The sequence below is a fragment of the Flintibacter sp. P01028 genome (assembly GCF_041925235.1).
GTDB classification, from domain to species: Bacteria; Bacillota; Clostridia; order Oscillospirales; family Oscillospiraceae; genus Lawsonibacter; species Lawsonibacter aceti.
Map to the genome: position 1 here is coordinate 115,344 of NZ_JBHEVC010000006.1, position 56,513 is coordinate 171,856.

A 56,513-nucleotide genomic window follows, 5' to 3' on the forward strand; every position below is an offset into this window, starting at 1 on the left:
ACAGTTACTATGATATAGCGATTGAAGGGCAACCGAAAGAGCAGATTTATTATCATCGTTCCATACAAGATATTTTTAACCTTTGTTTTAGAGCTGGATTTGTCATTGATGGATTTTATGAAGAATGTTTCAAAACCAACAAAGAAATTCCTATGGTAATGATAGTAAGGCTTAAGAAGGTAAAACGTGATACCTTACAATAAATTCAAGTTTGTCGGGTAAATAGCAAAGCCAGCCGAGCCAGCGGGCGGTCAAGATGAACGGGCTTCGCCCACCGTTGACAGCCCCGCCCGGTTTCGCAGTTAGGCAGTCAAGGAGCGACAGCAAGGAGTGCTGCCGCCCCGCACTATTATTCAGAGAGGGGGAATTTCCATGACAGACCAGAAAGCCTATCAAGAATATATCCAGCGCAGGTACAACGCCTCTTGCAAGGCTGTTATCCGCTGTGCCTGACAGCGTCCGTCCGTGCCGGAATTATGTAGAGCTCCACATAATTCTGTTGTATTTCCCAGCCTTTTGTGATACTATTTTGATACTAATAAACTTTACAGCCGAAAATAGCAGGTGGAATATTAACATATTTGCGAAAGTTTTTCCTGCGAAATCACCTCAAATACACCCTACTATATCTGAATTTGCCGAGTGGGAATGATTTCAGAGGCCCAAAAAGCCCGATATGACTGGGTTTTGAGGGATTAAGGCCTTCTGTGGCAACGATTTGGTACCAATGGTTTATGGTTGAAAAAACAGGGTGCCCGTCTGACGGTTGAAATCAGAGGGGCACCCTGTTTTCTCTATTTCTGAGAGTTTGTCCCTCCTCACCTCTTGGGATCTGCCCTGGCGGAGCTGGGAATGGACACTACTATCGACCATGTAACGGACTTCACGCAAATCGCCGCCTATGGGGTTATGACGACCCCGGCGCTGGTGGTGGATGGCAAGGCGATAAAAAATATCAAATTATATACTACTTTCTAACTTTCTTTTTTAATAGAAAAAGCCTGTGACAAAAGTCACAGGCTTTATATTTAAAGTAAAAACACAGGCGGCAGGGCCTGTCTTCAGACCTTGTAACAGCCGCCGCCGATAAACTCCCGCATCAGGGAGGTCTTCGGAACATCGTCGGAGGGAATAGGTAAAAAGTAGTTCAGGAACTTCAAAAGACGTTTGGCTTCTGTGTACTCGCCACAGTCTTTGGGCACGGCAAAGAGCAAAGACTCGATATATGGCTTCAGCAGAGCCGTTTCATAGATCAGGGCAGAATTAAAGATCACATCCGCGCTGTCCTGATAGGGGAAGATATAACGCTCCTCCCCCCGCCTGACAGACGGCCACATCTGGATCGTGGCTCTTGCGCTGTACCCCCGAGTCCTGGCGTCCCGCTCGATCCGGCGGAGGAGGCGGGCGTCCGTGGTGGGGATGCGGTTGTGGTCATCGATATTCAGTGTAGTCAGACAGCTAATATAGATTTTATACTTGCTTGCCGTGGGGAGCGAATAGGAAAACTGGTCATTCAGGCAGTGGATGCCCTCGATGACGAGAATATCCTGGGGGCCGAGGGTGAGGTAGTCACCATTATATTCCCGCGCCCCCTTTTTGAAGTTGAATTGAGGAATCTCAACGCTCTCCCCCCGCAGAAGCCTGGTCATATCCTGATTAAACAGTTCGACATCCATGGCCCCCAGACTTTCAAAATCATACTGCCCATTCTCGTCGCGGGGAGTATCTGCGCGGTTTTTAAAATAGTTGTCTGTGGCGATGGGGTGGGGGTGCATCCCACAGGCCAGCAGCTGTGTGGACAGGCGGTGAGAGAAGGTAGTCTTACCAGAGGAGGAGGGGCCGGCGATCATGATAAACCGGACGTCTTTCCGTCGGGAGATCTCTTCGGCGATGTCGCCAATCTGCTTCTCCATCATGGCCTCCTGGGTCAGGATCATCTGGGTGGCGCCGCCGCTGGCAATCGTCTCATTCATCTCCGCCACGTTGGAAATGCCCAGCTTCTCGGACCTAAGCGTGGCATCATAAAGGGCCTGAAAGACCTTGACAGAGGGGTGGAATTCCGCCAGCGCATGGGGGTTTTTCTGGCTGGGCAGAAGAAGGACAAAGCCTTCCTGGAACAGTTGAAGATCAAACCATTTGAGATAGCTGGTGTCCGGGACCATGTATCCATAAAAATAGTCTGAAAAGCCGTCTAGAGAATAGATATTGACATGGGAATTGATCCGGAATTCAAACAAACGGGACTTGTCGTACATCCGATTTTTCTGAAACAGGTCCACAGCGTCGTCCGTGCTGATAGAGTGTTTTTGAATGGGGATTGCCTGGTTTACAAGCAGCCGCATCCGCTCGCCGACCTGATCCAAGAGGGACTGGTTGAGGACAAAGCTGCCCTTGGCCCGAATAAACAGCCCTGGGCCAATAGAGTATTCCACAGAAATTCGCTCCACGTTTTCGCTGCCTGCCACATCATAAAAGGCCTTGAGCATCAGAAAGACCGCGCTTCGCTCGTAGGTTTGGATGCCGGGCTTGTCCTTTGCTGTGATTATGTCCAGGGTGCAGTCCCGGTCCAATGTTTTATTCAGCTCACAGAGCTTCCCGTTTCGGCTGACCAGCAGAATGTCGTTTTCATATTGCTCCTGAAAGTCAGCGGCAATGGTTTGATAAGTGGTCCCATAGGGGTAGGCGCGCGCAGTCTCGCCCACAGTTACGGCGCACAGCTTGGTCTGTTCCATAAAAACTCCTTCCTCAGGTCAACGCGGCCGGATGGATTGAAAGACGACGGTCAAATATCATTGTATCACCGGGGGCATGGGAAATCAACCAGTCAGCGGAACAGAAAAAACCATCCTCCCGCTGGTAAGGCGGGAGGATGATTCATGTGCGCGGGATTAGACGCGAATCAATTCGTATTTCCGGCTCCCCAGACCGATCTTCTCGGCGTGTTCCAGGCAGGTGCGCCACTCGGACTCAGGGGAGGAGTTGGTGAAGTGATCGTGGTGGTCGTGGAAGCCGGGGTCGGCCAGATGGTCGGACAACTGGCTGTTGGGCATGGGGGTAGCAGCCAGACAGGCGTCTACGCAGGCCTGGTCCAGCGCCAGGGGATCAAAGGAGGCAAACATCCCCAGGTCGGGCAGGATGGGGGCGTCATTCTCACAATGGCAGTCGCAGTTGGGAGAAACATCCACCACCAAAGAGATGTGGAAGGAGGGACGGCCGTGCACCACGGCTTTGGTGTACTCCGCCATGCGGCAGTTGAGGACTTCGTTGGCGTTGTCGTTGTCAAAGGAGATAGCGTCAAAGTTACAGGCTCCCAGACAGCGCCCGCAGCCTACACAGTGGTCGTGGTCCACATGCATCTTCCGTGTCTGCTGGTCAAAGACCAGTCCGCCGTTGGCGCACTCCCGCTGGCAGCGCAGGCAGCCCCGGCACCGATCAGGGGAGATGCTGGGCTTTCCACTGCTGTGCTGCTCGGTTTTACCGGCCCGGGAGCCGCAGCCCATGCCGATGTTCTTAATGGCCCCGCCGAAGCCGGTCATCTCATGTCCCTTGAAGTGGGTCAGGCTGATGAAAACGTCGGCGTCCATCACGGCACGGCCGATCTTCGCCTCCTTCACATACTCACCGCCCACCACGGGGACAGCCACATCGTCAGTCCCCTTCAGTCCATCGCCGATAATAACAGGGCAGCCCACAGAGAGGGGCGTGAAACCATTTTCCCAAGCGCACTCCAGGTGCTCCAGAGCGTTTTTACGGCTGCCGGGGTACATGGTGTTGCAGTCGGTAAGGAAGGGCTTGCCGCCCAGCTCCTTTACTACGTCGGCTACCGCCTTGGCGTAATTGGGGCGGAGATAGCTGATGTTGCCCAGCTCTCCGAAGTGCATCTTAATGGCCACAAACTTGCCATCCATGTCGATTTGGCCGATGCCGGCCTTGCGGATGAGTTTCTTCAGCTTGATAGGCAGACTATCGCCAAAGGCGATCGTGCGAAAATCGGTAAAATAGACCTTGGACTCTGCCATGATCGGTTCCCTCCTGAACAATATGATTCTCAAAAACTACTTTCACTTGTCCTATTATAAAGGTTGGAGTACACTCCATGTCAAGAGGAGATTTGAACGCGGGCCACAGGTGGGGTAAGAGGAGCGCCCTCCGGCCTTTTGGGACCGCTATGTATAAAGACGGATAATATCCTCCGCAACGGATCTTTTGGACACACAGCGGTCCATCGCCTGATGCTCGATATAGTGGTGGGCATCCGGCTCGGTCATCTTCAATTCACTGATGAGTAACCATTTGGCCCGGTTGACTAGGCGGATCTCCTCCATCTTCTCTTCCAGAGGCAGGACGCGCTTTTCCAGCCTCCGGAGCCGCTCCCGGGTGCTGACCATCCAGCTGACCGCCCGGAGGAGCATGGTCCGGGAAAAGGGCTTGGGCAAGGTGAATACTCCGTGCTCTGCCACTCGGTCATAGACCTCGTCATGGAGGTCGCTGGGGACAAGTAAAAGGATGACAGTCCCCCTCAGACGGCAACTGTCAACGGCGAACCGAACGCCGGAGTCATCCGGAAGGGGAGAGTTGATGAAGATAAAATCAAAGGACCGCTGGGTTAGGGTCTGCTCGGCGGCGCTTACGCTAGACACTGTGACCACCGGCTCACAGGGAGTTTCCTGAAGGACGGCGGAAAAGCCGATGTTGAACCGCTCCGCCGATGATACAAAAAGAACGCTGTATACCTGCTCCTTCAGGCTCATGGCTTCCCACTCCTTTCCCTGTTATGCAGACGGGCTTCAGGCCCGCTTGCGGTATTCCGCCAGGATGGCTTCCGGGATATAGGTCTGGATAAAGGGGCTGTCTGCGGCGGTGGCGCAGGCGGACTGGAGGTTCTGAGGCAGCCGACGGAATTTTACCAGCGTCTCTGCGTCCGCCTGGTAGAGGTCCACCTCGGCGGGATGAGGCATCTCCAGATGCCGCTCAATGCCGTACAGGCCGGCATAGATCATCAGTGCGAAGGCCAGGTATGGGTTGGCCATAGGATCGGGAGAGCGCAGCTCCGCTCGACGGTACTCACCAGCCGCCGCTGGGATCCGGATCAGCTGGGAACGGTTCCCCTTGGACCAGGAGATGTAATCTGGGGCCTTATAGCCGCCCAGACGGGAATAGGACTCTCGGGTAGGGTTCAAAAAGGCGGTCATCTCCCCCACCTTGTCCAGCACACCGGCTACCATCTCGGGCAGGTGGTCCAGTCCATCCGTTGACTTCACTGACATATTGATGTGAAAGCCGTTGCCCGGTTTCCCCTCCAGGGGCTTGGGGCTGAAGTCCGCGCACAGTCCATTCCGCTCGGCAATGATTTTCACGATGGCCTGTAAAGTCATGGCATTGTCGGCGGCAGTGAGAGGGTCGGAGTAGCGGAAGTCGATCTCGTTCTGGCCGGGCCCCTCCTCGTGGTGGGCACACTCAGGCCAGATGCCCATTTGCTCCAGAGTGAGGCAGATCTCACGGCGGATGTTTTCCCCCTTGTCCTCTGGGGCCGTATCCATATAGTTGGCCCTGTCGTGGGGAATCTTGGTGGGCTCACCGTTTTCATCCCGCCGGAACAGGTAGAATTCCTGCTCCGCGCCAAAGAGAAACTGAAGCCCCCTCTCCTCAGCGCAGGCCACAGCCTGCTTAAGCAGGACCCGGCAATCACAAGGGAAGGGCTGGCCGTCGGGATAGACAATGGAGCAGAACATCCGCACCACCCGACCATGCTCCGGGCGCCAGGGGAGGAGCATCAGCGTCTCTGGGTCAGGCCGGAGGAGCAGGTCGGAATGGGCTACGTCCCCAAAGCCGGCGATGGCGGAGGCGTCAATGGCGATGCCGTACTCAAAGGCCCGGGGCAGCTCGGTGGCCACGATGGAGATGTTTTTCTGCCGGCCGAATACGTCACAAAAGGCGAGGCGGATGAACTTGATCTCCTCCTCCTGAACATACTGCATGACCTCGCGCTTGGAATATTTCACGGTCACACCAACTTTCATGGATATTTTTGCGTCGCCGGGCATATGCGAAGGCCGCAAAGCCGGCTGGCAGCCTGGTGGAACGGGATCCGCTGCTATTATAGCACCGGTAAAAATGGATTTTCCAGTGTTGTCTCCTATGGGAAAAAATTTTGGCGGTCCAGACAGAAACAGGAAAAATAGGGCGAAATGTTTTTGGAAACTGTTACAGAATGTACTAAACAGTCCAAAATCTCATTGACAAACGGCTGCCACGGGGCTATAATGCGGCACATAAAGGCAAAGGCGTCTTTAAGGATTTTCCTTAGAGGCACCTTCGCCTTTTTTGCATTTTTTTAGAAGTAGAAAGGGTGAAAGACAATGGCAGCTGTTCCGGAGTATTTTGGAAGCATGGTGTTCGACGACAGGGTGATGAAGGCAAATTTATCCGCTGAGGTATACCAGTCTTTAAAGAAGACCATCGACGAGGGGGCTAAATTGAATTTGGGTGTGGCCAACGCTGTGGCAGCCGCCATGAAGGACTGGGCCGTAGCCCAGGGGGCCACCCACTTTACCCACTGGTTCCAGCCACTCACCGGCATCACCGCCGAGAAGCACGACAGCTTTATCACCCCCTCTCCAGATGGAGGGGTTATCATGGAATTCTCAGGCAGGGAGCTGATCCGAGGGGAGCCGGACGCCTCCTCGTTTCCCTCCGGGGGGCTGCGGGCTACCTTTGAAGCAAGAGGCTACACCGCCTGGGACCCCACCTCCTATGCCTTTATCAAGGGGAAAACGCTGTGCATCCCCACGGCCTTTTGCTCTTACAGCGGCGAGGCGCTGGACAAAAAGACCCCCTTGCTGCGCTCCATGGAGGCCCTGAACCGACAAGCCCTCCGCATCCTGCGGCTGTTTGGAAATGACACGGTGAAACGGGTGTCCACCGCGGTGGGTCCAGAACAGGAGTATTTCCTGGTGGATGCCAAAATGTATGAGCGGCGCCGGGATCTGCGGTTTACCGGCCGAACTCTGTTCGGCGCCAAGCCCCCCAAGGGACAGGAGATGGATGACCACTATTTCGGCGTGATTAAACCCAGGGTGGCCGCCTTTATGGAGGACCTGAATGAGGAGCTATGGAAGCTGGGTGTCCTGGCCAAGACCCAGCATAACGAGGTGGCCCCGGCCCAGCACGAGCTGGCCCCTATCTATACCACCACCAACATTGCCACTGACCACAACCAACTGACCATGGAGATCATGCAGAAGGTGGCCGCCCGGCACGGGCTGGTCTGTCTGCTCCATGAGAAGCCCTTTGTAGGAGTGAACGGATCGGGTAAGCACAACAACTGGTCTATCTCCACCGACGCTGGCGTCAACCTGCTCTCTCCCGGTGATACGCCCTATGAGAACGCCCAGTTCCTGCTGTTTCTGTGCGCCGTCATCAAGGCGGTGGACGACTATCAGGACCTGCTGCGCATCTCGGTGGCCACGGCCGGCAACGACCACCGCCTAGGAGCCAACGAGGCGCCTCCCGCTGTGGTATCCATCTTCCTGGGAGATGAGCTGAACGGTGTGCTGGAGGCCATTGACCATGAGACCCCCTATCAGGGAGCTGCCCGGACCAAGATGAAGCTTGGGGTGGATATCCTGCCCAAATTCAGCAAGGATACCACCGACCGGAACCGCACCTCCCCCTTCGCCTTCACTGGCAACAAGTTTGAGTTCCGCATGGTGGGCTCCTCCGACTCTATCGCCTGTGCCAACATCATGATCAACACCGCTGTGGCTGAGAGCCTCAAGCTCTATGCCGACCGCCTGGAGGGGGCCGAGAACTTCCCCGCCGCCCTGCAGGAGCTGCTCCGGCAGACTATCCGGGAGCACAAGCGCATCATCTTCAACGGAAACGGCTACGATGATGCCTGGATCACTGAGGCCACAGAGAAGCGGGGCCTGCTCAACTACCGCACCACCCCGGACTGCGTCCCCCATCTGCTGGATGAGAAGAATGTCAGGCTCCTCACCTCCCACGGCGTGCTGACCTTGGAGGAACTTACCTCCCGGTATGAGGTCATGATGGAGAACTACTGCAAAACCATTCTGATCGAGGCCAACACCATGGTGGATATGGCCAGAACGGAGATCCTGCCAGCCGTGGAGTCCTTTGCGCTGGACACCGCCAGAGGGGCGGCCGCCAAGCGGGAACTGGTCCCTGGCTGCCCCTGCGGGTATGAGTCCGAGCTGGTAAAAAAGCTGTCTGCTCTCACGGATCAGATGGCGGCCAAAACCGCGGAGCTGGAGCAGGCGGTGCTGGAGGTGTCCTCCGCCGGGGATATCGCCCAGGAGGCCGCCGCTGTCCGGGATGTGATCCTGTGTAAAATGGGGCAGCTGCGCCTGGCCTGCGACGAGGCGGAGACCCTGACCCCCAAAAAGTATTGGCCGTTTCCCACTTACGGCGACCTGCTGTTTGGCGTGCGGTAACGACCAGATCCCTTCTGGCCCCGGCCTCCATTCGGACCGGGGCCCAATAGAGATTGGAGGAGCGTTTATGTGTTCCATTATGGGATATTGCGGCCCAGTGTTCGACCTGGAGGCATTTCAGGCCGGCTTTCAGCGCACGGTCAGTCGGGGGCCGGATGACAGCCGGATCGTTGACACAGGAAAGGGCCTGCTGGGATTCCACCGGCTGTCCATTATGGGCCTGACTTCTGCCGGGATGCAGCCCTTTGCGCTGGACGGCAGCTTCGTGGTGTGCAACGGCGAGATATACGGCTTTGAAAAGCTAAAAAAGCGACTGGAAGAAAAATATACCTTTGCCAGCGACTCTGACTGTGAGCTGCTGCTCCCTCTGTACCGGGAATACGGGGTGGAGATGTTCCGGATGCTGGATGCGGAATTCGCCTGCATCCTCTATGACGGTGAGAGACAGGAGTACATCGCCGCCCGTGATCCCATCGGCATCCGCCCCCTCTATTACGGATATGACAGCCAAGGAGTTATCCTCTTTGCCAGCGAGCCCCAGAACCTGCTGGGCCTGGCGGCGGGAGAAATACTGCCCTTCCCCCCTGGACATTACTATAAGGACGGCAGATTTATCTGTTACCGGGATATGACCCAGGTGGAGCGGATCTGCCGGGATGACCTGGAAACGGTATGCTGGAACATCCGGGAAAAGCTGATCGCCGGGGTGGAAAAGCGGCTGGTGGCCGACGCCAAGGTGGGCTTCCTGCTGTCCGGAGGGCTTGACTCCTCCTTGGTGTGCGCCATCGCCGCCCGGCGGAGCAAGACCCCGATTCGGACCTTTGCCATCGGCATGAGCGGCGACGCCATCGATTTGAAATACGCCAGGGAGGTGGCGGAATACATCGGCAGCCGCCACACGGAGGTGATCATCACACGGGAGGATGTGATCTCCAACCTGGAGCGGGTGATTCATCTGCTGGGCACGTACGACATTACCACCATTCGGGCCAGCGTGGGAATGTACTTGGTCTGTAAGGCCATTCACGAGCAGACCGATATTCGGGTGCTGCTCACTGGCGAGATATCCGACGAGCTGTTCGGCTATAAGTATACAGACTACGCCCCTTCTGCCCAAGCGTTTCAGGAGGAGTCGGAAAAACGGGTCCGAGAGCTGCACATGTACGATGTGCTCCGGGCAGACCGGTGTATCTCGGTCAACTCCCTGGAGGCACGAGTCCCCTTCGGAGACCTGGAGTTCGTGCGCTATGTCATGTCGGTGGACCCGGAGCGGAAGCGGAACCGATATGGAAAGGGCAAGTATCTGCTCCGCCACGCCTTCGAGGAGGGCGGCTGGCTGCCCCAGGATATCCTGTGGCGGGAGAAGGCGGCCTTCTCCGACGCTGTGGGCCACTCACTGGTGGACGACCTGAAGGAATACGCGGAACAGTGTTACACCGATGACGATTTCCAGAAGCTGAGGCAGAAGTATGTCCATGCCCGCCCCTTTACCAAGGAGTCATTGCTCTATCGTGAGATATTTGAGAAATACTATCCGGGGCAGAGCGGGATGGTCCTGGATTTCTGGATGCCCAACCGGGAGTGGGAGGGCTGCGACGTGGATGACCCCTCCGCCCGTGTGCTGGCCAACTACGGCCAGAGCGGAGTTTAAGACCATCACATAGGAAGCGAGTGAGCAGTTTGAAAGCGACTTTGATCTTGGAAAACGGAAGCGTCCTCTCCGGTACCAGCATCGGGAGCACAGAGACACGGGTGTGCGAGCTGGTGTTCAACACCTCCATGACTGGCTACCAGGAGATCCTGACCGATCCCTCCTATGCCGGACAGGGCGTGGTCATGTCCTATCCCCTCATCGGCAACTACGGGGTGAACAGCGAGGACAACGAGTCCAGCCGCCCCTGGGTGGAGATGCTGGTGGTTCGCCATCTGTCCCCCAGGGGGAGCAACTTCCGCCGAGAGATGGACCTGGGGGATTATATGAAGGAGCATGACATCCCCGGCATCGAGGGGGTGGATACCCGTGCCCTGACCAAGATGCTCCGCAGCCAGGGGAGCATGAACGCCATGCTGACCTGTGCCCAGCAGTTTGATGTGGGGCAGGTATTGGAGCGGCTGCACGCCTATAAGGTCCGGGATACGATCCAGAAGGTTACCCGCTCCGCCCCGGAGGAGTTTCCCGCCATAGGGGAGGAGCGGTACCATGTGGCCATGATGGACTACGGGGTCAAGCAGAATATGATAGACTGTCTCCGCCGCCGGGGATGCAGCGTCACGGCGCTGCCCGCCTCCACCCCGGCCGAGACAGTCCTCTCCGGCGGCTATGATGGGGTGCTGTTGTCCAACGGCCCTGGGGACCCGGCGGAGAACACAGACATGATCCGGGAGATAAAAAAGCTCTATGACAGCGGCCTGCCCCTGTATGGCATCTGTCTGGGCCACCAGATGCTGGCACTGGCCACCGGGGCCAGGACGGGAAAGATGGACTATGGCCACCGGGGCGGGAACCACCCGGTCCGGGATGTAGAGAGGGGCCGGGTGTTTATCACCAGTCAAAACCACGGCTATATGGTACTGGCCGATACCGTGGACCCGGTGGTGGCCCAGGTGTCCCACATCAATGCCAACGACGGAACCTGCGAGGGACTGCGCTACCGCCGCCCCAACTGCTTTTCCACACAGTTCCATCCAGAGGCCAACCCCGGCCCCAGGGATATGGAGTATCTGTTTGACCGATTTGTAGCGTCTATGGGAGGGAAAACAAATGAGTGAAATGCCTCAAAAGCGGGAGCTGCTCTACGAGGGCAAGGCGAAAAAGGTGTACGCCACAGATGACCCGGAGCTGCTGATTGTATCCTATAAGGATGACGCCACCGCCTTCAATGGGCTGAAAAAGGGTACCATCGTCGGTAAGGGTGTCATCAACAACCGGATGAGCGATTTGCTGATGGCCCGGCTGGAGCGGGAGGGAATCCCCACCCACCTGGTCCGGGAGCTCAACGACCGGGATACCCTGGTAAAGAGGGTGGCCATCGTCCCCCTGGAGGTCATCGTGCGCAACATTGCCGCCGGCTCCTTTTCCAAGCGGTACGGGGTGGCCGAAGGAGCGGTCTTTTACCGGCCGACCCTGGAGTTTTCCTATAAGAATGATGAGCTGGGGGACCCTCTGCTCAACGATGACCATGTGCTCGCCCTGGGGCTGGCTTCCCCGGAGGAGGTAGCGGTCATCCGGCGCTATGCCCTGGAGGTCAACAGGCTGCTCCGGGAGATCTGGAAGCAGTGCGGTGTCACACTGGTGGACTTCAAGCTGGAGTTTGGCCGGCTGCCAGACGGTACCATAATCCTGGCCGATGAGATCAGCCCCGACACCTGCCGCCTGTGGGACAGTCAGACTGGGGACAAACTGGACAAGGACCGCTTCCGCCGGGATCTGGGCGGCGTGGAGGCGGCCTACCGCCAGGTCATGGACCGGCTCAACCAACAACTGTAAACGGAGGGAACGATATGTCAAACTGCGCCATCGTGGGCATCAACTGGGGGGACGAGGGCAAGGGAAGGATGGTGGATCTGCTCACCCAGGACTATGACCTTGTGGTCCGCTACCAGGGGGGCGGCAACGCCGGACACACCGTCATCAACCAGTATGGAAAATTTGCCCTCCATCTTCTTCCCTCGGGTATTTTCCGCCCGGGGGTCGTCAATGTCCTGGGGAACGGGGTGGCTCTGGACCCGGAGAACCTGTGGACAGAGATAGAGGATGTGATGTCCAGAGGAGTGGAGATCAGCCCGGAGAATCTGAAGATCAGCGACCGGGCCTCGCTTCTGCTGCCCTGGCACCGGGAACTGGACGAGCTGGAGGAGAAGCGGCTGAAGGACCACAAGTATGGCTCAACCAAGCAGGGGATTGCCCCCTTCTACTCCGATAAGTACCAGAAAAAGACCATTATGGCCGGAGAGCTGTTCTATCCGGAGGAATTACGGGACCATCTGGCCCAGCTTCTGGAGTGGAAGAACCTAACCTTGACTAAGGTGTATGGGGCAGAGCCCTTCACCATGGAGAGGGTGGAGAAGTGGCTGGCCAACAGCTGCGAAAAAATCAAGCCCTATCTCTGTGACAGCGGGGCCTATTTGAAGCAGGCCCAGAGCCGGGGAAAGAGCATCCTCTTCGAAGCCCAGCTGGGTTCCCTTCGGGACCTGGACTTCGGCATCTACCCCTACACCACCTCATCCAACACCACGGCGGCCTACGCCCCTATCGGTTCCGGCCTGCCCTCCGCCAAAATTGACCGGGTGGTAGGTGTGGTAAAGGCATACTCCACCTGTGTAGGGGAGGGGCCCTTTGTCTGTGAGATGTTCGGTCCGGAGGCGGAGAAACTGAGGAAGGCGGGAGCGGAATACGGCGCCAAGACCGGCCGGCCGCGGCGGGTAGGCCCCATCGACCTGGTGGCCACCCGGTACGGGGTGGAAATCCAGGGGGCCACAGAGATCGCACTGACCAAACTGGATGTACTCAGCTATCTGGACCGAATCCCTGTGTGCGTCCGCTACCGGCTGGACGGCCAGCCTACAGAGAGCTTTCCCTTCCCCACGGCCCTGGGCAAAGCCCTGCCGGAAATCGAGTATCTGCCGGGCTGGAAGCAGGACATCTCCTCGGCCCGTAGGTGGGAGGATCTGCCCCGCCAGGCCCAGGAGTATGTGGGCCATGTGGAGCGGGCCATCGGCTGTCCTATCGCCTATATCTCGGTGGGGCCGGAGCGGGACAGCGTCATCAGAGTATAGAGTATAAGGAGGACGACAAATGACTGACCGATATGAATCCCCGCTGTCTACCCGTTACGCCTCCCCCTATATGCTCCAGCTTTTTTCCGCCGATACCCGCTATCAGACCTGGCGGCGGCTGTGGGTTTCCCTGGCACGGGCGGAGATGGAACTGGGCCTGCCCATTACCCAGGGGCAGGTAGAGGAGTTGGAGGCCCACATCACCGAGATCGATTATGACTGTGTCAGGCGGCGGGAGAAAGAGGTGCGCCACGACGTGATGGCCCATGTCTACGCCTTTGGACAGGCGGCCCCCTCTGCCGCCGGCATCATCCATCTGGGGGCCACCAGCTGCTATGTCACAGACAACGCCGATCTGATCCTTTACCGGGATGGGCTGCGCTATCTCCGCCAGCAGCTGCTTCAGGTGATGGCCAATCTGGCCGACTTTGCCCAGCAATATCGGGCCCTGCCTACCCTGGGCTACACTCACTATCAGCCCGCCCAGCTGGTCACGGTAGGTAAGCGGGCGGCGCTCTGGCTCCAGGACTTGGAGTCCGACCTGTCCGAACTGGACTTCACCCTGAAGAACGTCAAGTTCCTGGGCTGCCGTGGGACTACCGGCACTGAAGCCAGCTTCCTGGACCTGTTTGACGGGGACCAGGAGAAGATCAGTCAAATGAACCGGAAGATTTCCTCTGACTTCGGATTTGAGGAGTGCTTCCCGGTGTGCGGCCAGACCTACCCCAGAAAGCTGGACAGCCGCATTTTGAATTGCCTCTCCTCTATCGCCCAGAGCTGTTACCGTATGGCCAATGATATCCGCCTGCTCCAGCACGACAGGCAGGTGGAGGAGCCCTTTGAAAAGGACCAGATCGGCTCCTCCGCCATGGCCTATAAGCGCAACCCTATGCGCTGTGAGCGAATCTGCTCCCTGGCCCGCTATCTGATGGCCGACGCTATGAATGCCCCTATGACTGCCTCGACCCAGTGGCTGGAGCGGACGCTGGACGACTCAGCCAACCGGCGCATTGCCCTGCCCGAGGGCTTCTTGTGCGCTGACGCTATCCTGCGTCTGGCCCAGAATGTAACAAACGGGCTCCATGTCAATGAAAGAGTGCTTGAGAAAACGGTAAAGGAGTACCTGCCCTTCATCGCCACGGAAAATCTGATGATGGAGGCGGTAAAGCGGGGGGGAGACCGGCAGGAGCTCCATGAAATCATCCGCCGCTGCTCCATGGCAGCCACCGCCCGGATGAAAGATGGGGGGGACTGCGACCTGTTGGACCGGCTGGCCGGGGAGCCGTCCTTCGGCCTGTCACGAGGGGATATGGAGCGGCTGCTGAACCCGGAGCTGTATACCGGCCGGTGTGCCCAGCAGGTGGAGGACTTTGTCCAGAGCATCCGTCCGCTGTTTGCGGATCTGGAGCGGGAGACTGCCCGGATCGAGCTGTGAGAACAGGCTGCGGCCAGTGAAGGGAGAGAAGGGGCTATGACAAACTATATCTTTGTGACTGGAGGCGTGGTGTCCGGCCTGGGCAAGGGGATCACAGCGGCGTCCTTGGGCCGGCTCCTGAAGCAGAGGGGGCTGAAGGTAAAAGTCCAGAAGCTGGACCCATATCTCAACGTGGACCCAGGGACCATGTCCCCCTATCAGCACGGGGAGGTCTTTGTCACCGATGATGGGGCGGAAACTGACCTGGACCTGGGCCACTATGAGCGTTTCATCGATGAGAATCTGACAGTAAACTCCTCGGTATCAGCGGGCCGGATATACTGGAACGTACTGAATCGGGAGCGGAAAGGGGACTATTTGGGTGGAACGGTCCAAATCATCCCCCATATTACCGACGAGATCAAGCGGTGTATTTATACCTTGGAGGGGCCTGAAACCGATGTAGCCATTGTAGAGATCGGTGGTACGGTAGGCGATATCGAATCCCAGCCGTTCCTGGAGGCCATCCGCCAGGTGGCCGCCGAGCGGGGGAGAAAAAACGTCATGTTTCTCCATGTATCCCTCATCGTATCCATCCCAGGGACCGGGGAGCTGAAATCAAAGCCCACCCAGCACTCGGCCAAGGAGCTGCTCTCGCTGGGCATCCAGCCCGATGTTATCCTGTGCCGTAGTGATGAGGCGGTGCCCCAGGAGATCCTGGAAAAGATATCCTTATTCTGCAATATCCCGGTGGAAAACGCCATCCCAAATCTGACCGCCGGCCTGCTCTACGAGGTCCCGCTGATGCTGGAGAAGGCGGGACTGGCTCAGGTGGTGGTGAAGCATCTGGGGCTGGAGTGCCACGCTCCGGACCTGACCGAGTGGGATACTATGGTTCAGCGGGCCAAGCACCCAAAAGGAGAAGTGGAGGTCGCACTGGTGGGTAAGTATGTGGCCCTCCATGACGCCTACCTCTCTGTGGTGGAGGCGCTGACCCACGGAGGGATCGAGAACGGGGTAAAGGTACACATCCGCTGGGTAGACAGCGAAGCGGTCACAGAGGGCAACGTGGAGATGCTCCTTGCCGGAGTGGACGGCGTCCTGGTACCCGGCGGCTTTGGCAGCCGGGGGATCGAGGGCAAGATCTCCGCCATCCGCTATGCCAGGGAGCATAAAATACCGTTTCTGGGCATCTGTCTGGGAATGCAGATGGCGGTGGTGGAGTTTGCCCGCCATGTGTGCGGCATGAAGGGGGCTCACTCCAGCGAGCTGGACCCGGACACACCTTATCCCGTCATCGACCTGATGGAGGGCCAGCGGGGCGTGACCGACAAGGGAGGCACCATGCGCCTGGGCGCCTTCCCGTGCCGCATTGACCGGGAAGACACAGCGGCGTTCCAAGCTTACAGAACGTCGGACATCTCGGAGCGGCACCGGCACCGCTATGAGTTCAACAACGAATATCGCCAGCGGTTGACCCAAGCTGGGCTGCGCCTGTCTGGTTTGTCGCCGGACGGCCGGCTGGTGGAGATAGTAGAGCTGCCCTCCCATCCCTGGTTTGTAGGCGTCCAATTCCACCCGGAGCTGAAAAGCCGGCCCAACCGGGCACATCCGCTGTTTCGGGAATTTATATTCGCGGCGAAGGAGAAAAACAGGGAATAAGGAAGCGCGCGGGCCGGCGCCAGCTTCAGAGCGGGAGGAATAGAAATGAGCATCCATGAGGAGTGCGGTGTATTCGGCGTCATCAGCCAAGCCCCAATCCAGGCGGCTAGCCTGGCCTATTACGGACTGTATGCCCTCCAGCACCGGGGACAGGAGAGCTGCGGCATCGTGGTCAACGATGACGGTGTATTCTTCTCAAGAAAGGATCTGGGGCTGTTGAGCCAGGTCTTTTCTCAGGAGGAGCTGGCCCGATTTCCCAAGGGAGCCATGGCGGTGGGCCATGTGAGGTACGGCACTACCGGGGCCGCAAATCGCGGCAACTGCCAACCCATTGAGGTCAACCATGTGAAGGGGCACATGGCCATCGCTCACAACGGAAACCTCAGCAACGCCGCCCAACTGCGGGGGCAACTGGAGCTGAAGGGAGCCATCTTTCATACCACCAGCGATACAGAGATTATTGCCTATACCATTACAAGAAAGCGGCTGACCTGCCCCTCCATTGAGGAAGCTCTGAGCAAGGCCATGGATGAGCTGGAGGGGGCTTACTCTCTGGTACTCATGTCTCCCAGGAAGCTGATCTGCGCCCGAGATCCCTATGGGTTCCGTCCCCTGTGTTATGGGGAACTGCCTGGCGGGGGCTATGTGGCAGCCTCGGAGAGCTGTGCTCTGACTGCCGTAGGAGCGCGGTTCGTCCGTGATGTAGAGCCAGGAGAGATCCTGGTATTCAGTCCGGAAGGAATGGTCGCCCGGAGGGAGCACTGTGGAAAAGCCGCGAGGCGGCCTTGTATTTTTGAGTACATCTATTTTGCCCGTCCGGACTCGGTCATCGACGGGGTATCTGTCCACGCCGCCCGACTCCGGGCCGGAAGGATCCTGGCACAGGAGCACCCGGTTCAAGCGGACGTGGTGGTAGGGGTGCCGGACTCAGGGCTGGACGCCGCCCTTGGATTCAGCCAGGCCTCCGGTATCCCATACGGAATTGGACTGCTCAAAAACAAGTATATTGGGCGCACCTTTATCTCGCCGGGACAGGAGCAGCGTCTGGACAAGGTGAAGATCAAGTTAAGCGCCATCGGAGAGACCGTCCGGGGCAAGCGAGTAGTCCTCATTGACGACTCCATTGTCCGGGGTACTACCAGCGGCCGTATCGTCAGCCTTCTACGAGAGGCGGGAGCCTGTGAGATCCATGTGCGTGTTTCGGCGCCACCCTTTTTGAATCCCTGCTACTATGGCACAGATATCGACTCGAAGGAAAATCTGATTGCCTGCAGCCACACGCCAGAGGAAATATCAGACATGATAGGGGCGGATTCGCTGGGGTATCTTCCACTGTCCAAGCTGGGGGAACTTATCGGGGGAGGGAACTGCTGTGACGCCTGTTTCAGCGGCAGATATCCCACCGCAATACCCTCGGATACCAGGAAGGACCGCTTTGAACGGAAGCTATCCCAGTAGATGGTGCCAGCAGCGGACAGTAAATCGAGGGATGTCACCTCCTAAGATTGGAAGGAAAAGAATTAGATATTTAAACAGAGAGGAAAATCTCCCATTTCAATGATTGAAATGGGAGATTTTTAGATTAGAGAGATGAAATCGCTCCCCTTATAAGATCCTGCCTGTACCGGACAGGTTCAGCGTATTTTTCTCTTGGAAGGACGGATGATCAGGAATAACACGCCTGCAAGGAGAAGAACACATTGGGTCACAATGGCGCCCACGGGCAAGGAAAAGGCCGGATCTAGCACGCCCAGGGCCAGAGGACGGCTTACAAAGATACTGCCATTTAACAGTCCAAGGGATTCAGGTAGGGGCAGCGCCGTCAGAAGAATGGGAAGGAGCATCCACGGGAAGATCAGCCAGGGCCGTACTCTCCCCAACTGCCAGCCACTTCCCAGGGCAAACACCAAAGGAGGGGCCAGGGTAGTTAGGGCTGGGAGGACCAGCTCCCCCCAGCGGCACCAGCCGAAGTATCGACCGTAAAACACCGCCGCTTCGCCCAGGCAGGCCAAGGCCAGCAGCCCCGTCCCCACCAGAGCGGCGGCGCACCGGGCCAGGGCGTATCGATAGGGCTCCGCCGGGGCGGCGTCGGTGAGCACCGCTGCCCGCCGGGCTTTTCCCGAAGTAAAGAAGGTCAGAAAAAACAGGGCCCCGATCCACAGCAGGGGGAGCAGCCGGCACAGGTAGTCCCCAAAGCTCCATGGGGAGAAGGGGGCAGTGTGGGACACCCCCAGGATGGTCACCCGATTCAGGACCTGCCACCCGTAAAACAGCAGGACTGCCAACAGGCCCAGGAAAAACTTGTTCCACAGCAGCCGCCTGCACTCATATCCGAAAATCTTAGCCAAGATCCAACGCCTCCTCCGTCAGCCCGCAGGCATCCAAAAACTCCTGATAGGTGAGATAGGGATACATGGGGTCCAGCTCTCGGGTAAACAGGCCGCACAGAACCTGGTCCATGGCCTCTTCCCCGCCGACCAGTTTCTCCGCCTTTAAGATCTTCAAGGGCATCTCGTGGTACTGACGTATGAAGGACAGGCTGTTGCTGATCGCTAATTGCTCCTCCTGGGGCAACTTGGCCAAGAACTCTGGATTGCGGACATAGAAATCTAGGTAGTAGTCCTCCACCTCCCGCTTCCACTGGTCTACATAGTGTGTTTGGGCGTAATCTTCGCCGTAGAGCTCCTTTACGATACGGTAGGTGGTGTACACGGTCAAACCCTCGGCAGACCAGGGAGAGGCAGGGGCCGCCAAATCAAACATATTGCCCAGGCCCCACCACTGGTGGACCAATTCGTGTATCATTACCTCACCGGGGGCGGCGCCCTTGCCTCCGTCGCTGAGATTGGCGGCGGTGAAGTCCGCCTCATCCAGCAGGCTGGCCCCGTCTGCGGCATAGCCGCCGCCAGACACTCGGCTCTGGACAAGCTTCAGGGTTTTCCCGGCGCCAAAAGATAGGGGACCGTAATGCTCTGTGCAGTAGTCCACCACCGCCTTTACCGCATCTGCCGCGCCAGCCTCCGCCATCACAGCCTGGTGCTTACGGCCGTAATAGAACTGGATGGTCATACCCCCGGCCTGAATGTCCTCCCGGATATAGTCCCCAGCATAGACAATTCCGCCGGTGCTGCTGAACTGATAGCGCCAGGTGGCGGTGCCGTCGTCGTGCTGGGCCACCACTTCCGCCTCACTGGAGCCGAAGGGGATGACCGTCATGGAGGAGGGCAGGGTGAGCTCCATGGTGGTGGGATAACCCGCCTCGCCTGGCAGCACATTCATCAGCCGGGGAGACAGGGCTGCGTTTTCCAGACACAGGTATTCCCCGCTGATCTCCGCGCTGCCCTGCATCGTGGACATGACGTTGCTCTCTTGGGGAAAGCCGCTGTACTCCATGATTAACTCCACCTGCTCATCAGCGGGGAGAGTTACCTCCAGCAGGGCTTCGTTATATTCCTGGTAGTCGCTTACAGAGAAAGGAGCCTCCACACCATTGGCCCGCACATTAGAGATTGTGTAGCCAGGGGTCACGCCAAAGGACGCTGTTCGTTCCTGTTGGGAGGTATTTTCAAACTGATAGCTGGCCCGACCGAAAACTGTTCCAGAGGCGGTATCTGGAAACACCTGAGCGGAGCGGCCGGTGCACACCACCCCCTCGGCATAGGTAATTTCGTAAAAGGTCATGGCCATCAGGTCCGGATTGCTGTGGTCTACGAAGGGCTGGGCGGCATAGGCGGCGCCAGAGCCGATCAGGAGCAGCAGGGCCACAGCGGGGCGGTAGGCCCGCCGGGCATTCTGGGCCAGAGAACCCAGGAGCCCCTTTTCATACCGCCGGACGCACAGGTAGGAAACAGCCCATATCCCAGCCAGGGCTGCCAGCCAGGTCAGGCGCATATAAGCCACGGACCGGAAGATACGAAGGTTAGAAAAGTCATCGGACAGGGCCCACACACAGGGATTGAGCCAGCACAACTGCCAGTCCCCGGCCCACACCGTAAGACTTAAAGCGGAAAAGGAGGTAAAGAGAACCAGGGATAGGTCCACCCGCCGGGTGAACTGATAGGCGGATGCTGCCGCCAAAATGGACAGCCACAGGGCCAGCCCCATGAGCAGCCCGTAGGCCAACAGGTAGTCGGCTCCATCAAAGACAGAGCCGATGAGTTGCCGGCTCACCGGGAACCACACTACAACAGTAAGGCCCAGTCCCAGTGCCGCTGTTGCCATTAGAGCGGGCAGGCGCACCAGGGCCATCATCAGGGGAGAGACCGTCCCGTCCACCAGCAGGCTGACCCGGCCGCGCTCCGTCCGGTCCAGCTCGTACACTGCCAGAAGGCCGAACAGGACACCGCCCACAACGCCGCCGGCCAGAGCTGGGTTGGCCAGATAGGTGGACAGCATGGTGCTGGCGGCGGCAGGCCGGTAGAGCACCAACCCGGCGGCAGGAGAGAGGACGGTCAACAGCAGGACCAGCCAGGTCAGACGGCTTTTCAGTAGCCGCCCAAGCTCCAGAGAAAACAGACGCGGGGGCTTCATTGGACCGCCTCCTGGGAAATGAGATAGAGGTAGGCGTCCTCCAGGGTGGGGTCCGACGGCTGGGCGAAGGGAGGGAGCACGTCAGCCACCGCCCGGCAGCGGACTCCCTGGCCGGTATTTACTCGGGCGGTGATGTGAAGTCCATTCTCCTGGGCAGCATCCTTCTCCCAAAAGATACCCACATGACCGGTGGCGGTCTGGATCAACGCCTCTGGGGTGCCAGAAAACAGGACCTGGCCCCGGTTAATGACCACAAGCTGCCCACACACGGACTGTATGTCCTCGATAATGTGGGTGGACAGCAGCACCAGCCGGTCTTGGGCGGCCTGGGAAAAGAGATTGCGGAAATGAATACGCTCTTCTGGATCCAGGCCCACTGTGGGCTCGTCCAGAATCAGCAGCTCCGGATCCCCCAAAAGAGCTTGGGCGATGCCCACCCGCTGGCGCTGCCCGCCGGACAGGGTGCGGATTTTGGCCCTTGCCTTTTCCTCCAGATTGACGGAGCGGATTACCTGCCGTATGACGGCTCTGGAGCCCCGCAATCCCTTGAGGGCTGCCATGTAGTCCAGAAACTGTTCCACAGTGAGTTCGTCGAACAGTCCGAAGTCCTGGGGCAGATAGCCCAGCCGGGCCTTCAGTTGCCGCTCCACCCTGGTCAGAGGCTGTCCATCCACCAGAATGGAGCCGGTGGTGGGGAGCAGGGCGGCCACCAGCAGCTTCATCAGGGTCGATTTGCCCGCCCCGTTGGGGCCCAGCAGACCCACCAGGCTGGGGGAGCGCAAATCCAGAGAGAGGCCCTTAAGAGCCTGCTTTCCGTTGGGATAGGTCATGCCGACGGTTTGAATGTTGATCTCCATATGTGTCAGGTTCCTTTCTGCTTGGGATGCGGTTAGGATACCAGCGCCATATGGAGACGGTTTGGAGCGGGTGTGTGTTTTGTGTGGAGATTCAGAGGGAATATGGATTTGGTATACAAAGCGTGATATGCTTCCGCCAACGGTAGATTGGGGAGATGAGGCCTGACGAATGGTGGTTTCCTGATTTTGCGGCCTGCTTTCTCCCGCTGTCTTCGCTGAACAGAGGGACGATTAACGTGCGGCTCAATTCTCGCGCTGGGAAAAGGCCGCATATTGTGTCTATCAGCGTTCCAATGTGTGGATTTTTCTAGCTGTGTTTTTACAATCGAAATCACCGGCACGGCCAGTGGTTATGATTCGGGGGCAAAAGTGGGGGAGAAGGGAATGGTTTTCTCATGATACCTCTTCTAAAAAGCGGACAGACGCCCGTACTCCCTCTGGGGTGTTTTCAATGGTGCAGGTGGCTCCGTGCCGCTCCAGGATCATTTTCACCAGATAGAGCCCCAGGCCGCTGCCGCCGGTGCTCCGGTTCCGGGAGGCTTCCGCCCGGTAAAAGGCCTCGAACAGGTGGGGGAGAGCCTCCTCCCCAATATGGGCCCCGGTATTTTCCACCGTCAGGGCGGGGCAGCCATCCAGGAGGCCACACCACACCCGAATCTCGGCCCCCTCGGGGGAGTAGAGGGCGGCGTTGGAGAGAAGATTGCCCACCGCCTTACCCAGCAGAGAGGGGTCCCCCTCTACCGTGATTTCGGTGGTCAGACAGGCGGAGAGCCGCTGCCCCCGCTGTTCCAGCAGCCCAGCATCTTGGGAAAGTTGTTTCTCCAACAGGGCTGCCAGGCCCACGGCTTCCCTCTCCACGGTTACTATCCCCTGTTCCACACGGGAAATGTTCAGCATCTCCTGAATCAGGCTCTCCATCCGTCCAGTGACCTGGAGGGAGCGGAGCAGATATTTGTCCCGGTCCCGGTACACGTCCACCCCCTCCAGCATCCCGGTCAACTGTCCCTTCAGAATGGTGACCGGGGTCTTCAGCTCGTGGGAGGCGGCGGAAAAGAAGGCCGTCCGCTGCCGCTGGCGCTCTCGCTCCCGTTCGATCTCTCCGCGCAGGGTCTGGTTGGCTGCCTCCAGTTCAGCCAGGGAGGCGGACAGCCGATGGGACATCTGGTCCAGGCTGCGTCCCAGCTGCCCGATTTCGTCCCGGCGCCGCTCTCCGCACTCCCAGTGGAAGTCCAGCCCGGCCATTTTTTGGGCGATGCCGCTGAGTCGGACGATAGGTCGGGTGATATAGCGAGAGTATCCAAAGGCGCACAGAAGGGAAAAGACCAGCAGCACCAGCAACAGCCACGGGGCCATCTGGACCAGCGCCCGCACCGCCAGATTTTCCGCCTCCATCCGCGGGGTGACATAGAGAGAATAGGGATCCTCTCCATCGGAAAACCGTACTTCGGTGACAATGGTATCCTGTTCGGACATGGTGACGGAAACCATATCACCGGCCACAGAGGTACCCTCTGCCCGGGCGATGGCGGCGTCCGCCTCTCCCAAGTTGCCGGATGCCGTGATTACCATGGTGCTGTCCTCATACAGCGGTTGGACGGCCAACTGGGCACCAGTGTCGGCGAGCGCTCCGTCTGGACCGACCAGCATAGCCTGGGCTCCGGACGCACGGATGAAATCGTCCAACAGAGGCCCACAGTCCCTATATGAGGACTGCTCCAGCTTGACTGCGAGGGCCTTCACCTGCCGTGTCAGGTCATCGTTGACAACAGCGGTATAGGTGCTGGGGGTGGCCCAGGCAATCAGACCGAAGGTGACTGCCCCCGCACCGAATAGAATTAGGACAGTAATGAGGAAAACACGGACAGTCAGGCTTTCAGCGAGCCGTTTTCCCAGCACGATAGCCCACCCCCCTTACCGTTTCGATGTAGCCGGTCCCCAGCTTGTGGCGTAGGTTTTTGATGTGGCTGTCCACCACCCGTTCATCCCCGTAAAAGTCATAACCCCACAGCTTGGCCAGCAACATTTCCCGGGTAAACACTCTTCCGGGGGCGGCGGCAAAGGTGTGTAGCAGCTCAAATTCCCGTGCGGTCAGCTCCAGCGGTCGGCCGTTCAGAAGGGCCTCGCGGGCGTCTGGGTCTATCACCAGCTCCCGGTAGTGCAGTCGGCTGTCACTCTCCACAACGTCAAAACGGCGGAGGATTACCCGAATCTTCTCCAGAAGGATGGGCATGGAGAAGGGCTTGGTCACATAGTCGTCCACATCCAGACCAAAGCCCCGTAACTGCTCCTCCTCACCATCCAGGGCGGTGAGCATCAGGATGGGCACATCAGACTCTCGCCGGATCAATTCACATACGCCGAAGCCGTCGATTTTTGGCAGCATCAAGTCCAGAAGGATCAAATCAAAGGTCCCCTTTTGAAAGCGGTCCAGAGCCGCAACCCCATCTCCCACGATCTCTACGTCATATCCAGTGTCTCTGAGATAAGCGCCCAGGAGCTCTTGGATGTCCGGCTCGTCCTCTACGACCAAGATTTTTTTCATGTGAGATCACCTCTATACTAGTATAGTACAGGTTTATGAATTTCGTATGAAGAAGCCTATCTTCCATATCAATTTGAACAACCCATAAAATGACAGACTTTAGGTGGACCCCCATGACATTTACAAAGGCGTCCCAGGGATAATAGGGGCAGACAAACTCCAGGCCCTCTATCGACAAAACATAGGAAGGATGCTATACTGTGGTCAAATAGAAGGATGGGCAGAAATTTGATTTTGATAGAAATGAAGGAGGCACCTCTATGCCCCTGCGCATTGTGCAAAATGATATTACGACGCTGAAGGTGGATGCCATCGTCAATGCCGCGAACCAGAGCCTGCTGGGGGGCGGAGGTGTGGACGGCGCCATCCACCGTGCCGCCGGACCTCAACTGCTGGCCGAGTGCCGCGCCTTGGGCGGCTGTAAGACGGGAGAGGCAAAAATCACGAATGGATACCGGCTGCCTGCAAAATATGTGATCCACACGGTGGGACCAATTTGGCGGGGCGGCCGCCACGGGGAGCGGGAACTGCTTGAATCTGCCTACCGTTCTTCCCTGGAATTGGCCTTGGCTCATGGCTGCCAGACGGTGGCCTTCCCGCTTATCTCCGCTGGAGTGTACGGCTACCCCAAGGAGCAGGCGCTGAAGGTGGCTGTGGACATCATCGGGCACTTTGTGCTGGACCACGACGTGACGGTCTATCTGGTGATCTTTGACCGGACGGCCTTTTCTATCGCCAGGAAGCTTTTTGCGGACCTTGCCGATGATACTGAAGACCATTGTCTTGTTGCGGAAAATAAATGAGCGAGGCCCCAATACGACAAAAAAGACTAACATCGATTCCAAGTTTTGCCCAGACTCTGCGCGGATTCAATATCTTCATAAAATTATTTTTTCATACTCCGGAATTACAATTTCTATGCAAGCAACATGGCCCTGTCCATTTTTGGTCAGAGCTTGCTGAGAGGCTGGGGCCGGGGAAGGAGTGAAACAGCCCCGCTGCGAATCCGACCGCACATGAATATGAAAGCCTGTACCGAGCTAATAAAACAGGACGGCCCGTTAGGGAAGGAAAACCCTAACGGACCGTTTTTCGCTGTCTGTTTCCGAGATAATGGGCAATTTATAAGAGGGATAATCAGGCGGTTTTGTGTGCGCCATTTTGCGCACTGGCACACACAAAGATCCCCTCAGATCAGCGTCCTCCCCCTGAGGCATATTCCCCCATGTTGATATCCAGTACCCCTCTGGGCGGCTGGATCAGGGCATCCTCATACTGGCACTTCCACTGAATCTCCCGGCTCACTCTCCCGTCTACTACGCCGTCTACGGTTTCCCCGTTGCTAATAGGATTATCGTTCCCCAGAATATATGACGCTACATTGTAGGCATGATTGACCACCCAGTTGGGGTCCATGCCGTGGAAGTGGTACTGGAGATCCGGCAGGAACAAAGTGCTCATGCCCACCGTATCGATGAGCATATCCTCGGTGCCCTCAATGTTGAAAAAGCGGACATTGACGCCAAAGCGGATGAAACGATCCGCGCCTTCGATTTGGTGCGAACGCACATCCGCCGCCAGCAGGAGCTTGCCGCAGTTCTGGAAATAGAACGCCTCGCAGGTGGGATACAGCTCTGCCAGAGCCTCCACGAAGTCGGCGTCCAGGTTGGCCCGTTCCAGCGCCGGAAGCGCCGCTGCCAGCATATCGGTGGCCACGACCTGATACTGACACTCCCGGAAGATCCGCTCTCGGTCCTCCTGGCAGTCCCACATCTGGCTCATCAGGAAGGCGTCAAAGCCTTTGCCCTTGAACTTGTCGCATTTCATCACCATCAACTGTACCGGGCACTTACCGTCCTGAAATTCCGCAATATGATCCAGGGCGGCATAGCCGGCCATCTTTTTGTCGCGGCAGAAACACTCTACAGCGCCGATGTGCTTTTCCATCACAGCGGTCATTTCATCCTTGTCCGGCATATCCGCCGGCTCTTTGAACAGCATCTGAATGAGATAAGGGCCGCCGGGTTGGGGGCCTTTTTTGTCATCCAGGTTCTGCTGGAACACTTTATTGCTCATTTGGTCTCCTCCTTCTTTTGAGGGAACAGCTTCCACCGGAACTCCAGTTCTTTCTGGACAAACTCTTTCGGCAGGCCCCGGGGGTTGGCGATGAGATACCAGACCCGAAAGGTGCGTTTCTCCGGGTCTGTCTCCTGCCGGTAGAGCTGATAGCCCGCCTCATCCTCCTGCGACCACTGTCCTGTCTGCCGCTTGGCCTGTACAAAGGGGTCCACCACCTGGTCCAGCTCCGCTCTGGTGCGGCTTGAGGCCCAGGCGTGATCCACATCATCGGAGTGGGAGAGGTGGAACAACATCGAGCCCATCCAGTTCTTTGCCTTGTGCTCCGGCGTTCCGCGCAGTTCCGCCTGACGGCGGTACTCCGCCAGCTGCTCCGCCGTTCCGTACCGTTCCACCATCTGCTCATCCACATGAATGCGCCAGATGTAATCCTCCGGCTGGGTAAAGGGGGCGCAGACCGGCTGGAGCGCCTCTGCCGGGTCCGCCTCAAAGCGGTCGATAAAATCGAGGTAGTGGGCTTTGATCAGGGGCAGGAAGGTGTCCAGCAGCCCGGTGTCCAGCCGCAGATCCTCTGTCAGCATCCGGAAGAACGAACCGCCTGTTGTGGATTCTATTTTAAAAGAATAGAGGCGGTCATCCCCCAGCTTAATGATGCAGGTGAAGCCTACCTCCACATTTCCATGACCGATCTCATAGTCCAGGTAGTTGTATCGGCTCCTATCAAACCAGATCTGATAGGTCAGGCCGTTTTTTGTTCTCTTTTTGAAGTCGCCCTTTTTCAGCCGCTTCCAGCCCTTTTCCTCCAAGCCCAGCCCATTCCACAGGTAGTCCAGGGCCTCCGCAAAGATGTCCGCAGGGCGTCTTTGTTCCATAGTACCCACCTCCAGGCAAAGTTCATCCACTATTTGAAAATCAAATACAGGGCAAGGAAAAAGAGAATCAGACCACCCCATTGCTTTGTAAGAAGCAACATTATCAGTATCGCGAACAATAAAACGCCCACCAAAAGGATGATTCCATTCATCCATCGCTTCTCCTTCTTATCAATTTTCTGTTTTCAACTATGGTCTTTACTCCTCTCCATTGTTTGGCTAATCTGTTTCAGAGCCATGTCTATGTAGAGATATACCCCATCCCGGTCGCAGTGGTACAGGTTGGAATAGCTTGTACTCTCATTGGGTCGGATGGGATTGGGCTCCACTACCTCAGTGGCTTCCAGCAGGCCAGCACCCAGCTCCACGGCGGCGGTGAGGGCCTTTTTCAGCACCGCAAGCTGCCCATCGCTCCAAAGCCTCTCCATATCTTCCAGAACCTTCGGCCCCTGCTTCATATCCCGGAGAAGCTGTGCGGCTTGATCCGGAGACAGGTATACACCGGAGCAGTAGTTTTCGATGATCCGATTTTTTGCTGGATTGGGAAAGAAGGTTGGTACCACCTGTGTCCATGGGGTGAAGTACCGGGCATATTCCGGCTTTTGCTCCACCAAGAAAGAAAAGGCACTGCCTCTGGTGTAATAGTAATCCCGGAAAAAGCCCTGGATTACCGCAATATAAAAGCCGTGGCTCTTATCAAACAATTCATCCGGCTCTGTCCCCGCCCCGACCCGCAGGGTATCCAGATACTTTTCCGCATAGAAATCCTCCATTCCATGCCGTGCGGCAAGGGCCAGTACCTTTTCCTCCTGTCCCTGCTGTATCCAAGTAAGGGGAGTAAAATACCATTCCCGCATTTCTTCCGGCGAAATCGGGTGAAAACTCACGTCGTATCCCATAAAAACCTCCCTAAAAATCCAGTAAAATGGGAACCTGCTGTTCCTCGGCAAATCGCATGGCCCGCCAGAACATGGAGAAGGCGAACTTGGCCAGGGATTGGGTGTCATACTGGGTGTGTTCCGGGATGTCCGCCTTGCTGTACTGCCCATCTGCGTCTATGGTTCCGTCTACCGGGTATCCCTCCGTATCCGCCCAATCAAGGATGGTATCCTCATCGGCCTGCCACGCCAGCTGGTTCAGCTTCTCCAGCTCTTTTCGAAGCCCTCCTACCGTACCAATTGTGGCTGTATCGTTGGTAGGAAGCGGTCCTTGGAACAGGAAGCTGGCCGACAAAGGAATCCACCATGTAGCACCGCGAAACAATGACCAAACCCGTTCTTTATCTGCCGAAAGACGGGCGATAATAGGGTTCTCCATGAAGTCCCAGTCTTTCTCCACAGTAGGTGGCACCGGTTCCTCGTATGTACGACAGGCGGCCACCAGCAGCATAGCGCCGAAGGCATCCCAATCCGGCTTGTCCGTGTAATAGGGCTTCTCATTATCCTCCGGCCAGGGGGTGTAGGGGGGCTGGTCCGGCTGAGAAATGGCGCTCAAGATCTGATCCCGCCAGTTCTCCACCGCCGCCTGGACCTCGGCCGGGGACAGATTCTCCTCGTTGTCAGCGGGTTCTCCATCCGGCGTGATCCGGTTAAAGGCGTATCCGTTTTCCTCCGCCCACTGCTGGACAACGGTTTTCCAGTTGTGAGAATAGTACCGGGTCAATGTTCCGGCGTAGATATCAAGTCCCATCGTGATGCCTCCTTTTTTGTCTGTACGGTCATTCTTTTGCCGGAGCGAACAGTCGGTCAATCTTCTCCAGATTGTATTCCAAGATCCAGTCATGGAATTGATGATAGAGCGGCAGTAGCAGCTCCCGTGAGCCGCCCAGTATATCCAACCCACGGTCATCGTACAGGTGGTAGAGGAATGGCCCCGGCCCGGTCAGATAGACGCTGGACACAAAGCCGTTCCAGCCGCCGATGTCCCCCAGAATGATCTCCTGGAGAAGCCGCTCCGGTTGAAAGCTGATTTTGCTGAGATCCCAGTAAAACTGTACTTGAGCATATGTATCCCCGTCCTCGTCCATCATGGTCGCTGTGATCTGCTCATGCGGGGCAGGAAGTGCGGCCCTCTGCTGGATGGCCGTCAGCAGGGACTCGACAGGTTTTTCCTCGGGATACCCGTCAATTCGCAGAATACCTGGCGGCGCTGGAAGGTTACGGTAGATCATAATCGCCCGCTCCAGTGCGCCTTGAACATAGGCGGGATTTGGAGTTAGTTTCTCGGTGTTCTCGTCCAAATAGGTGCATTCCAGATAGACTGGTTCATCTCCGCCAATCTCAAGCCGAATGCCCACCGGCGCATGGTAGAACAAAGGGTGTTCCAGCCCAGCCATGCCCAGATCATGTAAAATGTGTTCAAACCGCTTTGCCAGCATGGTATCCCTCCGTCTTATAACATTTCATACAGCAGGGCTGTATTGCCCCGCACCAGTTCCAGATGGGAGCGCAGCGTTTCAAGTCCGCTTTGCACCGCCTCGGTGGGCAGATCCCAGTCTGGGGCAATTTCAGCGGTCAGCTCCGGGAGGTCCTGCTCCCGCAGAACTGCCAGCAGTTTAGACGCCAGCTCTCCCTCCAGCAGAGCGCAGTCCAGGGTGTCCTCCGTCTGGGGAGCAGGAAAACGGACATCCAGATCAAGCTCACTCTCACACCAGTCCCAGATGGCCATGTAGACCGCGCCGGAGCAGTCGCCGTTGGACAGCTCCTGCCGCTGGTTATTTTTGAGCAGATAAAAGGATGCGATCTGTGACATGGTGGTTCCTCCTAAATGTTATTCTTTTTCCATCAGCCCTTCGGCCTGCATCCGGATCACATAGAAGGCTCGCACCCAGTCCAGTTCCTGCTCCATGGATTCCTCCAAAGCCAGCAGGCGGCGCTTTCCCAGCCTTCGATCCAGGAGGGCAAAGATGCGGACAAGAGGATTCTCGCTGACAAGGCTTTTCTCAATGCTCTGGTTGTCAAAGATACCAAACGCCTCATAGAACACCTTTTGGTCAAAGGTACCCTGCTCCAGCGCAAAGGCATGAGCCTGGTTGATGGCCTCTTTTGCGGAGTCGTGATCCTTCAGCGTTGTGGACCGCAGGTGATGAAATTTCGTCCACACATTCTCAAAATAGGTGTAGTAGTTGCTCCGCAGCACTTCCACGCCGTCCACACGAATGGCTGCCCGGCCCTCATGGTCAGCGCTTTTGCTGTAACTGGTGGCAAAATACTGGATGTGGCCCCGGAGCGCCGGACACAGATAGTCACTTTCCAGTTTGTTCCGCATTCCGCTCCAAGTTGACATAGTGACCGCCTCCTTTCTGCTGCCGCTGCGGGTAAGGTAGATTCCCAATAAATTGAAATTTGAAGATTACATATAATCCTCGATATATGATCGTTCTATAAATTCTTTTACTGCAAATATATCTGCAAACTCCTCATACCGGGGAAATCCGTCCGCATTTTGTGCCGAATAAGTCAAATGAAACAGATAGTAAATGTCTCTTCCTATTCCGTTTCTGAGAACATATAACACATCATCATTGGATTCGCACTTCGCAACCGCCCAGATTTTTTTGCCGTATAAGAAGTGGTCTTGTCCTATTTCTTTGTTTAGTTCAGCAACAAATGCCCCGTCCGCCTGTGTGAAGGGGATCATATACCAGTTAAAATCCTTACTATATTTATCATAAAGATCACAGAACATTTCTTCTAATGTCATTTCCATTCTTCCTTCGCTGATTTACAGTTCGGCCCTCAATCACCGCGCTGTTTTTATTGCTCATTGAAATACCTTGCCAGTTTCTTCTCCAGCAGTTCTGTCATATCATTGCAGAGGCGCTTTACCTTGTCCTGCTCATGGGCGTAGTACCAGATAGTCTCCTCTCCGGGGCGGAGCAGGAGCTGGTCGCCGTCCGCTTCTTTCCAGAACTCGCCCAGCACGCAATACCGCTCCCCGTGGATGGTTAGATGAAATGTTCCAGAGAGTTCAACGATTACGCCTGTGGACACCTGGATGCCTGCGGTCAGCAGGAAGAACTCCCGCACCTGGGACGGGAGCGTGAAGTCCAGCACGCTTTCTTGATTCCCAATCTGCACCTCCGTGGCGGCAGGCTTGATTTCGTCAGAGGGGTCCAGCGCCTTTGCCAACGCCTTGGAGAACTTGGGGTAGCGTCGAAACAGCTCCGGGTTGCTGGTCTTGAATTCCTTTTGCTTTTCCCGCTGCACTCGCTCCTGCTCCTTGCAGAAAGCGTCCAGCTCCGCCAGATACCGATCCTGGTAGAGATCGCTGGCCTCAAATGCTGTGCCGCTCTTTTCCAGAATGGCGATGGCTCCCTTTTGGCTGCCAAACACCGGGACCCACTGAAAACCATGCCGGCAGGGCTTCAGTTTCAGAAATTCACCCCGACTCAGCAGGGCTTCCAACTCCGTCTCATGTTCGTCCCACCAGTTCTGCCAGGTTTCAGGTGTTTCCCGTCCCTCAGCCAAGTCCAGGAGTTTTACTGTCAATGATTCTTTGTCCATAGGTGTCCACGCTCTTTCCCAACCTTAACTTCCACATTACTCGGTAGCACAAAGCTCATTCATTTTTGGAATCAGTAATTTATCCATCCACTGACAAACAATCTCAAAGGCATTGTTAATTTTTTCTTCATTTCCTATATCAAGATATATTTCATTGTCTCTTAAACTGTAAAACAGTGGTTGTGTGTTGGCGTCTGGTTTGGCGTAACCATAAGGGTCGTATGGACGGGTGTTGATTATATAGCAAACCTCTATGCTTATGCTATCCTTTGTGTTCCAGCCAAATGAGGAAAACGCAATCATATAGGTGAAATTTTTACTGTGCCTCGTAAGTGTTTTGTCGGATTTTTTATACTTGAAGCCTAAATGCCCGTACTTTCCTTGCAACTTGGTTCCAAGCATTTGCATTGCTTCGTTAAAGTTCATTGTGCCCCCTCCATTTTCTCATCGTAAAAATAAATATAGTTCATCCCTCCGTTTCAGAGGGGGCAGGAATAGATGCTCATGGCCCCATAATCGGTGTGCAGGACAAGTCCGCTCTTGGTAAAGGAAAAACTCACCTGCCGCACCACAAAGGGGTCGTCAATGGTGGCCAGCAGCTGGCCGCTGCCGGTATCCCACACCTCTATGGGGGAACTGCCACGCTCCTGCTGAACGGCCATCAGGCTGCCACTTGTCCGCACCGTGCAGGTATCTGAAAAACTCAGCCCTTGCCGGACAGAAAACGGGAAGGGATTGTCCATTTCCTCTCCGGTCTGGGTCAGATAGAACCTGCCGCCCACCGAGAAGCACTGGTCATCCGGGGAGAAGAAGGGATGCCAGCCCTCATTGGGGATCACTACTTTTTGGCCGGACTTCAAATCGACCAGCACATACTCACCCTCGGTGACACGGTAGGCCGCTTTGCTTTGACGGGGCGAGAGCATTCCGAAGCAGTAATAGGCAAAATTCGGATTCTTCGACTTCTTGCATTTTACCGTTTCCCGCCGCACCTCTGTGTTGCTGCCAAAGTCAAAGACCACGATTTCCTCGCCTGTGTACCACAGGGCCAGGTCGCCGCTCTGGTCCAGCATGGCCTTCATGCTGTTTTTCTTGCTGGCAAAGGGGGTGAGCGCATGGGTGCGGAGGGAGAACTGCTCCAAAAGATAGCTGTTGTTCAGCAGCAGAGTATCATTGGGGCAGAGGACCTGCTCATAGGTCATCCGCTTGGCGCCCAGAGAGATCGTTTCGAGAATCTTCCCATTGCCATCGAAGTGATAGAGGAGCTCGTCCTCAAAATCGCCTACCACCCGCGTCAGGAAGAAGTCATCCCGTGTGAGGGCGGCGGCCAGAGGCATGAAGCCGTTGCTGTCCTTTCCGACAAACCGATGGCACCGCACCTGCCCAACAGCGGCGTCCGGATTCTGATAGACGAATCCTTTCCGCATCTGGCCCATCATGGCGCTGGCCGCCTTGCTCTTGACCTGGAAGGCGGAGTCACACAGGATCTCCTTGACCTTCCCGCCATTGGGGCAGGTTCGGATGGTATGGCCGTCAATTTCAATCCGCCACTGCTTATTTGTAGCGGGGTTGAGGAAGGTTTTTTCCATCATGGTTTTGACCGTTCCTCCTTTCGGATCAGGATGCTTTTTCCCTCGGCGTTGATGCTATACAGGTCATCCAGATGGATGTGGAATCCATCCTCACGAATGGTTTCCGCCATACCAAGAGCGGCTTTCGCCAATAGGAGCAGCCCAGCCCGGTTTCCTGTTAGCTCCAACTCATTTCCGTCATCATGGGTGGCAAAGGAGAGGTGGGCTTCCGGCTCTAACGGAAGGATGGGCAGTTGTTCCTCATTCCATTGAATAGTCAGTGTTTTGGTTGTCATCGCTTGTATCCCACCTTTTGAAAACTTCTCAATCAAAATCCATCCAGACCAGGTGCTTTCCGCAGTGGAGGCACTGGAACAGATAGCATTGCAGATGCCCGCCGTTTACGGATTCCTGAATCAGTTCCTTCTGTTCCTCGTCCCACATGGTGTCGTCCAGCACCCCCTCCAGCACACCCAGTGCCCGCAGCTCTCTGGCTCCCACATGGCCCAGATAGGCGCAGTAGTCACCGCAGTGGGCGCGCCAATATTCCTGCTGCCAGCCGGAGTAGCCGGGGGTGCGGTGGATCAGCTCGTCCAGCTTCTCCGGATCGTCTACACCATCATCCACAGAGTAATCGTCCTGAAAGCTGCCGTCATATTTCCGGGCCGCCTCGCCACTGGCGATACACGCCGGACACAGATACGCAACTTCCTCCACAGAAAAGAACGGATTGGTATAGAAAATGCGGGTCGTCTTGCCGCAGCAGTCGCAGACAACGCCATCTGCGGACTCCTCAAAAGCGCCGGTTTCCAGAGGGTCCGGATGATACCGGAAGGTGGGCAGGCCCAGCTGGGCCCGCCGCTCCTTCTCCTTCTGCTTTTCCTCCGGTGTTTTGGGCTTGGGGATGGCATAGTGGTTGCCCCAGCTCTCCACATAGTCCTTCAAGACGCCCAGCCGCTTGAGGGTCTTTTTATCGGAGCGCTTGCCGATTTGGCAGAGCAGTTCATAGGCATCCTTCTTGAAGTCCAGCAGATCATACACATCTACCAGCACTTCCTTGGCCTGCCGGTCCTCACTCTGCTCCAGTTCCTCCTTAAAGGCATAGAGAGCGCGGACACTGTCCGGACCGCCGTCGGTTGCGGAAAACTGCTTTTTTAGTTCGATGTAGGTTTTCTGATATTCTGTCATCGGGCGTACCTCCCATCAATCCCACCAGAAGCACCAAACCGTAGACCACTCTCTGGAAACATGAGTCCGCCCGTCATGTTTGTGGGGGCAGCTCCACCTGGTCCAGAGGGGTCTCGTTCCATACACTTACTTTGAACGGTCTGTTCTCCAAATCGAAATAGATCGTGATACTGTTGTTGTACTGGTTCAAATCATTTTCGATGGTATATTCTGTGGAAATCCCAAACTCTGGATGATCGCTGTATGTGTTGGGAAGATGAGTCCAACCATCACTGGAAGGATACCTCTCAATCAAATAATCCTGGGTTACATGGTTCAGTTCCTGATTATCCAATTTGATGCTGGTGTGTTTCTCATCATAAAAAACCACCATAGAATCTACCACACCATCTTCGATTTTTTGAGGTGGCGTATCCGACCCTGTGGACACCTGGTTTGTAATGGTCACCTCTAACAACACCCCGTCTTTTTCCAGGAGCCGGATGATGGACCCACCCGGCAAAATCCCCTGCCCATCCTCTGTCAGGGACCAATCTGCCCGCGTTTCGTAATACTCTTCACCCACAAACGGCTCCAGGAAATAGGGTGTCTGCCCGCTGATTTTCCACCCATCCTCGGTTAACTGCTTCAAAGAAACCGGAATCGGATAATAGACGTCGTTCACTGTGATCCCCAATTCCATATTTTCCGGCATGGCTTCACTCTCCTGTTCATCCGGCATTTGCGTGATACTCTCTGTGATCTCCTCTGAAGCAACAGGGGTTTGGGCCGTGCCGCCGCCCTCCCGCCCGCAGGCAGTCAGCAGTACCAGGAAACAGCACGTTATCAGTATCTGCAAGTTTTTCATAACGTTCCTCCTATCGTTGCTATTCTGTCATTCCGATACAGCCCATCAATCCCACCAGAAGTACCAGACGGTGGACTGCCGCAGGACATCCGCCAGATTGCCCACAGTGGGGTCATCCTGCTCCTGGTCCACGATGTCCGGGCAGAAGCCGTACTGCTCTGCGGCAACTTCCATAGCCTGTTCCTGGGAAACAGGGGCCGGGAGCAGGAACTCCAGTTCATCGTGGCTCATGGCGGCTGGGATGGCACCATGCTGCTCGAACCAGTATTTCGCCACTGCCATCAGGTCCGGGGTGTCAGGACACTCATTCCAGTTTCCAAAGGGCAGGTAGGCGAAGATCTCCCAGGGGTTCTTCACTGGGATCTTGCCAGAATGAGAGGATAGGTCATGTGGCTGTCCGAATCCCAATAGCAGGAGAAGCGGTCATTGTCATAGCCGCCCTCCATCTCGCCCAGGACTTCCTCATCCCAGTCCATATCGTCATCCTCGGCCTCCGCTTTACGCTGGCCGACCAGTTCCTCCAGAACTGCCTTGCTGTCCTTGATGGGGGCGGAGAGCATCTTTTTACGGTACTCCTCCACGGTTTTGAGGTCAAATTCATAGCAATCCGCATCATGCTCCGGGTCAGCGTTCATCACCAGGCACTCCAACAGCGTTTCGTCATCCGCCCGGATGAGCACGGGCACAAAGCCCTCTTTGACACTTTTCCGTTTGGCATAACTGTATGCCGACATGATGGGGTCGTCGTCCGACATGGAGGGGAAATAGGTGCATTCACAGTCCAGATACTCCATCAAAGCATCAGCCACCTTGGAGGGTTCCAGTGTGTCCTCGTCGAAGTCCTGTCCCTGCCAGTTGGTGAAGCGTTCCTCGATCACCTTTGCCATGGCCTGGTAGTAGTCCTCGTCAAAGGGGATAAACAGTGGGGCCTTAAACTGGAACTCATCGGAGTAATACTTTTCTGGGCCGAGATATTCCAAGGCATAGTTTTCAATGTCACGGGGGAAATTGGGGCTATCAGGTTTGCCATAGTAGTAAGAAGTAAATGCTCGCCCAATCTGATTGAACATCGGAACCATAATCTGCCCGTTCAGTTTGTCCCGAATAAACGCTCGCAGATCCACACTGGCAGGGTCGGCTTTGACCTGTTTGGCCACTTCGCCATATTCGTTCAGGAAGTCCTCGCCCATCAGATCATGCTCTATGCACCAGCGCAGGTAAATGGCAAAGAGGTTATAAGCATTTATGGGGTCAATGGGTAGCCCCTTCTCCTCAATACTCTCGATATGATAGGAGACATTGTACATCTCACCGTCAAAATCATCATTGGAAAGGGTGCCACGAGTGACAGCATCCTGGCGGGTGGGGTTTACGACAAAACTGATGCCGTTCATCTTGTCCAGCAGAGCGTCTGCGTCATGGGCCATCTTATAGTCCAACTCATCCCGGTAGAGGGGGATCACCTGATAGAAGTTGACCTCCTCGCCGCCCGGCAGGGTGCGGACCTCGCTGTCGTCCTCCGTACCCTGGGGGCCAGTCAGGATGGCGGCGCACAGGTCTGTGCCCTTTGCAAAGTCCTCCTCATTGTCCATGGTGTGGCCGAAGCCCAGCCAGGTATCGCTGACAATGGGCAGGCGGGCCAGCACTTTCAGCAGACGAATGGGCCAGTACCACTTTTCGTCTTTCATGGACTCCTGATCCAGCTTCCAGTCCGCAGGCAGGGCAATAGCCAGCTCCGCCCGCTCCAGCTTGTACTCCGCCAGCTCCTCCGGCACATTCATCCGGTGAGCGCCCATGCCCATGGTGACCAGGGTGTAGTAATCCCGCTCCTCAGAGGGCGGCACCACGCAGATGTCCACATGGATGTCGGGGGAAACCAGCTCGTGGAACACATTCTCGAACTTGCCGAAATACTGCTGGATGTGCCCCTCGACGGCCTCCATCTCCTCCTCGGTGTAGACCTCGGGCTGGCTGCCTCCTTCCGAGGACCAGAGGGTGTCTGTCTGCTCCGTGCCATCTGGATTGATAAAAATTTGGAAGTATTCCTCCTGATCCGTCAACTTGTAAAGAAGACCGATGCGGCAGTCCAGCCCAACCAATACTGTGTCCAGGCGGGCAACCCTGCCGTCCGGGTGTTTTCGCTCCAGCCAGTCCCCGCTATCCAGCCAACCTTTTAGTTTCCACAGCCATTCTGGGCTCAGTTTGGACATGCCGCCCTCGTTCATCTGGAATACCAGATCCATATTCTTGTAAGGGAAATGGGTGAAGGGATTATTTGGTTCGTATTCCTCCGGCTTAGGGCCGAATATCTTCCAGAAGTCCTCCAGCCCCTTCTGACTGACCGTGATGCAGGAAATGGAGCGCTGCTTGTCATCAGCGTCCTCATCCAACCCCATCTGGAGTTTCCGATCCAGATCCGGGTTGATCCAGTGATACTCCATCTGTTCCAGGGTGGCACCGGTTTCGATCTCTTCCCGTAAGACGGTAAATTCGTGGTCTCCGGGTTCTATGGCAAGGCCCCGCTCCACCGCCTCCAAAGCCCCGGCTTTATCTCCAAAGTGGGCCCGCAGCTTGCCCACCTGAAGCCACACCCAGGGGTAGTCTGGTTCCTCCCGAGCGCCTTTTTCGGCATATTCCATGGCCTCATTCAGTTTCCCGCAGTACATGAGGGCCACAGAGTAGCGGTAGTACCAAGCAGCGCAGCCTTTGGCGTTCTGTTCCGAGTCCTTCATCCACTCCGCTGCCTTGCAGTAGCAGCGGTAGGAGTCCAGATTGTTGTAAGCGAAGGAGTACCACAGGGCGATTTGAAGATCCTGACGGGCCTGTTGTTCTGTAAATCTTCCTTCCTGAATGCCTTGTTTAATAAAGTTATCCAGCCACTGAATCATTTTCCCGAAATAGCCCGATGCACCGTCATCAAAGGACTCCAAAACTTCGATATCCTCCGCTGAAAGGAGGGAACCTGTCTCGGGCTGGCCGGGCTCCTCATCCTGAGGTCCTTCACCCTCCGGACCGTCCCCGCCGTCATCATCCGGGCCGTCATCCAGCGGCTCCCAGCTGATTTTCAGGGTCATCTGCTCCTCCGGCAGAGAGACTCCGGGGCTGCGGGTGATGGTGTGCTTATCATCCGCGGAAAAGCCGATGGTTTCGCCATCCTTCAGCGTGACATCACATGCCAGCACATAGGAGGCAAGGCTGGCCAAAAAGTCCCGCAGATCCCCCGGCTCAGCGTCGGCATTCAGCACCTCCATCTCCTCCTTGCCGAACACATCCATACCGTAGGTGTAGCCGTTCAAGCCGCCCTCGCTCTGGTACAGACCGAACCAGACCCAGTTGAAGATGGGCAGTTCGTCCTCTTTGAGCATATCGGCAAAACCCTCATAGAACCGGGGCTCAAATACCACGCCGCTGGTGTAGATGCCGGTGGCATATTTCTGGCGGCAGCAGGCGGCCACCATCTTGGTGAACAGCTTGCCCTTCTCCAGAACTTTCTCCTCCTTGCCCAGAACCGCTACCATGATGTGGCCACGGTGTTCCTTGGCCACTTGGACTGCATCCTCCCACATATAGTTGTTTTCCGCATTTACCTCAGCCTCACCACCGGGGATAGGAGAGGAGGCCAGGCTGACGGCGGCCAGCATATCGCCTACTTCAAACACCAGGGCGTCATCGTCCTTTTCCTCGCTGGCGTCGTATTCATCCACGGTGATGTCCCACTTTTCCTTCATGTCCCGGATGAACTGCTCTTTATCCCATTCTGCCTTGGACAGGAGGACAAAGCCGGTGAAGACGCCTGTGTGGCTGTTTTCCTCCCCGTCAGCGTCATCTTCCTCGTCGAGATCGTCTGTATCTTCTTTATCCGGATCATACAGGGATTCATGTTCCAGGCCCCGGATAAATTCCTCAAAGCTGTCTGCCAGATGGGTGATTTTATAGTCATTTTCCTGATCTACATGGACCACCGCAGGCTCTCCCTGGGGGCCGCAGGCCCGGTAGTCCAGAAAAATCATATCGTGTCCGGCGCTGGGACAGTCGCAGATGGCCACGCCGATGGCGGGATACTCCCACTCATCGATCATAAACTGGCTGCCCAGCTCTCCGCAGAGGGAGCAGCTCTTTTCACGCCCGATGCCGAAAATGCCGGTGATGGCCACATGGTCATCTGCCCAGCAGGTGGGCTCATCGCAGGGATAGCAGGTGTTCACTGGGATGCCGCCGTTGTGCTGCTTCATCAGCCAGATGTAGGCGGCGGGCAGCTTGTAGCCCAGTTCCTCCTCCACGCTGGCAATCAGCTCATCGGAAGGCGGGTCACTGACATATTCTTTCAGTGCATACCAATTATCATCCCAGAAGTTGGTGAGGTCGAAGCCCTCAAATGGAGTATCACCAGGCACGAATTTGGCCTTCTTGTTCCGGCTGCGCTGGCGTTTCCGAATCTCTGCCTTACACTCCCGGATCACCGCCGGGGCATTTTCGTCCTCTGGGTCCAGCTCCGCCCAACGCTGGGCGTAGGGGATGGCCTTTTCCTCACACGCGTGGAGATACTGATAGCCATAGGCCATCCGCATATTCCACTCCGCCTTGTCCTGGCCCTCCTCCCGGACGGACTCCAATACTTCGATGGCCCGCAGCAGGGCCTTGTCCCCCTTGTAGTTGGGGGTGCCCTCGTCATGGTCCCCGATGATGGCATAGTTTTCCAGCGCCCGGGCCAGGGCGTAGGCGGTGCGGTAGTTCCGCCAGTCCTTCGGGATGGCATTCAATGCCTGAATACAGCGGGTGTACTCGTCCTCATCGTTCCACTGCTCCAGCTGAGTGAAGAATGCTTCGGCGTTCTGGGGGGTGTAAGGGATATAGTCCATGCCTGTCAGGGTTTCGTCCAATTCGTCCTCCTCTTCCTTGTCATCCGGCTCCTCGGGCGGCGTTTTCAGGCTCACTGTACCTGCCTCACGGCGGAAGGTGTGGAAGCTGGCCCAGGGGATGTCGCTGTCCTCAAAGAACGCTTTCGCCATGTTCAGTGCCTCTCGGATGTCCCAGGCGATGAAGTCCACATAGCCGCAGTAGAGGCCGGTGGCTCCGCCGGTGAGGGTGAGCACCTCCGGGCCGTCCCCGGCGGTGAGCACTTCCTCCAGCTTGTCCCGGAAGTCGAAGATCTTCTCCGTTCCTTCCTCCTCCCGCAGGGTATCCAGAGGATAGCAGAAGAAGCCCGCCACCGCGCCGTCGGCATGGAGATCGTCCATAAAATCATTGTCGGCATTCAGATAGCCGTTGATCAGGGGCACACAGCAGGTGGAACCGGCCATCACATCCAGCCGCCAGTCAGCGTCCGGGTCCTGCTTGGGTTTCATTTCGTAGCCAAGATAGCTCTCCAGATAGGCTTCCGGATCGGTGGAGAGTTCCAGGCCCCGCTCCTTCAGATTGTCGGGCAGCTGGGACATAAGAATGGACGGCTCTGCCTTGGGTTCCTCCAGCACATCAAAGCTGTCTATGTATCTCATGTGGGGGATCTCACCCAGCACCTGATCGGTGAGGGTGGTGAGCATCCACCAGGCCCGGCCTTCCTCCTCCCGGAGCATGGGCAGTAGCTTTTCACAGTAGACGGAGATGGCGAAGCTGTTCCCCCCCTGCTCCTCTAGCCAGAGCTGCACATCCTCTCCGGAAATCTCCCAGCCATCCTCGGTGCGAAGGCCGATGTTCTGGAGGGGTTGACGGCCTACCAGGATGTTCCAGTGTTCCAGCACCTCCTTGGGGGCGTGCTTCTGGAAGTAGACCAGCTCAAACAGCTTGACCTTATCCCCCTCCGGGGTGAGGATCAGCTCATGCTTTTCGCCATTGAAACCCATCTCGAAAGAGATCTCATCAAAGACCAGATTCAGGGTTTCCTCCATTTGGTCCACGAGTTCTGCGCCGCGGGTGTGATCTTTGTCCTCATCCATCATCCGGCGCAGCTGTGCTTCCATTTCGGCAAAGGTTTCCCACCAGTTCTCTGTCCGCTCTCGGAAGCACTCCGAGAACTGGGGCAAGGAAATGCCCCTCCTGCACCAGTCGATCAGTTCTATGGTGTCCTCGTCACCGGGGCGGGCTTCCAATGCCTTTTCAAAATATCGCAGAGCCCGGCCCTCCTGATCCAGATAAAAGTAGGAGTAACCCATGCGGAAGTTCCAGCAGTGGTCGCCCTCGAAATATTCCGCGTGGGGCTTTAGCAGGGCGATGGCCTTCTTGAGCATATCCTTGCCACCTGGCTTATATGGGTCTGCCAAATTGTTATAAGCCCGGGCCAGCTCGCTGTCCTCCTCAGGGGTGCGCTCCTGGGCGGGGATGGCCTCCAGCGCGTCAATGATCTTCTGATATTCGTCGTTTTCATTCCACTTCTGGCACTGCTTCAAAATGTCCATATCAGGCTCCTCCTCGTCCTGTTCCGGTTTCCAGTCTTTGATCTGCTGGAACACACCATGCTCATCCCGCTCAAAGGCGCAGGGAGCGGGGGTGTTCAGCAGAGGGATGATGTCGGGATCGTCGTTGCAGATCGTATTCAGCTTGTAGATCCCGGCATTGTTGGGGTCGTCCATGTACGCCTCGCTCTCGTCACCAGCGGTGAAGCGCCAGCCGCTGTCCCAGTCGCCGTCCGGCTCCTCACGGTAGCAGTAGCCAACCTTGCAGCCCTCCACCGTGATACGGTTGGTGGCGATGCAGCCATCGGCGCCCTCCCAGTCGGGAAGCAGATGTTTCACATCCTCCGCTTTCACATGGTAGCTGCGGTTGCGGCCGGCGGACTCATACAGCTCCTTCCGCAGGGCCTCCACATCCCGAGCCATCTCCTGGATCTCCTCGTCGTCCATCATCTCACTGAGGTCATATTCCAGCGGGTTCTGCGCAAAATCCGCCAGGGCCTTGTTCATGGCGTCGTGCTCCTCCGGCGTGGCGGTGACGCGGATGCGGCGATGGGGGGTGTGGTACGAATCCAGGTCGTGGAGGTCTACGCCGCCGCTGATGCTGCACTCCAGCAGGACGGCGGCCAGATCGGTGACCACATCAATGGCGAAATGAAAGTCCATCTCCACGCCATTGGAGTGGGTGAATTCCAGATACTCCACAGTCTGGCGGAAGTCCCAGGTCTGCTTGTCCAGCCCAATCTTGGCAAAAATCTCGCTGAGGGGGATCTCCTCCTTTTTCTGGTCCTCTAAAAATGCCACAAGGTTCAGGCTGTCATCCGAGCCTCCCATAAAGTTGCCCCAGTATTTTTTGATATACATCTGTCACGCCTCCTTCAGTCTTTTTTCTGTAAGTAGTAGGTTCCACATCGGCCCCACAGCCGGGTGTCCAGTTTTTCCTTTCTGATGTCTGCCACCTGCCGAAAGACCGGCGCACCCCGGATGCAGGCTCCCACAAAGTAGAGGGCTCCGCAGCTGCGGCACTGCATATAGTGGCAGGCGGTATAGTGCTGTTCAGCGTCCAGCACCGCGCCGGTATCCTCCAGTGGGCAGTCACCGGCGAACAGTTCCATGTCACCTTGCCGCTCCAGTTCCATGAGTTTCTGGAGAAGCTGGTCATATTGGCGGTGGGAGATGCTGCCGTCCTCCTTCATCTGTGCCGCCAACTGACCACAGGAGGGGCAAACAAGATTCTCTTTTTCCATTCGTATCACTCCGGTCTATCCATCAAACTCCACCCGGATAATGGGCCGATAAAAGTCATAATCTCCGTTCAGTTCCTTGTCCTCCTGCACTTCCGGCTTACAGTGGGGAGAACAGGGCAGGAAACCGAGAAAGATTCCCAGTCCGCCGCAGATGCTGCGCCCGCCATCACCGCCGCAGGTGGTAAGTCTATCAGCCTGCACCACTTCCCGCATATAGGGATCGTAGGCGATGGACAGGCCGAAGAAGTTGGGTTCCTCCATATCGAAGGGTTTGTCCTCATCCTCTGGGCTTTCAAAGTGGTGCAGGTGCATGGAGTAGTCCATTCCATCCCCCCAGGGGAACAGGGTGCGGCACCCGCCGCCACACAGGTAGGCCCACTCGTCCGCCGTGGGCAGCGAAAGCCCCTGCTGTTCCAGCCCGGCAAGAAGCGCATCGTAGTCTGTGCGGCTATAGATCCAGGTCTGAAATCCATCTTCTGTCCGTTCTATGCGAGCCGACTGGTGCAAGGTAAGACTGTCAAGGTCGCTCCAGGCAAAATCACGGAACTTCTCCAGCCAGTCAGGGTGGGCAGTCAGCCTGGGATCGTCCATCTTGACCGGCTCCCAGCAGAGTTCCTCCAGCTCCCGGCCCACCAGCATGGGGCCAATGGCCGCCTGCCGAACGGGAGCCATGCTTTCCCGGACCATCTCCTCCGGGTTCTGCGGTTCCATCTCCCACTCCTGAAACAGGTACTCCAACTCCTCCCGGCTCTCCTGATTCAGCCCCACGGCAAACTGCTCCCAGCCCAGGGTGATGGTATCGCCTGGGACAAAGACGAACTCCCGGCCATCTTTCTCGAAGATACCGGTGGTGCAGCTCTGGCCCCAGCGGTCAAAAGTATGTAGACCGAGAAAGGTCATAGTATAACGAGCAGCCAGGCGTTCCATCAGTGCCTGCTTCTCGGTGGTTTCCATTTGATTGAATTGGGGACGGGACAGTTTTTCGTTCATGGCAAGTCCTCCTTCGATTCGTTTTGCGTGTTCCAGCAGATAGCTCCGACCATCCTGCTTGGCCCGCTCCAAGTATTGTGGAAGCAGGTCGGAATGGATGGCGTCCAGCGAAATCAGAACAGCGATCCGCTGGTATTCCTGAAGTTCAGGAGAGTAACAGTTGCGCTCCCAAAACAGCGGAGCAAATTGTTCCACACAATCGGGACGCAGAGCGGGCATCGCCAAAAGTGCCCGACGGCTCACATATTCATTGGGGTCCTTTGCGAAATCCATAATTATATCCCTGACTTTCTGACTACATGAGCATTCCGGCAGATAGGCGGCAAACTGCCACTTGGCCTCACTCTCATTGGAGGCTGCGGCCCTGCGGCAGAGGCACTCGAACCATTTGGGATGGAAAGTGGTCTCCTGTATAAACCCCTCCGCTTCGTTGGCCCTGGCGATCAGATAGACCATCTCATCCAGCAGGACGCTGTCTGCCGTTTCTGCATCCGTTTGGGTCAACACATGGCAAAAGGCGCTGTAAGTGTCATTCCAGTATGGATAATCGACTTCCCACGCACCGCCAATCTCCTCGGCGGTTTTTCCGGGATAAGTGATTTCCTGCCACTGATGAAATTTTCTTGCCTGCTCCAGCAGGCACTCCCTGATGTCTTTTGCCATACGCTTACCTCACGATTCTTTGCGCCATTTCTCCACTTTGTCATTTTGAGATGCCCGTTCTACACTGTGAGCCGCCTCTGTCAACAGCGCAGGAAGTTGATCCCTATCTGCCGCTTCATACCGCTTGACTGGATGCGTCCAATCAAAATTATGAATGATGGAAATGATGTATCTGTCCTGATACCAGCCCATATCCAACAAAAATCCGTTTGGATATTCCACTTGCAGCATATCTTCTTTTTGTGTGTCATCCAAAAAGGTAACTGTTCCAGTGCCAAAATTCACCTTGCGCCACGCTTGAACCATCGTTTGTCCTCCTACATCCGATTCAGATTCTCTTGCAAATCGCCCTGCATCAAGTGCTGGGCAATGGCTTGGTTCAGCTCTTTACGGGGGTGATAAGATGCTTGTTCGGCATCATGGACACATTCTTTCATCAACGCTTCTGGAGAAATGCCTTCCCGTTTGCCATAAAGATGGCCGAAGGCATAGCACACGGACTTGAGAAAGTCGAAAATATAGTCATGATTTCCACGCATACTGGGCAGGTCGTTGAAGGAACCCATGCCGCCGTATGCCTGAAGATGGTGGGCGACCTCCCGCCGCTGGGTCCAGTCCTCAATATCCCGCTCCAGCCAGTCGATCCAGTTTTTGAATTCCGGGTGGTCCGTCTGTAAAATCGACCGCAGACAGATTAGAGCCTCGGTATAAATATCGGTCTGTTTCATCCAATTTCTCCCGTCCCCTTTAATTCTTCATTGTAGGTGTGATTCTGCCAGATAGCCTCAAATTCCGCTTTCTCTATGACGCAGGCGTGGAACTCCTCGCCCCAGACATGGGTGTTCAATTCCTCCACGGTGGGAATCGGCGTGATCTCGATAGCACCGTCGTAAAGGTCAGGGATGTTGCGGGTGCTGCCATCCGCAAAGATGTCAATGGAACGGAGGGCCAGCCGCTCATTTTCTGTATCCACTTCATAGAGGATAACCGGCGGTTCTTCCCCCGGTGCGCCCTCCCAAAAGAGCTTGATGTATTCAATCATCTTGATGCCCTCATCCTATCATTTGAAATAGTAATACCAATTCCCGCCAAATTCCCGGTCACATTCCTCCTGAGAGGCAAAGGTGCAGTCCTTGATTCCCTCAATGGGGTAATGACGCTTTATCAGTTGCTCTCTGTGATAGGAATTGATCTGTTCCGTCAGACCGCTCTGCTGTGCCGCTTTTAATTGTGCGTCAGTGGCAAAAATATAGGACACAAAGTAGTTGTCCGACTGGATGTACCAGCCAAATTCGACGGCCTGCTGGATGTCAGTGAAGTGGTGTTTTACATCCTCTATGCAGGCTTCTATTACTTTTTGCCATGCGAGCTCCTGCTCCTTATTTCTCATGTTCCACCTCTCCTATGCCCAGATAAGTCCGCATTGTTTTTTCATTGTCACAGACCGCCCGGATCATCTTGGACAGCAGCATCAAATCGTCGATGTACAAGGAGTACACGCAGAACACATCTTCGTCGGAGTCGAAGTGAAACAGATCCACGCCGCTGTTGTTTTCCTCAAACTCTCGGATCACGCCCCGGACCAGCCGCTCCCAGTCCCCGCTGCTGCCAGTCAGTCCCAGCCGCCGGAATGCCTCTGTTCGGAATCCGTCGCTGATCTTCAGCAGAAGGGAAATCGCATAGGGGTGGTGGGGAATGAGAAAGAATGGCGCGATCTGCTCTGGTTTCACCCAAATTTTGAATGGCGGGCGCGGATCAGGTATCCAGGGCAGGATTTCCCATTCATTATCCTGCCTATTTCCGTATTGGCAAAGGTCTTTCATGGTGTTCTCCTTTTCCGGCATATCAGGAACCGATCTGCCCCCCGTTTGTCGGGCGGAAGATCCTGCGGCCCGCCAGCAGCTCCTCCAGCTTTTTGGCCAGCGCCTCCACAATGGCGTGGCAGGGATTTTCGTATCCCACGATCTCCAGCTTTTGCAGCTCGATACAGTGGAGCGTTCCGTAGAAGCCCAGCATAAACTCCGTCAATTCAGCGATCATCTGGTAGCCTTCCATGTTGTCCACATCCGTCTGGCCCTCTTTGGCGGTCGTCAGACCGATGATCCCCACCGCCACGGTAAAAGCGCCGCAGCAGGACTGCTCAGTCTGCATCCCAAGGCCCATGACGGAGAACATCTTCCGGGTTTCCTCGGATAAATTCAGATGGTAATATTCATTGCAAGCCAGAAACATCGCCTCGGCACAGGTCAGGTCTGTGCCGATGTGGTAGTGGTTGACCAGTTCGTAGAGTTTCATTGTTCCCATACTGTACTCCAATCGCAAAGCATTTCATTCTGCGTCACCCGGCGCAGTTCGTCCCGTACCTCCATCAGCGCAAAGCCAAGCAGGTTTTGTCCACGCCACTTCATGGGGTCCTGGGCCTCCGGGGAGCTGGCTGGGAGCCGGATGCCCCAGATATTATCGTAGGGGCTGGCCTCCACCAGCACGCTGCCCCCGGTGGAGAGGAGAAACTCTCTCAGCTCCCGATTTTGACTGAATTTGTACCAGTTGCCAAGCAGCACGATGGCGTACTTGAACTTGTCCCATACCTTCTGGTCAAAGCTCCGCACCTTGCGGCCCAGGGCCTTGATCTGTTTAGGATCGCTGCATTTCAAAATCTGCTCCCGGATTTCACTATCCCCAAATAGCCCGGCTTTGCCTGCCATCATATACTGCTCCATGCAGAGGTAGGAGTCAGCCATCGTATAGAAGTCCTCCATCCACCACTGGCTGAGGCAGCTTTTTGTCAGCTGGCCGTCCTCAGCAGGCTGATGGCCCCAGAACAGGCACAGCTCTTGCGTTCTCCCGGCGGCAAACTCCTGCTGGAGCCACTGCCGGGTGTACTTGGGCTGGCCCTCCGGCTGCCACACCTCCACAAAGAAGCCGCCATGCTCCAGCACCTCGCTGCTGTCCTCGTTATCCCACCAGCCCTTCCAGGTCATCGGTTCGGGGAAGAGGGCGCGGTATTCCGCCCGCTCCTCCGGCGAGAGAGTGTCCAGCCAATCGCCAAATCGGTATATGTAATCCTCCCCATAGCCCATGCGCCAGCCAATGGAGTATCGCTCGATCTCCCGGTGGGCCAGCCAGGGGGGAGGCATGATTTTCTTATCTTGTAGTGCCATAGGATTTGTCCTTTCCCATTAGATCTGCCGCAGTTCTTCTCTCACATCCAGTGGAACGCCGTCAAGGGATGTGATCTGTGCCAGTTCCGTTTCAGTCAGATTTTTCAGAAAAATGCAGTATTCATTTGGGTATCCACCCACAAACTCCATTTCGGGCATTCCGATCTGCTGCGGGTCAGTGATCCACAGGCAGGGCTCTCCCGTTGCCCAAAAGTGAGTCAGAGTAAGAATTTGGCCGTTGTAAATTACTTTCTGTTCCATCCTCATTCCTCCTGCATTTTCTTCAGCAGCTTCACGATCCGCTCCCGGTTCTTTGCGGTTTTCATGAAGGTGGGGAGATGGTCGGCCTGGGTCTTTTTCGGACTTCCAAACGGCTTTTCCCGCAGGCCGGCGCTGAGATAGTCGATCAGATAGGCAAGGTGCTCCCGGTTGAGGGCCCAGACCGGCTTACCCTGGAATGAGGTCAAAAACCACAGCTCCAGGCCGAACCAGGGGTCCTTGCCGCCCTGAATCTCCGCACCATAGGAGAAAGCCTCCGCCGTCTTATGTACCTCGCCCGACATGGTTGTTCCACAATAGGGACAGGCCACATGGAGAACGGAAAAGTGCTGTTTTGCAGTATCTTCAATATCCACCCGGTAGTACCTGCCGCAGTTTTTGCACTGGTTATGGACATCATAGCGGTAGATTGTCCGGTCACGGATTTCCTGATGACCGCAGCTCAGACAGCGAAAATAGGCGTTGTCATCATCCGCCGTTACAACACCCGCACCGTGGCACTTGGGGCATTTCACCTGGATGCCGGAGGTCAGGGCGTTGTATGCACTGTATGTAAAGTAGGGTTTATCGACGATTCGGCTCATGCGCCCGCACACTCCTTTCAGAAAATTACTTTCACAGCCGAAACCGGAATGGTTTCAAATCTTTTGCTTTGATTGTCAGATTAGAAACGCTCTTTTGCAGGACCTTTACCTGTTCCAAATACTCCGCAGGTGCGTGGATCTGCTCCAGATAGCCTGCATAGCGGATAATCTGATCCAGCGCCCGTTTCCTGTATTTTGCGATTTCCCCCAAATGGGAATAACTGCGGCCTGACACATAGCTTGGAACATCTATGTTCCAAATGATTTCTATATCAAGCGCCCCATGCTCCTCTTTCTCAGATTGAATGGTGGCCAGCATATCTTCCGCAGAAAAACGGATGCCGCGCTCGCAGAGAAACCGCAGTTCATCAAACAAGTGGTTCGCCACAAAATGTTCAGCCAAGGGCTCAAAAATTACATCATCCTGATACCAGCCGCCGTGGGCGCAGGAGATCAATTCACGGTAACGCTTTTCCGCGATCCACTGGCGCAGTATCTCTTTGCTCCCACGCATCCATGCGTCCAGCCGGGCCTTTGTTTCTTCGGGGCTATCGTTGGCTGTTCCATAACATGGCAGGCCATTGGCTTTCAGCCACTTGGTTACTTCTTTGCTGAATTTTGTGTAGCTCAATCTATTTCCCCTCTACAGTTTCGCAATCTCATCCAACCAGAAAGTATCAATTTCAGAGGTGTTATCAAGTGTCTTTAACAGATGTTTGTATTCGCTCAGATTGGGATGTTCCTCATCTGCAATGATGCGGAACATGAGAGAAATCGTGTACTCAGTTGGTTTTCTTTTCAGCGATGCGACCAATTCTTCCTCATAGCCCTCATGGTAAAACTTCTCCATAAAGCTACCCAGTGGTCCGGGGCCGCCAAAATCAATATTGGGAGAAGATTCAATCAGTTCCAAGATCGGTCTTACAGCATCGAAAGGTTTTTCGCACTGTTCCAGTTCATCAATTAAATCATAGGCCGGATCTATAAACTGATATTTGTCACCTGTGGTGGCAGCCTTGTCGATTGCCTGTTTCAGTTCTTCCAGCAATTCTGTAATCCTTGCATCCATATTCAAGCCTCCTTGATCATCAGATTTGGGACAGCGTTTTTTTCATGCCCGCCAAGTCTTTTTCATCTAAACCGTATGCCTGCTCAATCAGATTCGCATACCGATCTCCATACTGCGAGAACGCTACTTCACAGTGCAACTCATACAGCAGCAGGCAGCCGTTGTGGAATACAACGGGATCAGGTTCTGCCTTTTCTTCCTCGACCACTGCAAGACGAAGCACCTCATCGGCAATGGTAAGCCGCTCCGACTGGTCTTTGAGTTTAGACAATGCCATTCGAGCATAAACGGCAATCTCATCCTGTTCCAGTAGGGCAATGGCTGTCAGTTCTTTCAGAACTAAGAGGAGGGCTTTTTCGTCCCACATCTCTGTGCTGCGCAGAAGATCTACCACCAGCATTCTTCTGTGAAGATCCCGATTTTGCCAAGAGTCCAGCTCCAGCAGCAAATCCTTTTGTTTTATCTGATCTGGTTCGTGGGCCCAATCAAACAGCTTTGCCCGAAAAACCTGATAGGCCGACATCATTTCCATCCATGCCGAGCTATGATTCTTGCTGAACTCTATCATGCTACTTGTTCTCCTCAAAAATCTCTTAGTTCCTCAAACTTCTCAATCAGGGCTTCTTTCTGGAGCGTATCGCCCGGCAGGGCATCCAGGATCCCCCGCAGGGCCATGTAAATTTCATCCCGCTCCACGGTTTCGATAAAGCCCATCTTGTTGAAGGTCCGGGTGTAGGCTGCCACCGCATCCAGCGCCGGGGCCTGGGCGCCCTCGCCCGGTTCAGCGGCCAGCTTCATCAGCTGGGAGCGGGTCTTGCGGTATTGATTGGCTGCTTTTTTCGCGGCGGCGGCAGGGATATGCTCCGTGCCGTCCCAGCCTCGGAAGGGATTGTCCAGATTTTGCGCCAGCCACTCCGGTTTCCGGGGTTTGGTGAGGCGCAGATCCATTCCCGGCTTGCTTTTCCAGAGCTGCTTTGCCGCTTTTGCTGCTGTCTCCGGCAGGCTGGTCATCCAGAACCAGCGAAGCTCCGGCATCTGCTCCGGGGTGGGGATGTCGTCCGCCCCGAAGCCGAACAGGTCAAAGGTGGAGAGGTTCGTCAGTTCCCGGAACCCTCCCACGGCGGAGAAGTTTTGCAGATTTCCCGGAGCGCCCCAGAGCCGCAGCTCCTTCAGATGGGGATGGACAGCGGCCAGTCCGGTCAGATCAAAGTCCTTCAGATGGATGCCATGCAGCCCCCATAGGTTCGGCAGTTCCGTGTGTGGGCGGTATTCCCCGATAAATTGGAGGGTCAAACCGCTGCCATCTTCGGGGGAATGGATGGTACAATCGTCCGGCCCCTTGTTCTGAAACAGGAGCTGCTCTGTATCCTCACCCAGCCATAGTTCCTGAAGGCCGGTCATGTCCAGCATCAGCTTTCTGATACTGGTGCCCCGCAGATCAAGTGTCCTCTGACCGTGGTTCAGCAGGGTCAGTTCGCGGATGAAGGGATTTCCACGCAAAAACTCCAGCAGATCCGGGTGCCACCGCTGGCAGATGAGGTCGGAGAGGCAGGGCAGCGCCTTCAGTTCCAGCGCCGAATCGAATGGCGCGTACTGGTCCATCACCCGATGGCTGTTGACCTTCAGCGGGATACCGCCGATCTCCGTTTGCTCGTCGCTCTCCATGGCCTCCTTGAAGGCCCGCCGCCGTTCCTCCGGGATGGCCTGCCACCGGATCTGGAGGTACACATCATAGCCGTCGCTCCAGCCGCCGTAGGAGCGGCAGGGCTGGTCGGTGAAGGGCGGAAGTGTGCCCACCAACTTATATTGGGGCGGGACCTCCACCGGCACCCGCAGCAAGTGAAGGTCACGGGACCAGTACATGAAGTCCTTGTAGAGCGGACGGAGATGGGGCAGTTCCTCTGCGGTCAGAGGCGCGTCCCCCACCCAGTCCAGAGAGAGGACCACCGCCCAGGGTTCCTTGCTCACCGAGTCCGGCGGCGCAATATAGGCCACCTGGCAGGCGGTGTAGCGTTTCAGATATTGGTTGTAAACGGTATAGACCTCTCCAGCGCTGGCTTTCATGGGTTCACGCTCCTCTCATCCGTCTTTCTCTAAATAAAATCCCCATACGCAGTTGGAGAACTCTCCGGCGACAAAGCGGTGGATCTGCCCGCCGAGCTCCACCTGCCAGACCTCGAAAGTGTGGTTTTGGTGATAGATCGGGTCTTTGACTTTTACTCGCTTGCCGGTGGTTTGCCAGTCGTAGTCAAAGATGTTCACACCGAACAATTTGCATTGACCGTCCGGGCCAAAGGTTTCATATTCCCAAGCCATGTGATGCCTCACAATTCAACGCACTTACCTACAAAACAACAATTTTATTCCTGCTGTAAGAGTTCTATCAAAGAATCCAAATGCTTATCCCACGATTCCCAGTGATTACTTTCTTTCCAAAGTTCTACGATTTCTCTTTCGCCATCTTCATCAGGAACTTGATTTTTAATACTCCTCAATCGCCTAAGAAGGTCTTTTCGAGCAGTAGCTGAAGCTGAGAAATTCGTTATTGCTGACCAAACATTAGAATCCTCATCATCGTAGTTTAGCTTTCCTGTTTCCTGCCATTCAGAATAAAGCTCTGCGAGAGCGATGGCGGTATTATCATAGAGAAAGTCAATTTCGTTCACTGTTTCTCCAAGAAAACCTTCCTCTTTCAGAAAGCCTATCAATCCACCTAAAGTCAGTTTTTTATGTTTGGGTAAATAATCTGTTTTCAAAAGGAAAATTAAGTCTAAGCCGTTATCACTTTCCAATGCTTTTATACCCCATGAACCCATCTTCCTGTACCTCCAATCTGATTCTCATGAACTTCACAATCCTGTGCGCTGCCAGCCGTCCAGCCGCTCCTGCACCGCGTCGATCATCCAGCCCCCGCCCACACGCTTCATGAGAAAGCGGCGGTCAAAGCCGGTGTTTTTCTCTCTGGTATAGATATAGAGCTTGTTCTTGGTAATCTGCTCTGCGTCCAGGAACTGCTCGCCCTTGTAGGTGCCCTGGGCACTGTACGAGAGGCCCAGAGGCCGGTAGCCCATACGGGGCTTTTCGCTCACATACTTCTCCCAGATCGCCAGCAGGCGGGGCACAGCCTCGGGATCTTCAAACCCAGCCTGCTCCATGTACTGCTCCCATTCCGTCATCTCGGCAAAGAACGCGGACAACACCCTGCGGCATTCCTCCACCGCCTGCTCATCCAGCTGGATGGGCTTTTTGGCCTTTTCTCGTTGGAGCTGGGAGAAGTGTTCCATCTGCTCTTTGGTGAATTGCTTATGGGCCACCGGATGGATGTAGTTGTTGCCGGCGATGGCCAGCAGGCCCTCGTATGTCACAGCGGTATGGTCGATCTGGATGTGGGAGAGCTTGGGGATGGAGGACGCCTGGAGCAGTCCAAGGTCGTCCAGCCCGGTGTGGTTGAGGGTGAGAAGGTCCAGCTTACAGCTTTGCAGGGCGGACAGGCCGCCGCCGTGGATGGCGGCATTTCCGTCCAGCAGTAGATAGCGCAGCTTGGGCATGGCGGAAAAGACGGGGAAACAAGCGTCGGTAAGCGCGCCCTTCTCCACGCCGAAATTGACCATGCTTTTATGCCCGGCAAAGGGGGCAAGCAGTTCATCCGTCACCGGGAATCCCTTTGTGTGGAAGCCCACCAGGGTATAACCGGCCAGCCGCCCCATGATCTCGGCGGTCAGCTCCGGGATCTCAAACTGCTTCTCTCCATCCAAGGTCAGGACACCGTTTTCCCAGTCCGCTGTCCGTGCCCGTTTTGGCCATTCCATAGCGTGCCTCCTTATTCCTGCTCTCTATAACAGGCTTCAATGTCGATGAAGCGCACATACACGGCGCAGACGTCTCCCTTGGCGTCATAGCCGAAGTAGACGGGATAGTAACCGTCACCCCAGCCGGAGGAGAAGATGGGCAGATTGCAGTCCGTGTCCGGTACTGTCCAGTTGAGCCAGTCGCCGCAGTCTCCCTGATATTTGGGGTGGGCTTGGGCGTTTTCCTCCAGTAAGTCGCAGAACAGGTCGTTGTAGGGGTCGATGTCCGGGTCCTCCTCCAGCCGCTTGGCCCAGTATGTCTTGAAGGCCGCCTGGGTCTGGATGTCCGCGATACACCCCATCCCGGCATCCACGCCGAAACCGAAGTAGTCGTCATCTCCCAGCGCCGCGTCCAACTCCTCGTTGCCCGTCATGCCCAGCTCATAGCGGACAGGCTTTTCCTGGCTGACCTCCACCTTGACGCAGGCGTAGCGGTCGCCGTATTGTTCGCTGGGCACCACGCAGATTTTCACCGGATAAGTTCCGGCGGGGATCGTTTGAAGGAACGGCAGAGTGTCCTCCAGCTCCACCAGCGGATCACAGGCGAAGATCTGCCCGGTGGTGAAATGGACTGCGCCGATGTCCAGTACATCCACGCCCATGTTCCCAATCACTTTCTCTGTGAAGTGGGCCTCCAAGTCATCTTTACAGGTCAGTTTATCCTTGATGGATTCGTATTTGTTCAGCCATTCAGTTGTAGGCATATCAGTTTCCTCCTGTTGATTCTGTTTCTTGATGTACACACTCTTTGAGCCGTCCCAGCAGCAGTTCACACACCGGCCATTCTGGAAATGATGGTCACAATTCGGGTAGCCATATAGAATATGGGCACATTCCGGGCACAGCCCTATCATCTGTGATGAGCCTTTGAAAAACAGACTGCCGCACTCATCACAAACGGCCAGTTCTTTTTCTGCCATAGGGATCACCAGTCCCGTTCCCGGATGGCTTCCTCAGTGTCAATGGGGATGTTGAACCACGCCAGAATGTAGGCCACAGTTGCCGCGATACACTCCCGTGCCACCGTTTCGAGTTCGCTGTCGTGCTCGTCAAACTCCTCCTGGAGATCGTTGATGCCGCAGACCGCCTCGTCCAGCGTTTCCTGCACCGTTTCGGTGTCGGTTTCGCCGCTCTCCAGCAGGTCGATGACCTTCTGAAGCTCGTCCTTTACCTTGTCTACCAGAAAAGCAGGATAGTAATCGTCCTGATACATCTCGTCCAGCAGTTTGTAATTGGGGTCAAATGCTTTCATAGGGATTGTTCCTTTCTCATTCAAACATCAGACCGTATGATTCGGTCAGGCTTCCGTCGTCCTCGTGAAATATACACTGATACAGAGGCTCACGCTGGGTTGCGTTGCGGAACCGCTCCAGAACCGGAGCCAGCGGCTCACCAGTAGGGATGCCGAGGGTATCAGACACCCGCCGTAAGCTGTCCACATCCATATCTTCCAAGTTACAGTTGCGCTGCCTCTGCCCATACTCCTCCAATGTTTTGGAATCCACATACAGCTTTGTGTCACAGCAGTCGTGCCAGCAAATACAGCTCACAAGCAGGGAAAAAAGGTCATCCATGCTCTCAGCCAGACGGCCTGCCTCGCCTTCGCTGCTGTAATAGCCGATGGAGCCATCTTCCAACAGGTGGTATTCTCCGCCGGAGCCATCCCTGGCAAACACCATGCCGGGCAGGGAAAAGGTGCATCGGCCTTCTGCGTCATCCCGCGGGGACAACTCATCCAGCAGGAAGAAGTCAAACAGCGAATCAAATTCCTCTGCCAAATCAGGGTTTTCATGCAGTATCTTCAAATAGTCCATAGCCGTTTTCCCTCCGTTTACTGTTCTTGTATTAACTCGTGCAGCCTTTCCCGCCACAGCGTTTCTTCAATTACCTCATCGTTTTGGTAAAAATGTTCCTTGTCACGGGCCAGATGATCGGCAAGCGGAGCTGCGTCCATAGGAGTGTAGACTGTGAAACTGTCCCGATCCGCTCCCTTGAGTTCCCGGTTGAGATAATACACCCGCTTGACATCGCGGGAATACCAGTGCCCAAGCAGTTCCCAGGAAGTCAGCTCTACATTGGGAAGCTGCTTGCCGTAGGCATAGATCCGTTTCTCATCCCTGGCAAAATAGGTATCGCCCAACGAGCGGAAAGAGGAAACTTCCGCCCCCTTGATGATCTTCACCTTTCCGTCCCCATTATGGAAGTAGACCTGCCGGCTGTCCTTTGCATATCCCTGGGGCGCGCCTGAATCGTTCTGGCCCTTGTCCAACACCTGGAAGGCTGCCAGATCTGCATCTGGGATTCTCCCGCTGGTGGTGTAGACGGCTGTTTTATCCATTGCGTAGGCATAGTTTAACACCCGAAACGATGCCGGGTCTGCTCCACGCAGGCGAATCCCGCCGAGAAAGCAGGCCGTAGAGGATTTGCCCCAGTAATGCCAACAGCAGAAGTCTTTGGGCGAAACACCCTTCAACAAGCCGTTTTCATATAGGCCAGAGAAATAGACGACTCCATCCCGAAGGAAAAATTCGTTGTCCACCGGCTCTGTGTTGGTGATCGGCTGCAGCAGTTCTTCGTGATGATCTGTTAAGCTCAGTTCGATTTCGTCGTCGCTATACACTAAGTAGAGCCCATGAGGGGCCTTTCTATCGAAATGCAGTTCAATGTCATGATATTTGAGGATCAAAGGTTTCCCGCCGCTTCCCATGGTGGAAACATCATCGGGATTCCCAAAAATTTCTATGACCTCATCCTGTAACATTCCGAATTTCAGCGGTGAAATGTCCCACGGATTCTGCAATATTTGATTGCGCCAAGTAGTAAAGTTCTGTTTCATAGTTTTCCGTCCAGTGCCCCAACGGTTTTCATAGCGGCGGAATCAAATTTGCACTGCCGCAGTTCCCGTTCAATCAGGGCAAACACATCGGGAAAGCACTCGATCTCGTCCTGATACTCATATTTTGCATACAGTTTCCCGTACTCCGAGATCC

The 56,513-nt window shown here is 55.8% G+C and carries 57 protein-coding genes and 3 pseudogenes (2 of these 60 cut by a window edge); 12 read left to right on the top strand and 48 right to left on the bottom strand.

Features of this window, described 5'->3' with window-relative positions:
• The 3 genes and pseudogenes from ACEVJK_RS10810 to ACEVJK_RS10820 form a co-directional block, all read left to right on the top strand.
• Positions 1–203: the end of a class I SAM-dependent methyltransferase gene (locus ACEVJK_RS10810; protein WP_004010385.1), read on the top strand. The gene continues 565 nt to the left of window position 1, outside the view; the window shows 203 of its 768 coding nt (coding positions 566–768); the start codon falls outside the window, past its left edge; the stop codon is at positions 201–203.
• Positions 204–372: 169 nt separating this feature from the next.
• A pseudogene (locus tag ACEVJK_RS10815) lies at positions 373–450 on the top strand (sigma-70 family RNA polymerase sigma factor); the annotation flags it as partial.
• A 384-nt stretch (positions 451–834) separates the two neighbouring features.
• Positions 835–978 (top strand): annotated as a pseudogene (locus ACEVJK_RS10820) (thioredoxin family protein); the annotation flags it as partial.
• 83 nt (positions 979–1,061) lie between these two features.
• Here the strand turns inward: ACEVJK_RS10820 and ACEVJK_RS10825 are convergent.
• The 4 genes from ACEVJK_RS10825 to ACEVJK_RS10840 form a co-directional block, all read right to left on the bottom strand.
• Positions 1,062–2,732, bottom strand: coding sequence for a nucleoside kinase (locus ACEVJK_RS10825; RefSeq protein ID WP_374740545.1), 1,671 nt, complete (start codon positions 2,730–2,732; stop codon positions 1,062–1,064).
• A gap of 156 nt (positions 2,733–2,888) precedes the next feature.
• On the bottom strand, positions 2,889–4,019 hold the full coding sequence (locus ACEVJK_RS10830) for a DUF362 domain-containing protein (RefSeq protein ID WP_374740546.1): 1,131 nt from the start codon (positions 4,017–4,019) through the stop codon (positions 2,889–2,891).
• Positions 4,020–4,166: 147 nt separating this feature from the next.
• Positions 4,167–4,751 carry an ANTAR domain-containing response regulator gene (locus ACEVJK_RS10835; protein WP_147571351.1) on the bottom strand — a complete coding sequence of 195 codons (585 nt, stop codon included), beginning with the start codon at positions 4,749–4,751 and terminating at the stop codon, positions 4,167–4,169.
• A gap of 36 nt (positions 4,752–4,787) precedes the next feature.
• Entirely contained in the window at positions 4,788–6,008 is a 1,221-nt protein-coding gene (locus tag ACEVJK_RS10840) for a glutamine synthetase family protein (RefSeq protein WP_374740547.1), read from the bottom strand.
• Between the two features lie 351 nt (positions 6,009–6,359).
• Here ACEVJK_RS10840 and ACEVJK_RS10845 point away from each other — a divergent pair, with 351 nt between their 5' ends.
• The 8 genes from ACEVJK_RS10845 (at position 6,360) to purF (ending at position 17,766) form a co-directional block, all read left to right on the top strand.
• On the top strand, positions 6,360–8,456 hold the full coding sequence (locus ACEVJK_RS10845; RefSeq protein WP_374740548.1) for a glutamine synthetase III: 2,097 nt from the start codon (positions 6,360–6,362) through the stop codon (positions 8,454–8,456).
• A gap of 67 nt (positions 8,457–8,523) precedes the next feature.
• Positions 8,524–10,107 carry an asparagine synthase B gene (asnB, locus tag ACEVJK_RS10850; RefSeq protein ID WP_262670098.1) on the top strand — a complete coding sequence of 528 codons (1,584 nt, stop codon included), beginning with the start codon at positions 8,524–8,526 and terminating at the stop codon, positions 10,105–10,107.
• A gap of 29 nt (positions 10,108–10,136) precedes the next feature.
• Complete coding sequence (locus tag ACEVJK_RS10855; protein WP_374740549.1) at positions 10,137–11,225, top strand: carbamoyl phosphate synthase small subunit; 1,089 nt, start codon at positions 10,137–10,139, stop codon at positions 11,223–11,225.
• Complete coding sequence (purC, locus tag ACEVJK_RS10860) at positions 11,218–11,943, top strand: phosphoribosylaminoimidazolesuccinocarboxamide synthase (protein WP_240288014.1); 726 nt, start codon at positions 11,218–11,220, stop codon at positions 11,941–11,943. The genes ACEVJK_RS10855 and purC overlap by 8 nt, the downstream gene beginning before the upstream one ends.
• 14 nt (positions 11,944–11,957) lie before the next feature.
• Positions 11,958–13,232: an adenylosuccinate synthase gene (locus ACEVJK_RS10865; protein WP_374740550.1), complete on the top strand. Its 1,275-nt coding sequence runs from the start codon at positions 11,958–11,960 to the stop codon at positions 13,230–13,232.
• Positions 13,233–13,251: 19 nt separating this feature from the next.
• A complete protein-coding gene (gene purB / locus ACEVJK_RS10870; protein ID WP_374740551.1) occupies positions 13,252–14,667 on the top strand; it encodes an adenylosuccinate lyase in 1,416 nt (471 codons plus the stop codon).
• 36 nt (positions 14,668–14,703) lie between these two features.
• Positions 14,704–16,308, top strand: a complete 1,605-nt coding sequence (locus ACEVJK_RS10875) for a CTP synthase (RefSeq protein ID WP_374740552.1) — start codon at positions 14,704–14,706, stop codon at positions 16,306–16,308.
• A 45-nt stretch (positions 16,309–16,353) separates the two neighbouring features.
• Positions 16,354–17,766: an amidophosphoribosyltransferase gene (gene purF / locus ACEVJK_RS10880; RefSeq protein WP_374740553.1), complete on the top strand. Its 1,413-nt coding sequence runs from the start codon at positions 16,354–16,356 to the stop codon at positions 17,764–17,766.
• Positions 17,767–17,942: 176 nt separating this feature from the next.
• Here the strand turns inward: purF and ACEVJK_RS10885 are convergent, their stop codons facing one another.
• From ACEVJK_RS10885 to ACEVJK_RS10905, 5 genes are all read right to left on the bottom strand, one after another.
• A complete protein-coding gene (locus ACEVJK_RS10885; RefSeq protein ID WP_374740554.1) occupies positions 17,943–18,656 on the bottom strand; it encodes a hypothetical protein in 714 nt (237 codons plus the stop codon).
• Positions 18,649–20,838 carry a hypothetical protein gene (locus tag ACEVJK_RS10890; protein ID WP_374740555.1) on the bottom strand — a complete coding sequence of 730 codons (2,190 nt, stop codon included), beginning with the start codon at positions 20,836–20,838 and terminating at the stop codon, positions 18,649–18,651. The genes ACEVJK_RS10885 and ACEVJK_RS10890 overlap by 8 nt, the downstream gene beginning before the upstream one ends.
• Positions 20,835–21,695, bottom strand: coding sequence for an ATP-binding cassette domain-containing protein (locus ACEVJK_RS10895; RefSeq protein ID WP_374740556.1), 861 nt, complete (start codon positions 21,693–21,695; stop codon positions 20,835–20,837). The genes ACEVJK_RS10890 and ACEVJK_RS10895 overlap by 4 nt, the downstream gene beginning before the upstream one ends.
• Positions 21,696–22,088: 393 nt before the next feature.
• Complete coding sequence (locus ACEVJK_RS10900; protein ID WP_262670089.1) at positions 22,089–23,591, bottom strand: HAMP domain-containing sensor histidine kinase; 1,503 nt, start codon at positions 23,589–23,591, stop codon at positions 22,089–22,091.
• A complete protein-coding gene (locus tag ACEVJK_RS10905) occupies positions 23,569–24,237 on the bottom strand; it encodes a response regulator transcription factor (RefSeq protein WP_374740557.1) in 669 nt (222 codons plus the stop codon). The genes ACEVJK_RS10900 and ACEVJK_RS10905 overlap by 23 nt, the downstream gene beginning before the upstream one ends.
• Before the next feature lie 260 nt (positions 24,238–24,497).
• Here ACEVJK_RS10905 and ACEVJK_RS10910 point away from each other — a divergent pair.
• Positions 24,498–25,013 (top strand): annotated as a pseudogene (locus tag ACEVJK_RS10910) (O-acetyl-ADP-ribose deacetylase); the annotation flags it as partial.
• Between the two features lie 418 nt (positions 25,014–25,431).
• On the opposite strand, the gene ACEVJK_RS10915 reads toward ACEVJK_RS10910, so the two are convergent.
• From ACEVJK_RS10915 to ACEVJK_RS11105, 39 genes are all read right to left on the bottom strand, one after another.
• A complete protein-coding gene (locus tag ACEVJK_RS10915) occupies positions 25,432–26,313 on the bottom strand; it encodes a DUF4261 domain-containing protein (RefSeq protein WP_262670087.1) in 882 nt (293 codons plus the stop codon).
• Positions 26,310–27,185, bottom strand: coding sequence for a spondin (locus tag ACEVJK_RS10920; protein WP_186853076.1), 876 nt, complete (start codon positions 27,183–27,185; stop codon positions 26,310–26,312). Before ACEVJK_RS10920 ends, ACEVJK_RS10915 begins: the two co-directional genes overlap by 4 nt.
• 185 nt (positions 27,186–27,370) lie before the next feature.
• The gene (locus ACEVJK_RS10925) at positions 27,371–28,084 is read right to left on the bottom strand and encodes a hypothetical protein (RefSeq protein WP_186853075.1); all 714 of its coding nucleotides are present in this window, start codon (positions 28,082–28,084) and stop codon (positions 27,371–27,373) included.
• 10 nt (positions 28,085–28,094) lie between these two features.
• Positions 28,095–28,874: a hypothetical protein gene (locus ACEVJK_RS10930; protein WP_186853074.1), complete on the bottom strand. Its 780-nt coding sequence runs from the start codon at positions 28,872–28,874 to the stop codon at positions 28,095–28,097.
• Positions 28,875–28,902: 28 nt separating this feature from the next.
• Positions 28,903–29,562: a DUF3885 domain-containing protein gene (locus tag ACEVJK_RS10935; RefSeq protein WP_186853073.1), complete on the bottom strand. Its 660-nt coding sequence runs from the start codon at positions 29,560–29,562 to the stop codon at positions 28,903–28,905.
• 14 nt (positions 29,563–29,576) lie between these two features.
• Positions 29,577–29,936, bottom strand: a complete 360-nt coding sequence (locus ACEVJK_RS10940; RefSeq protein WP_374740558.1) for a hypothetical protein — start codon at positions 29,934–29,936, stop codon at positions 29,577–29,579.
• A gap of 18 nt (positions 29,937–29,954) precedes the next feature.
• Positions 29,955–30,470, bottom strand: coding sequence for a hypothetical protein (locus ACEVJK_RS10945; RefSeq protein ID WP_186853071.1), 516 nt, complete (start codon positions 30,468–30,470; stop codon positions 29,955–29,957).
• Positions 30,471–30,536: 66 nt separating this feature from the next.
• Complete coding sequence (locus ACEVJK_RS10950; protein WP_147571328.1) at positions 30,537–30,887, bottom strand: hypothetical protein; 351 nt, start codon at positions 30,885–30,887, stop codon at positions 30,537–30,539.
• A 53-nt stretch (positions 30,888–30,940) separates the two neighbouring features.
• Positions 30,941–31,675: an SMI1/KNR4 family protein gene (locus ACEVJK_RS10955; protein ID WP_374740559.1), complete on the bottom strand. Its 735-nt coding sequence runs from the start codon at positions 31,673–31,675 to the stop codon at positions 30,941–30,943.
• A gap of 51 nt (positions 31,676–31,726) precedes the next feature.
• Entirely contained in the window at positions 31,727–32,116 is a 390-nt protein-coding gene (locus tag ACEVJK_RS10960; RefSeq protein ID WP_374740560.1) for a hypothetical protein, read from the bottom strand.
• Between the two features lie 53 nt (positions 32,117–32,169).
• Entirely contained in the window at positions 32,170–33,282 is a 1,113-nt protein-coding gene (locus ACEVJK_RS10965; protein WP_374740561.1) for a hypothetical protein, read from the bottom strand.
• Positions 33,279–33,557 carry a hypothetical protein gene (locus ACEVJK_RS10970; RefSeq protein WP_147571324.1) on the bottom strand — a complete coding sequence of 93 codons (279 nt, stop codon included), beginning with the start codon at positions 33,555–33,557 and terminating at the stop codon, positions 33,279–33,281. Before ACEVJK_RS10970 ends, ACEVJK_RS10965 begins: the two co-directional genes overlap by 4 nt.
• 28 nt (positions 33,558–33,585) lie before the next feature.
• On the bottom strand, positions 33,586–34,449 hold the full coding sequence (locus ACEVJK_RS10975; protein ID WP_374740562.1) for a CbrC family protein: 864 nt from the start codon (positions 34,447–34,449) through the stop codon (positions 33,586–33,588).
• Between the two features lie 73 nt (positions 34,450–34,522).
• Positions 34,523–35,296, bottom strand: a complete 774-nt coding sequence (locus ACEVJK_RS10980) for a hypothetical protein (protein ID WP_340405576.1) — start codon at positions 35,294–35,296, stop codon at positions 34,523–34,525.
• 45 nt (positions 35,297–35,341) lie between these two features.
• Positions 35,342–35,653 carry a DUF4253 domain-containing protein gene (locus ACEVJK_RS10985; RefSeq protein ID WP_374740563.1) on the bottom strand — a complete coding sequence of 104 codons (312 nt, stop codon included), beginning with the start codon at positions 35,651–35,653 and terminating at the stop codon, positions 35,342–35,344.
• Positions 35,650–42,546, bottom strand: a complete 6,897-nt coding sequence (locus tag ACEVJK_RS10990) for a DUF2185 domain-containing protein (RefSeq protein ID WP_374740564.1) — start codon at positions 42,544–42,546, stop codon at positions 35,650–35,652. Before ACEVJK_RS10990 ends, ACEVJK_RS10985 begins: the two co-directional genes overlap by 4 nt.
• 14 nt (positions 42,547–42,560) lie before the next feature.
• Positions 42,561–42,929 carry a hypothetical protein gene (locus tag ACEVJK_RS10995; RefSeq protein WP_240287984.1) on the bottom strand — a complete coding sequence of 123 codons (369 nt, stop codon included), beginning with the start codon at positions 42,927–42,929 and terminating at the stop codon, positions 42,561–42,563.
• Between the two features lie 15 nt (positions 42,930–42,944).
• Positions 42,945–43,919, bottom strand: a complete 975-nt coding sequence (locus ACEVJK_RS11000; RefSeq protein ID WP_374740645.1) for a hypothetical protein — start codon at positions 43,917–43,919, stop codon at positions 42,945–42,947.
• Positions 43,920–44,591: 672 nt separating this feature from the next.
• The gene (locus ACEVJK_RS11005; RefSeq protein ID WP_243201020.1) at positions 44,592–44,888 is read right to left on the bottom strand and encodes a hypothetical protein; all 297 of its coding nucleotides are present in this window, start codon (positions 44,886–44,888) and stop codon (positions 44,592–44,594) included.
• An 11-nt stretch (positions 44,889–44,899) separates the two neighbouring features.
• On the bottom strand, positions 44,900–45,310 hold the full coding sequence (locus ACEVJK_RS11010) for a DUF6966 domain-containing protein (protein ID WP_147571317.1): 411 nt from the start codon (positions 45,308–45,310) through the stop codon (positions 44,900–44,902).
• A complete protein-coding gene (locus ACEVJK_RS11015; protein WP_340405579.1) occupies positions 45,307–45,624 on the bottom strand; it encodes a DUF6881 domain-containing protein in 318 nt (105 codons plus the stop codon). The genes ACEVJK_RS11010 and ACEVJK_RS11015 overlap by 4 nt, the downstream gene beginning before the upstream one ends.
• 18 nt (positions 45,625–45,642) lie before the next feature.
• Positions 45,643–45,972 (bottom strand): hypothetical protein, encoded by a 330-nt coding sequence (locus tag ACEVJK_RS11020; protein ID WP_186853060.1) that lies wholly within the window; start codon positions 45,970–45,972, stop codon positions 45,643–45,645.
• Positions 45,962–46,405, bottom strand: a complete 444-nt coding sequence (locus tag ACEVJK_RS11025) for an immunity 51 family protein (RefSeq protein WP_262670070.1) — start codon at positions 46,403–46,405, stop codon at positions 45,962–45,964. Before ACEVJK_RS11025 ends, ACEVJK_RS11020 begins: the two co-directional genes overlap by 11 nt.
• Before the next feature lie 22 nt (positions 46,406–46,427).
• Positions 46,428–46,886 carry a C-GCAxxG-C-C family protein gene (locus ACEVJK_RS11030; protein ID WP_240287971.1) on the bottom strand — a complete coding sequence of 153 codons (459 nt, stop codon included), beginning with the start codon at positions 46,884–46,886 and terminating at the stop codon, positions 46,428–46,430.
• The gene (locus tag ACEVJK_RS11035) at positions 46,874–47,743 is read right to left on the bottom strand and encodes an NADAR family protein (protein ID WP_262670068.1); all 870 of its coding nucleotides are present in this window, start codon (positions 47,741–47,743) and stop codon (positions 46,874–46,876) included. The genes ACEVJK_RS11030 and ACEVJK_RS11035 overlap by 13 nt, the downstream gene beginning before the upstream one ends.
• Positions 47,744–47,761: 18 nt before the next feature.
• Entirely contained in the window at positions 47,762–48,004 is a 243-nt protein-coding gene (locus ACEVJK_RS11040; RefSeq protein WP_374740565.1) for a hypothetical protein, read from the bottom strand.
• Between the two features lie 2 nt (positions 48,005–48,006).
• The gene (locus ACEVJK_RS11045) at positions 48,007–48,606 is read right to left on the bottom strand and encodes a hypothetical protein (RefSeq protein ID WP_374740566.1); all 600 of its coding nucleotides are present in this window, start codon (positions 48,604–48,606) and stop codon (positions 48,007–48,009) included.
• A gap of 31 nt (positions 48,607–48,637) precedes the next feature.
• A complete protein-coding gene (locus ACEVJK_RS11050) occupies positions 48,638–49,237 on the bottom strand; it encodes a hypothetical protein (protein ID WP_374740567.1) in 600 nt (199 codons plus the stop codon).
• Positions 49,238–49,249: 12 nt separating this feature from the next.
• On the bottom strand, positions 49,250–49,675 hold the full coding sequence (locus ACEVJK_RS11055) for a hypothetical protein (RefSeq protein WP_374740568.1): 426 nt from the start codon (positions 49,673–49,675) through the stop codon (positions 49,250–49,252).
• A gap of 19 nt (positions 49,676–49,694) precedes the next feature.
• A complete protein-coding gene (locus tag ACEVJK_RS11060; protein ID WP_374740569.1) occupies positions 49,695–50,243 on the bottom strand; it encodes a hypothetical protein in 549 nt (182 codons plus the stop codon).
• A 14-nt stretch (positions 50,244–50,257) separates the two neighbouring features.
• Positions 50,258–51,739: a hypothetical protein gene (locus tag ACEVJK_RS11065; RefSeq protein WP_374740570.1), complete on the bottom strand. Its 1,482-nt coding sequence runs from the start codon at positions 51,737–51,739 to the stop codon at positions 50,258–50,260.
• Between the two features lie 15 nt (positions 51,740–51,754).
• Positions 51,755–51,991: a hypothetical protein gene (locus ACEVJK_RS11070; protein WP_374740571.1), complete on the bottom strand. Its 237-nt coding sequence runs from the start codon at positions 51,989–51,991 to the stop codon at positions 51,755–51,757.
• 44 nt (positions 51,992–52,035) lie between these two features.
• On the bottom strand, positions 52,036–52,491 hold the full coding sequence (locus tag ACEVJK_RS11075; protein WP_374740572.1) for a DUF4259 domain-containing protein: 456 nt from the start codon (positions 52,489–52,491) through the stop codon (positions 52,036–52,038).
• Between the two features lie 33 nt (positions 52,492–52,524).
• Positions 52,525–53,484, bottom strand: a complete 960-nt coding sequence (locus tag ACEVJK_RS11080; protein ID WP_374740573.1) for an NTF2 fold immunity protein — start codon at positions 53,482–53,484, stop codon at positions 52,525–52,527.
• Positions 53,485–53,495: 11 nt separating this feature from the next.
• Positions 53,496–54,443 carry a DUF4241 domain-containing protein gene (locus tag ACEVJK_RS11085; RefSeq protein ID WP_147571309.1) on the bottom strand — a complete coding sequence of 316 codons (948 nt, stop codon included), beginning with the start codon at positions 54,441–54,443 and terminating at the stop codon, positions 53,496–53,498.
• Between the two features lie 5 nt (positions 54,444–54,448).
• Complete coding sequence (locus ACEVJK_RS11090) at positions 54,449–54,775, bottom strand: DUF5713 family protein (protein ID WP_147571308.1); 327 nt, start codon at positions 54,773–54,775, stop codon at positions 54,449–54,451.
• A 16-nt stretch (positions 54,776–54,791) separates the two neighbouring features.
• Positions 54,792–55,337, bottom strand: coding sequence for a hypothetical protein (locus tag ACEVJK_RS11095; protein WP_147571307.1), 546 nt, complete (start codon positions 55,335–55,337; stop codon positions 54,792–54,794).
• A gap of 17 nt (positions 55,338–55,354) precedes the next feature.
• Complete coding sequence (locus ACEVJK_RS11100) at positions 55,355–56,359, bottom strand: DKNYY domain-containing protein (protein WP_147571306.1); 1,005 nt, start codon at positions 56,357–56,359, stop codon at positions 55,355–55,357.
• A protein-coding gene (locus ACEVJK_RS11105) for an SUKH-3 domain-containing protein (RefSeq protein WP_374740574.1) crosses the window boundary here: on the bottom strand, positions 56,356–56,513 show its 3' portion. 397 nt of this gene lie beyond the right edge of the window; only the last 158 of its 555 coding nucleotides appear in the window; its start codon lies beyond the right edge, outside the window; it ends in the stop codon at positions 56,356–56,358. The genes ACEVJK_RS11100 and ACEVJK_RS11105 overlap by 4 nt, the downstream gene beginning before the upstream one ends.

Coding starts and splice junctions, on each gene's coding strand:
- ACEVJK_RS10825 (WP_374740545.1), bottom strand. CDS start 2,732: ATGGAACAGACCAAGCTGTGCGCCGTAACTGTGGGCGAGACTGCGCGC.
- ACEVJK_RS10830 (WP_374740546.1), bottom strand. CDS start 4,019: ATGGCAGAGTCCAAGGTCTATTTTACCGATTTTCGCACGATCGCCTTT.
- ACEVJK_RS10835 (WP_147571351.1), bottom strand. CDS start 4,751: ATGAGCCTGAAGGAGCAGGTATACAGCGTTCTTTTTGTATCATCGGCG.
- ACEVJK_RS10845 (WP_374740548.1), top strand. CDS start 6,360: ATGGCAGCTGTTCCGGAGTATTTTGGAAGCATGGTGTTCGACGACAGG.
- asnB (WP_262670098.1), top strand. CDS start 8,524: ATGTGTTCCATTATGGGATATTGCGGCCCAGTGTTCGACCTGGAGGCA.
- purC (WP_240288014.1), top strand. CDS start 11,218: ATGAGTGAAATGCCTCAAAAGCGGGAGCTGCTCTACGAGGGCAAGGCG.
- ACEVJK_RS10865 (WP_374740550.1), top strand. CDS start 11,958: ATGTCAAACTGCGCCATCGTGGGCATCAACTGGGGGGACGAGGGCAAG.
- purB (WP_374740551.1), top strand. CDS start 13,252: ATGACTGACCGATATGAATCCCCGCTGTCTACCCGTTACGCCTCCCCC.
- ACEVJK_RS10875 (WP_374740552.1), top strand. CDS start 14,704: ATGACAAACTATATCTTTGTGACTGGAGGCGTGGTGTCCGGCCTGGGC.
- purF (WP_374740553.1), top strand. CDS start 16,354: ATGAGCATCCATGAGGAGTGCGGTGTATTCGGCGTCATCAGCCAAGCC.
- ACEVJK_RS10890 (WP_374740555.1), bottom strand. CDS start 20,838: ATGAAGCCCCCGCGTCTGTTTTCTCTGGAGCTTGGGCGGCTACTGAAA.
- ACEVJK_RS10895 (WP_374740556.1), bottom strand. CDS start 21,695: ATGGAGATCAACATTCAAACCGTCGGCATGACCTATCCCAACGGAAAG.
- ACEVJK_RS10905 (WP_374740557.1), bottom strand. CDS start 24,237: ATGAAAAAAATCTTGGTCGTAGAGGACGAGCCGGACATCCAAGAGCTC.
- ACEVJK_RS10915 (WP_262670087.1), bottom strand. CDS start 26,313: ATGAGCAATAAAGTGTTCCAGCAGAACCTGGATGACAAAAAAGGCCCC.
- ACEVJK_RS10920 (WP_186853076.1), bottom strand. CDS start 27,185: ATGGAACAAAGACGCCCTGCGGACATCTTTGCGGAGGCCCTGGACTAC.
- ACEVJK_RS10925 (WP_186853075.1), bottom strand. CDS start 28,084: ATGGGATACGACGTGAGTTTTCACCCGATTTCGCCGGAAGAAATGCGG.
- ACEVJK_RS10930 (WP_186853074.1), bottom strand. CDS start 28,874: ATGGGACTTGATATCTACGCCGGAACATTGACCCGGTACTATTCTCAC.
- ACEVJK_RS10935 (WP_186853073.1), bottom strand. CDS start 29,562: ATGCTGGCAAAGCGGTTTGAACACATTTTACATGATCTGGGCATGGCT.
- ACEVJK_RS10940 (WP_374740558.1), bottom strand. CDS start 29,936: ATGTCACAGATCGCATCCTTTTATCTGCTCAAAAATAACCAGCGGCAG.
- ACEVJK_RS10945 (WP_186853071.1), bottom strand. CDS start 30,470: ATGTCAACTTGGAGCGGAATGCGGAACAAACTGGAAAGTGACTATCTG.
- ACEVJK_RS10950 (WP_147571328.1), bottom strand. CDS start 30,887: ATGACATTAGAAGAAATGTTCTGTGATCTTTATGATAAATATAGTAAG.
- ACEVJK_RS10960 (WP_374740560.1), bottom strand. CDS start 32,116: ATGAACTTTAACGAAGCAATGCAAATGCTTGGAACCAAGTTGCAAGGA.
- ACEVJK_RS10965 (WP_374740561.1), bottom strand. CDS start 33,282: ATGATGGAAAAAACCTTCCTCAACCCCGCTACAAATAAGCAGTGGCGG.
- ACEVJK_RS10970 (WP_147571324.1), bottom strand. CDS start 33,557: ATGACAACCAAAACACTGACTATTCAATGGAATGAGGAACAACTGCCC.
- ACEVJK_RS10975 (WP_374740562.1), bottom strand. CDS start 34,449: ATGACAGAATATCAGAAAACCTACATCGAACTAAAAAAGCAGTTTTCC.
- ACEVJK_RS10980 (WP_340405576.1), bottom strand. CDS start 35,296: ATGAAAAACTTGCAGATACTGATAACGTGCTGTTTCCTGGTACTGCTG.
- ACEVJK_RS10990 (WP_374740564.1), bottom strand. CDS start 42,546: ATGTATATCAAAAAATACTGGGGCAACTTTATGGGAGGCTCGGATGAC.
- ACEVJK_RS10995 (WP_240287984.1), bottom strand. CDS start 42,929: ATGGAAAAAGAGAATCTTGTTTGCCCCTCCTGTGGTCAGTTGGCGGCA.
- ACEVJK_RS11000 (WP_374740645.1), bottom strand. CDS start 43,919: ATGAACGAAAAACTGTCCCGTCCCCAATTCAATCAAATGGAAACCACC.
- ACEVJK_RS11005 (WP_243201020.1), bottom strand. CDS start 44,888: ATGGTTCAAGCGTGGCGCAAGGTGAATTTTGGCACTGGAACAGTTACC.
- ACEVJK_RS11010 (WP_147571317.1), bottom strand. CDS start 45,310: ATGAAACAGACCGATATTTATACCGAGGCTCTAATCTGTCTGCGGTCG.
- ACEVJK_RS11015 (WP_340405579.1), bottom strand. CDS start 45,624: ATGATTGAATACATCAAGCTCTTTTGGGAGGGCGCACCGGGGGAAGAA.
- ACEVJK_RS11020 (WP_186853060.1), bottom strand. CDS start 45,972: ATGAGAAATAAGGAGCAGGAGCTCGCATGGCAAAAAGTAATAGAAGCC.
- ACEVJK_RS11025 (WP_262670070.1), bottom strand. CDS start 46,405: ATGAAAGACCTTTGCCAATACGGAAATAGGCAGGATAATGAATGGGAA.
- ACEVJK_RS11030 (WP_240287971.1), bottom strand. CDS start 46,886: ATGGGAACAATGAAACTCTACGAACTGGTCAACCACTACCACATCGGC.
- ACEVJK_RS11035 (WP_262670068.1), bottom strand. CDS start 47,743: ATGGCACTACAAGATAAGAAAATCATGCCTCCCCCCTGGCTGGCCCAC.
- ACEVJK_RS11040 (WP_374740565.1), bottom strand. CDS start 48,004: ATGGAACAGAAAGTAATTTACAACGGCCAAATTCTTACTCTGACTCAC.
- ACEVJK_RS11045 (WP_374740566.1), bottom strand. CDS start 48,606: ATGAGCCGAATCGTCGATAAACCCTACTTTACATACAGTGCATACAAC.
- ACEVJK_RS11055 (WP_374740568.1), bottom strand. CDS start 49,675: ATGGATGCAAGGATTACAGAATTGCTGGAAGAACTGAAACAGGCAATC.
- ACEVJK_RS11060 (WP_374740569.1), bottom strand. CDS start 50,243: ATGATAGAGTTCAGCAAGAATCATAGCTCGGCATGGATGGAAATGATG.
- ACEVJK_RS11065 (WP_374740570.1), bottom strand. CDS start 51,739: ATGAAAGCCAGCGCTGGAGAGGTCTATACCGTTTACAACCAATATCTG.
- ACEVJK_RS11070 (WP_374740571.1), bottom strand. CDS start 51,991: ATGGCTTGGGAATATGAAACCTTTGGCCCGGACGGTCAATGCAAATTG.
- ACEVJK_RS11075 (WP_374740572.1), bottom strand. CDS start 52,491: ATGGGTTCATGGGGTATAAAAGCATTGGAAAGTGATAACGGCTTAGAC.
- ACEVJK_RS11080 (WP_374740573.1), bottom strand. CDS start 53,484: ATGGAATGGCCAAAACGGGCACGGACAGCGGACTGGGAAAACGGTGTC.
- ACEVJK_RS11085 (WP_147571309.1), bottom strand. CDS start 54,443: ATGGCAGAAAAAGAACTGGCCGTTTGTGATGAGTGCGGCAGTCTGTTT.
- ACEVJK_RS11090 (WP_147571308.1), bottom strand. CDS start 54,775: ATGAAAGCATTTGACCCCAATTACAAACTGCTGGACGAGATGTATCAG.
- ACEVJK_RS11095 (WP_147571307.1), bottom strand. CDS start 55,337: ATGGACTATTTGAAGATACTGCATGAAAACCCTGATTTGGCAGAGGAA.
- ACEVJK_RS11100 (WP_147571306.1), bottom strand. CDS start 56,359: ATGAAACAGAACTTTACTACTTGGCGCAATCAAATATTGCAGAATCCG.